General features: G+C 68.1%; 58 protein-coding genes, 1 tRNA gene, 1 pseudogene and 1 riboswitch (1 of these 61 running past the window's edge). Of the genes and pseudogenes, 27 read left to right on the plus strand and 33 right to left on the minus strand.

From position 1 onward, the window contains the following. The 13 genes and pseudogenes from AC07YS_RS09305 to AC07YS_RS09365 form a co-directional block, all read right to left on the minus strand. Window positions 1-235: pseudogene (locus AC07YS_RS09305) on the minus strand (cell envelope integrity protein TolA); the annotation flags it as partial. Window positions 236-238: 3 nt separating this feature from the next. Further along, window positions 239-676, minus strand: a complete 438-nt coding sequence (locus AC07YS_RS09310; protein WP_070060386.1) for an ExbD/TolR family protein — start codon at window positions 674-676, stop codon at window positions 239-241. Between the two features lie 34 nt (window positions 677-710). Further along, a complete protein-coding gene (gene tolQ, locus AC07YS_RS09315; RefSeq protein WP_070060387.1) occupies window positions 711-1,433 on the minus strand; it encodes a protein TolQ in 723 nt (240 codons plus the stop codon). After that, entirely contained in the window at window positions 1,430-1,888 is a 459-nt protein-coding gene (ybgC, locus tag AC07YS_RS09320) for a tol-pal system-associated acyl-CoA thioesterase (protein WP_070060388.1), read from the minus strand. Before ybgC ends, tolQ begins: the two co-directional genes overlap by 4 nt. Beyond that, the gene (locus AC07YS_RS09325) at window positions 1,885-3,072 is read right to left on the minus strand and encodes a pyridoxal phosphate-dependent aminotransferase (RefSeq protein ID WP_495267793.1); all 1,188 of its coding nucleotides are present in this window, start codon (window positions 3,070-3,072) and stop codon (window positions 1,885-1,887) included. The genes ybgC and AC07YS_RS09325 overlap by 4 nt, the downstream gene beginning before the upstream one ends. Continuing rightward, window positions 3,069-3,599, minus strand: coding sequence for a transcription antitermination factor NusB (nusB, locus tag AC07YS_RS09330; RefSeq protein ID WP_369647275.1), 531 nt, complete (start codon window positions 3,597-3,599; stop codon window positions 3,069-3,071). The genes AC07YS_RS09325 and nusB overlap by 4 nt, the downstream gene beginning before the upstream one ends. Beyond that, window positions 3,596-4,057, minus strand: coding sequence for a 6,7-dimethyl-8-ribityllumazine synthase (gene ribH / locus AC07YS_RS09335; RefSeq protein ID WP_056582067.1), 462 nt, complete (start codon window positions 4,055-4,057; stop codon window positions 3,596-3,598). Before ribH ends, nusB begins: the two co-directional genes overlap by 4 nt. Window positions 4,058-4,063: 6 nt before the next feature. Beyond that, window positions 4,064-5,218 (minus strand): bifunctional 3,4-dihydroxy-2-butanone-4-phosphate synthase/GTP cyclohydrolase II, encoded by a 1,155-nt coding sequence (ribBA, locus tag AC07YS_RS09340; RefSeq protein WP_139705478.1) that lies wholly within the window; start codon window positions 5,216-5,218, stop codon window positions 4,064-4,066. Then, window positions 5,215-5,886, minus strand: a complete 672-nt coding sequence (locus AC07YS_RS09345) for a riboflavin synthase (RefSeq protein ID WP_492685487.1) — start codon at window positions 5,884-5,886, stop codon at window positions 5,215-5,217. The genes ribBA and AC07YS_RS09345 overlap by 4 nt, the downstream gene beginning before the upstream one ends. 86 nt (window positions 5,887-5,972) lie before the next feature. Next, the gene (gene ribD / locus AC07YS_RS09350) at window positions 5,973-7,103 is read right to left on the minus strand and encodes a bifunctional diaminohydroxyphosphoribosylaminopyrimidine deaminase/5-amino-6-(5-phosphoribosylamino)uracil reductase RibD (RefSeq protein WP_495267794.1); all 1,131 of its coding nucleotides are present in this window, start codon (window positions 7,101-7,103) and stop codon (window positions 5,973-5,975) included. Window positions 7,104-7,131: 28 nt separating this feature from the next. Beyond that, complete coding sequence (gene nrdR / locus AC07YS_RS09355; RefSeq protein ID WP_007836918.1) at window positions 7,132-7,575, minus strand: transcriptional regulator NrdR; 444 nt, start codon at window positions 7,573-7,575, stop codon at window positions 7,132-7,134. A gap of 33 nt (window positions 7,576-7,608) precedes the next feature. Next, on the minus strand, window positions 7,609-8,853 hold the full coding sequence (gene glyA, locus AC07YS_RS09360) for a serine hydroxymethyltransferase (RefSeq protein ID WP_139705484.1): 1,245 nt from the start codon (window positions 8,851-8,853) through the stop codon (window positions 7,609-7,611). 38 nt (window positions 8,854-8,891) lie between these two features. Beyond that, window positions 8,892-9,018: riboswitch (ZMP/ZTP riboswitch) on the minus strand. Between the two features lie 49 nt (window positions 9,019-9,067). Then, the gene (locus tag AC07YS_RS09365) at window positions 9,068-9,928 is read right to left on the minus strand and encodes a lytic transglycosylase domain-containing protein (RefSeq protein ID WP_062481551.1); all 861 of its coding nucleotides are present in this window, start codon (window positions 9,926-9,928) and stop codon (window positions 9,068-9,070) included. A 712-nt stretch (window positions 9,929-10,640) separates the two neighbouring features. Between AC07YS_RS09365 and AC07YS_RS09370 the strand changes: the two genes are divergently transcribed. Genes AC07YS_RS09370 through AC07YS_RS09380 form a run of 3 tightly spaced genes read left to right on the plus strand, consistent with a single transcriptional unit; the run spans window position 10,641 to window position 17,498 of the window. Continuing rightward, the gene (locus AC07YS_RS09370) at window positions 10,641-14,462 is read left to right on the plus strand and encodes a DUF748 domain-containing protein (RefSeq protein ID WP_495267795.1); all 3,822 of its coding nucleotides are present in this window, start codon (window positions 10,641-10,643) and stop codon (window positions 14,460-14,462) included. A 10-nt stretch (window positions 14,463-14,472) separates the two neighbouring features. Beyond that, window positions 14,473-14,655 (plus strand): hypothetical protein, encoded by a 183-nt coding sequence (locus AC07YS_RS09375; protein WP_139705488.1) that lies wholly within the window; start codon window positions 14,473-14,475, stop codon window positions 14,653-14,655. Further along, on the plus strand, window positions 14,652-17,498 hold the full coding sequence (locus AC07YS_RS09380) for a DUF349 domain-containing protein (RefSeq protein WP_495267796.1): 2,847 nt from the start codon (window positions 14,652-14,654) through the stop codon (window positions 17,496-17,498). Before AC07YS_RS09375 ends, AC07YS_RS09380 begins: the two co-directional genes overlap by 4 nt. Before the next feature lie 72 nt (window positions 17,499-17,570). On the opposite strand, the gene AC07YS_RS09385 is transcribed toward AC07YS_RS09380, so the two are convergent. From AC07YS_RS09385 to AC07YS_RS09410, 6 genes are all read right to left on the minus strand, one after another. Then, a complete protein-coding gene (locus AC07YS_RS09385; protein ID WP_095745032.1) occupies window positions 17,571-17,864 on the minus strand; it encodes a GYD domain-containing protein in 294 nt (97 codons plus the stop codon). A gap of 232 nt (window positions 17,865-18,096) precedes the next feature. Next, the gene (locus AC07YS_RS09390) at window positions 18,097-18,888 is read right to left on the minus strand and encodes a M90 family metallopeptidase (RefSeq protein ID WP_495267797.1); all 792 of its coding nucleotides are present in this window, start codon (window positions 18,886-18,888) and stop codon (window positions 18,097-18,099) included. 15 nt (window positions 18,889-18,903) lie between these two features. Beyond that, window positions 18,904-19,680, minus strand: a complete 777-nt coding sequence (locus AC07YS_RS09395; RefSeq protein WP_495267798.1) for a UDP-2,3-diacylglucosamine diphosphatase — start codon at window positions 19,678-19,680, stop codon at window positions 18,904-18,906. 25 nt (window positions 19,681-19,705) lie between these two features. Beyond that, window positions 19,706-20,218 carry a peptidylprolyl isomerase gene (locus AC07YS_RS09400; RefSeq protein WP_070060416.1) on the minus strand — a complete coding sequence of 171 codons (513 nt, stop codon included), beginning with the start codon at window positions 20,216-20,218 and terminating at the stop codon, window positions 19,706-19,708. A gap of 27 nt (window positions 20,219-20,245) precedes the next feature. Next, window positions 20,246-20,842, minus strand: coding sequence for a peptidylprolyl isomerase (locus tag AC07YS_RS09405; protein ID WP_495267799.1), 597 nt, complete (start codon window positions 20,840-20,842; stop codon window positions 20,246-20,248). Between the two features lie 97 nt (window positions 20,843-20,939). Beyond that, window positions 20,940-21,530: a tetratricopeptide repeat protein gene (locus AC07YS_RS09410; protein WP_495267800.1), complete on the minus strand. Its 591-nt coding sequence runs from the start codon at window positions 21,528-21,530 to the stop codon at window positions 20,940-20,942. A gap of 196 nt (window positions 21,531-21,726) precedes the next feature. Here AC07YS_RS09410 and cysS point away from each other — a divergent pair, with 196 nt between their 5' ends. The 6 genes from cysS to AC07YS_RS09440 all read left to right on the plus strand — a co-directional run bounded on the left by cysS (window position 21,727) and on the right by AC07YS_RS09440 (window position 27,351). Beyond that, window positions 21,727-23,103, plus strand: a complete 1,377-nt coding sequence (gene cysS / locus AC07YS_RS09415) for a cysteine--tRNA ligase (protein ID WP_495267801.1) — start codon at window positions 21,727-21,729, stop codon at window positions 23,101-23,103. Continuing rightward, window positions 23,100-23,771: a DNA-3-methyladenine glycosylase family protein gene (locus tag AC07YS_RS09420; protein ID WP_095745035.1), complete on the plus strand. Its 672-nt coding sequence runs from the start codon at window positions 23,100-23,102 to the stop codon at window positions 23,769-23,771. The genes cysS and AC07YS_RS09420 overlap by 4 nt, the downstream gene beginning before the upstream one ends. Window positions 23,772-23,928: 157 nt before the next feature. Then, on the plus strand, window positions 23,929-24,909 hold the full coding sequence (locus AC07YS_RS09425) for an acetyl-CoA carboxylase carboxyltransferase subunit alpha (RefSeq protein WP_056582036.1): 981 nt from the start codon (window positions 23,929-23,931) through the stop codon (window positions 24,907-24,909). 20 nt (window positions 24,910-24,929) lie between these two features. Then, the gene (tilS, locus tag AC07YS_RS09430; RefSeq protein ID WP_495267802.1) at window positions 24,930-25,907 is read left to right on the plus strand and encodes a tRNA lysidine(34) synthetase TilS; all 978 of its coding nucleotides are present in this window, start codon (window positions 24,930-24,932) and stop codon (window positions 25,905-25,907) included. A gap of 55 nt (window positions 25,908-25,962) precedes the next feature. After that, window positions 25,963-27,231: an aspartate kinase gene (locus AC07YS_RS09435; RefSeq protein WP_062480939.1), complete on the plus strand. Its 1,269-nt coding sequence runs from the start codon at window positions 25,963-25,965 to the stop codon at window positions 27,229-27,231. A 27-nt stretch (window positions 27,232-27,258) separates the two neighbouring features. Then, window positions 27,259-27,351: transfer RNA gene (locus tag AC07YS_RS09440), tRNA-Ser, on the plus strand. A 128-nt stretch (window positions 27,352-27,479) separates the two neighbouring features. Here the strand turns inward: AC07YS_RS09440 and AC07YS_RS09445 are convergent. The 5 genes from AC07YS_RS09445 to AC07YS_RS09465 form a co-directional block, all read right to left on the minus strand. After that, window positions 27,480-27,701 (minus strand): hypothetical protein, encoded by a 222-nt coding sequence (locus AC07YS_RS09445; RefSeq protein WP_495267803.1) that lies wholly within the window; start codon window positions 27,699-27,701, stop codon window positions 27,480-27,482. 30 nt (window positions 27,702-27,731) lie between these two features. Further along, window positions 27,732-28,007, minus strand: a complete 276-nt coding sequence (locus AC07YS_RS09450) for a hypothetical protein (protein ID WP_139705503.1) — start codon at window positions 28,005-28,007, stop codon at window positions 27,732-27,734. A gap of 130 nt (window positions 28,008-28,137) precedes the next feature. Further along, window positions 28,138-28,671 carry a nucleoside 2-deoxyribosyltransferase gene (locus tag AC07YS_RS09455; protein ID WP_062480933.1) on the minus strand — a complete coding sequence of 178 codons (534 nt, stop codon included), beginning with the start codon at window positions 28,669-28,671 and terminating at the stop codon, window positions 28,138-28,140. A gap of 59 nt (window positions 28,672-28,730) precedes the next feature. Continuing rightward, the gene (locus tag AC07YS_RS09460) at window positions 28,731-29,168 is read right to left on the minus strand and encodes a hypothetical protein (protein WP_095747578.1); all 438 of its coding nucleotides are present in this window, start codon (window positions 29,166-29,168) and stop codon (window positions 28,731-28,733) included. A gap of 138 nt (window positions 29,169-29,306) precedes the next feature. After that, window positions 29,307-29,516 (minus strand): hypothetical protein, encoded by a 210-nt coding sequence (locus AC07YS_RS09465; protein ID WP_139705507.1) that lies wholly within the window; start codon window positions 29,514-29,516, stop codon window positions 29,307-29,309. A gap of 185 nt (window positions 29,517-29,701) precedes the next feature. On the opposite strand from AC07YS_RS09465, the gene AC07YS_RS09470 reads away from it, so the two are divergent. Beyond that, window positions 29,702-30,430 (plus strand): LuxR C-terminal-related transcriptional regulator, encoded by a 729-nt coding sequence (locus AC07YS_RS09470; RefSeq protein WP_369647263.1) that lies wholly within the window; start codon window positions 29,702-29,704, stop codon window positions 30,428-30,430. 11 nt (window positions 30,431-30,441) lie between these two features. Beyond that, on the plus strand, window positions 30,442-32,298 hold the full coding sequence (locus AC07YS_RS09475; protein WP_495267804.1) for a sensor histidine kinase: 1,857 nt from the start codon (window positions 30,442-30,444) through the stop codon (window positions 32,296-32,298). 18 nt (window positions 32,299-32,316) lie between these two features. On the opposite strand, the gene AC07YS_RS09480 is transcribed toward AC07YS_RS09475, so the two are convergent. Further along, window positions 32,317-33,246: a LysR family transcriptional regulator gene (locus AC07YS_RS09480; protein WP_159272076.1), complete on the minus strand. Its 930-nt coding sequence runs from the start codon at window positions 33,244-33,246 to the stop codon at window positions 32,317-32,319. A gap of 104 nt (window positions 33,247-33,350) precedes the next feature. Between AC07YS_RS09480 and AC07YS_RS09485 the strand changes: the two genes are divergently transcribed. From AC07YS_RS09485 to AC07YS_RS09525, 9 genes are all read left to right on the plus strand, one after another. Continuing rightward, complete coding sequence (locus tag AC07YS_RS09485) at window positions 33,351-34,346, plus strand: Bug family tripartite tricarboxylate transporter substrate binding protein (RefSeq protein WP_495267805.1); 996 nt, start codon at window positions 33,351-33,353, stop codon at window positions 34,344-34,346. A 61-nt stretch (window positions 34,347-34,407) separates the two neighbouring features. Continuing rightward, window positions 34,408-35,628 (plus strand): helix-turn-helix domain-containing protein, encoded by a 1,221-nt coding sequence (locus AC07YS_RS09490; protein WP_495267806.1) that lies wholly within the window; start codon window positions 34,408-34,410, stop codon window positions 35,626-35,628. A gap of 48 nt (window positions 35,629-35,676) precedes the next feature. Beyond that, the gene (locus AC07YS_RS09495) at window positions 35,677-36,369 is read left to right on the plus strand and encodes a Vgb family protein (protein WP_070060429.1); all 693 of its coding nucleotides are present in this window, start codon (window positions 35,677-35,679) and stop codon (window positions 36,367-36,369) included. A 26-nt stretch (window positions 36,370-36,395) separates the two neighbouring features. After that, window positions 36,396-37,154: a DUF899 domain-containing protein gene (locus tag AC07YS_RS09500; RefSeq protein WP_495267807.1), complete on the plus strand. Its 759-nt coding sequence runs from the start codon at window positions 36,396-36,398 to the stop codon at window positions 37,152-37,154. Window positions 37,155-37,191: 37 nt separating this feature from the next. Continuing rightward, window positions 37,192-37,761: a hypothetical protein gene (locus tag AC07YS_RS09505; RefSeq protein ID WP_495267808.1), complete on the plus strand. Its 570-nt coding sequence runs from the start codon at window positions 37,192-37,194 to the stop codon at window positions 37,759-37,761. A 104-nt stretch (window positions 37,762-37,865) separates the two neighbouring features. Beyond that, window positions 37,866-38,936, plus strand: a complete 1,071-nt coding sequence (locus AC07YS_RS09510; protein WP_495267809.1) for a putative FMN-dependent luciferase-like monooxygenase — start codon at window positions 37,866-37,868, stop codon at window positions 38,934-38,936. A 12-nt stretch (window positions 38,937-38,948) separates the two neighbouring features. Beyond that, entirely contained in the window at window positions 38,949-39,572 is a 624-nt protein-coding gene (locus tag AC07YS_RS09515) for a CMD domain protein (protein WP_495267810.1), read from the plus strand. A gap of 7 nt (window positions 39,573-39,579) precedes the next feature. Then, complete coding sequence (locus tag AC07YS_RS09520) at window positions 39,580-40,191, plus strand: alkylhydroperoxidase domain protein (protein WP_495267811.1); 612 nt, start codon at window positions 39,580-39,582, stop codon at window positions 40,189-40,191. A gap of 94 nt (window positions 40,192-40,285) precedes the next feature. Further along, window positions 40,286-40,546, plus strand: coding sequence for a hypothetical protein (locus AC07YS_RS09525; RefSeq protein WP_492695895.1), 261 nt, complete (start codon window positions 40,286-40,288; stop codon window positions 40,544-40,546). 91 nt (window positions 40,547-40,637) lie between these two features. Here AC07YS_RS09525 and AC07YS_RS09530 read toward each other — a convergent pair whose 3' ends face one another. The 3 genes from AC07YS_RS09530 to AC07YS_RS09540 form a co-directional block, all read right to left on the minus strand. Continuing rightward, entirely contained in the window at window positions 40,638-41,372 is a 735-nt protein-coding gene (locus tag AC07YS_RS09530) for an AP2 domain-containing protein (protein ID WP_495267812.1), read from the minus strand. Window positions 41,373-41,414: 42 nt separating this feature from the next. Continuing rightward, window positions 41,415-42,125 carry a Crp/Fnr family transcriptional regulator gene (locus tag AC07YS_RS09535; protein ID WP_095745057.1) on the minus strand — a complete coding sequence of 237 codons (711 nt, stop codon included), beginning with the start codon at window positions 42,123-42,125 and terminating at the stop codon, window positions 41,415-41,417. A 158-nt stretch (window positions 42,126-42,283) separates the two neighbouring features. Further along, entirely contained in the window at window positions 42,284-42,937 is a 654-nt protein-coding gene (locus tag AC07YS_RS09540; protein WP_495267813.1) for a hypothetical protein, read from the minus strand. A 383-nt stretch (window positions 42,938-43,320) separates the two neighbouring features. Here AC07YS_RS09540 and AC07YS_RS09545 point away from each other — a divergent pair, with 383 nt between their 5' ends. After that, on the plus strand, window positions 43,321-44,346 hold the full coding sequence (locus AC07YS_RS09545; RefSeq protein WP_062481146.1) for an AraC family transcriptional regulator: 1,026 nt from the start codon (window positions 43,321-43,323) through the stop codon (window positions 44,344-44,346). A gap of 291 nt (window positions 44,347-44,637) precedes the next feature. Continuing rightward, window positions 44,638-45,426 (plus strand): winged helix-turn-helix transcriptional regulator, encoded by a 789-nt coding sequence (locus tag AC07YS_RS09550; protein WP_495273703.1) that lies wholly within the window; start codon window positions 44,638-44,640, stop codon window positions 45,424-45,426. Window positions 45,427-45,434: 8 nt separating this feature from the next. Here the strand turns inward: AC07YS_RS09550 and AC07YS_RS09555 are convergent, their stop codons facing one another. Further along, entirely contained in the window at window positions 45,435-45,791 is a 357-nt protein-coding gene (locus AC07YS_RS09555; protein ID WP_495267814.1) for a c-type cytochrome, read from the minus strand. A 173-nt stretch (window positions 45,792-45,964) separates the two neighbouring features. Between AC07YS_RS09555 and AC07YS_RS09560 the strand changes: the two genes are divergently transcribed. After that, entirely contained in the window at window positions 45,965-46,645 is a 681-nt protein-coding gene (locus AC07YS_RS09560) for a hypothetical protein (RefSeq protein WP_492695903.1), read from the plus strand. 16 nt (window positions 46,646-46,661) lie between these two features. Here the strand turns inward: AC07YS_RS09560 and AC07YS_RS09565 are convergent, their stop codons facing one another. The 4 genes from AC07YS_RS09565 to AC07YS_RS09580 are packed head-to-tail and all read right to left on the minus strand — an operon-like array spanning window position 46,662 to window position 50,123. After that, window positions 46,662-47,468, minus strand: a complete 807-nt coding sequence (locus AC07YS_RS09565; RefSeq protein ID WP_369647251.1) for a PPK2 family polyphosphate kinase — start codon at window positions 47,466-47,468, stop codon at window positions 46,662-46,664. A gap of 48 nt (window positions 47,469-47,516) precedes the next feature. Continuing rightward, complete coding sequence (locus AC07YS_RS09570) at window positions 47,517-47,984, minus strand: RNA-binding S4 domain-containing protein (protein ID WP_062481157.1); 468 nt, start codon at window positions 47,982-47,984, stop codon at window positions 47,517-47,519. Window positions 47,985-48,003: 19 nt separating this feature from the next. Then, a complete protein-coding gene (locus AC07YS_RS09575; protein WP_175497087.1) occupies window positions 48,004-49,422 on the minus strand; it encodes a sensor histidine kinase in 1,419 nt (472 codons plus the stop codon). A 20-nt stretch (window positions 49,423-49,442) separates the two neighbouring features. After that, window positions 49,443-50,123, minus strand: a complete 681-nt coding sequence (locus tag AC07YS_RS09580) for a response regulator transcription factor (protein ID WP_062481159.1) — start codon at window positions 50,121-50,123, stop codon at window positions 49,443-49,445. A gap of 132 nt (window positions 50,124-50,255) precedes the next feature. Between AC07YS_RS09580 and AC07YS_RS09585 the strand changes: the two genes are divergently transcribed. The 4 genes from AC07YS_RS09585 to AC07YS_RS09600 all read left to right on the plus strand — a co-directional run. Next, window positions 50,256-51,215, plus strand: coding sequence for a Bug family tripartite tricarboxylate transporter substrate binding protein (locus tag AC07YS_RS09585; protein WP_070060440.1), 960 nt, complete (start codon window positions 50,256-50,258; stop codon window positions 51,213-51,215). A gap of 142 nt (window positions 51,216-51,357) precedes the next feature. After that, the gene (locus tag AC07YS_RS09590; protein ID WP_062482508.1) at window positions 51,358-51,909 is read left to right on the plus strand and encodes a tripartite tricarboxylate transporter TctB family protein; all 552 of its coding nucleotides are present in this window, start codon (window positions 51,358-51,360) and stop codon (window positions 51,907-51,909) included. A 15-nt stretch (window positions 51,910-51,924) separates the two neighbouring features. Further along, the gene (locus AC07YS_RS09595; protein WP_095745061.1) at window positions 51,925-53,448 is read left to right on the plus strand and encodes a tripartite tricarboxylate transporter permease; all 1,524 of its coding nucleotides are present in this window, start codon (window positions 51,925-51,927) and stop codon (window positions 53,446-53,448) included. A gap of 249 nt (window positions 53,449-53,697) precedes the next feature. After that, a protein-coding gene (locus AC07YS_RS09600; protein ID WP_495267815.1) for a hypothetical protein crosses the window boundary here: on the plus strand, window positions 53,698-54,011 show its 5' portion. The gene runs 196 nt beyond the window's last position; the window shows 314 of its 510 coding nt (coding positions 1-314); its start codon is at window positions 53,698-53,700; its stop codon lies off the right edge, out of view.

Genomic DNA, 54,011 nt, shown 5'->3' on the forward strand with positions numbered 1-54,011 from the left:
GTGCGGGCACGGGGGCCGGCGGCTCCGGCACCGACAGGCGCGGAGCGGCCTGCATCACCGTGGTGGACCACAGCTCGGCATCGACCGCGCCGTCGTCGGCTTCGCTGCGCCAGCGCACGCCCCAGGTGAGGGCGGCGATCAGCAGCGCATGGGCAATGAGGGCGAGCGCAACCGCGCGGGGCGTGCCGCGCTGCGGCGGCGGCGCGAACTCGGGGCGATCCAGGGCGAGCGACATGCCTTATTTGCCGCCCGTGGTCGTGACCGACAGCCCCACGCGCTCGATGCCGCTGCGCTTGAGCTGGTTCATCGCCTTCACGACGGTTTCGTACTTCACCGACTTGTCGGCGCTGATGACCACGGGGCGCTGGGCGTCGCCGCCTTGCGCGGCCTTGGCCGCCGAGCCGATCTGCGTCATGGGGATCGACGCGCCGCCGGTGCCGGTGGACGGGTCTTTCTTGATCTGCACTTCGTCGTCGCTCTTGATGACGATCTCGATGGGCTTGTCGGGTTGCTTGTTGGCCCGATCGACCGTCGGCAGGTTGATCACGCTCGGCGTGATGAGCGGGGCCGTGACCATGAAGATGATCAGCAGCACCAGCATCACGTCGATGAACGGGACCATGTTGATCTCGTTGATCGTGCGGCGGCCGCGGCCCCGGGATGAAACGGCGGGCATGTCGTCGCGTCCTTTGTCTTGTGCGCGCCGCTCTTCAGCGGTTCGCGGCGGTGACCGAGGCGGCGGGCGTCACGGCGCCGGGGTTGGCCGAGAGGTTGCGCTGCAGGATGTTGGAGAACTCTTCGATGTAGGTCTCCAGGGCGATGGCGATCTTGTCGATCTCGCGCGCGAAGCGGTTGTAGCCGACCACCGCGGGAATGGCGGCGAACAGGCCGATGGCGGTGGCCACCAGCGCTTCGGCGATGCCGGGCGCCACGGTGGCCAGCGTCACCTGCGTGAGGGCGGCCAGGCCGGTGAAGGCATGCATGATCCCCCAGACCGTGCCGAACAGGCCCACGTACGGCGACACCGAACCGACGGTAGCCAGGAACGACAGGTTCTGCTCGGCCGCGTCGAGTTCGCGCTGGAAGCTCGCACGCATGGCGCGGCGGGCGCCGTCGAGCAGCGTGGCCGCGTCGGTCACGTGGCGCTCGCGCAGCTTCTGGTACTCGCGCATGCCGGAGGCGAAGATGCGCTCCATGGGGCCGGCGAACTTGGCGTTCTGCGCCGCCGAGGCGAACAGTTCGTTCAGGCTGGTGCCCGACCAGAACTCGCGCTCGAAATCGTCGTTGAGCACGCGGATGCGCTTGAGGGCGAAGTACTTGCGGATGATGGCGGCCCAGCTGGCGACCGACACGATCACCAGCAGCAGCACGACCAGTTGCACCACGAAGCTGGCGTGGAGCAGGAGATTGATGATGGAGAGATCTTGGTTCATGGCTTGAAAGGTTGAGTCATGGAGCCGCTGGAGTGCTCGAGGGTTCCCGAAACTTGGGCCGGAATGCGCGCAGGGCGCAAGGTGGCGGCGTCCACCCAGCCGATGCGGATCGTGCCTTCGCACAGCAAGACCGGTGCCGCGGCCCCGGTGCGTTCTTGCTCTGTTTTTGATAGCACGCGCTGACCGATTATCAACGACGCAGTGCCCAGTTGCCGCAGCTCGGCTGTAACCAGCAGTTCATCGTCCAGCCGCGAGGGCCGATGGTATTTAAGCTGCGTTTCGCTCACCACGAACTGGCCGCCGGTGGCTTCCTTGAGCTTGCGCTGCTCGACGCCCAGGGAGCGCAGCCACTCGGTGCGACCGCGCTCCATGAACTTCAGGTAGTTGGCGTAGAACACGATGCCGCCCGCATCGGTGTCTTCCCAGTAGACGCGAATCGGAAACTCGAAACTCATGAGGCGATCATGGCCCGCAGGCGCTCGACCGATTCCTGCAGGTGCGCCATCGAGCTGGCGGTGGAAAAGCGCACGAACTTCGCGGTTTCGGCCGTGCCGAAGTCGCGGCCCGGCGTCACGGCCAGGTGGGCGCGCTTCATGGTCTCGAATGCGAAGTCCCAGCTGCCCGAGATGCCGAGCTTGTCGGCCACGCTCGTGCAGTCGGCCCAGGCGTAGAAGGCGCCGTCGGGCACCACGGGCACGTTCAGGCCCAGCGCGTTCAGTTGCGGAATGAACCAGTCGCGGCGTGCCTTGAACTCGGCGCGGCGGCGTTCGTACTCGGCGATGCTCTCGGCCTCGAAGCAGGCCAGTGCGGCGTACTGCGACACGGTGCTCGCGCAGATGAAGAGGTTCTGCGCCAGGCGCTCGACCACCGGCACCAGCACTTCGGGCACCACCAGCCAGCCGAGGCGCCAGCCCGTCATGTTGAAGTACTTGCTGAAGCTGTTGATGCTGATGACGTTGTCGTCGATGGCCAGTGCCGTCTGCCCGAACGCATCGTCGTACGACAGGCCCAGGTAGATCTCGTCGATCAGCGTGATGCCGCCGCGCTGCGACACCACCTCGTGGATGCGACGCAGTTCGTCGGGCGCGATCGAGGTGCCGGTCGGGTTCGAGGGCGAGGCCAGCAGCACGCCGCGGGTCTTGTCGGTCCAGGCGGCCTCGACCTTGGCGGCGGTGAGCTGGAAGCGCTCCTCGGCCGTGGTCGGCACCAGCACGGCCTTGCCGTCCGCTGCGCTCACGAAGTGGCGGTTGCAGGGGTAGCTCGGGTCGGGCATCAGGATCTCGTCGCCCGATTCGATCAGCGCGAGGCAGGCCAGCTGCAGCGCGGCCGAGGCACCGGCCGTGACGACGATGCGGCGCGCCGGCACGTCGACGTTGAAGCGCTGCTTGTACCGGCCGCTGATGCGCTCGCGCAGGTGGTCCAGGCCGGTGGCCTGGGTGTACTGCGTGGCGCCGGCGCGCACGGCGCGGGCGGCCGCTTCCTGCACGAGGGGCGGGGCGGTGAAGTCGGGCTCGCCGATGTTCAGGAAGATCATCGGGCGGTCGGTGTGGGCCACTTCGCGGGCCAGCACCCCAGCCGCCTTGGCGACCTCCATCACGTAAAACGGTTCGATGCGCTGCGCGCGCGTCGAGATCCTCATGGGCGCGCCTTGCCGGTGGCCCGGTCGGCTTCCACTTCAAGTGGGCGCAGCTGCGGTGCCAGCCCGTTGAGCACGGCGTTCACGTACTTGTGGCCGTCGGTACCGCCGAACTCCTTGGCGAGTTCGATGCACTCGTTGAGCACCACGCGCCAGGGCACGTCGGGGCAGTTCTGGAACTCGTACACGCCGATCCACATCACGGCGTGCTCGATCGGCGAGATTTCGGTGAACTTGCGGTCCAGCAGCGGCAGGATCAGCGCGTCGAGCTGTTCGGCGCCGTTGATCGAGCCGTGCAGCAGCGCGTCGTAGTGCGCCGCGTCGGCCTTGTGGAAGCCCGCGAGGTCGCGCGTGAAGTGGTCGATGTCGGTCGGGTCGTTGCGGCCCACCAGGTGCTGGTAGAGCGCCTGCAGCGCGAACTCGCGTGCGCGGCTGCGGTTCGACTTGGCCGCGGCCTTGCGTGCGCCCGTGCTGGTGAGGCCGGTGCGCGACTGGCGGGGCTTGGCGGACTTGGAGGTGTCTTCGGTCATGAAAGGGTGGCCAGCAGTTGTGCCATCTCGACCGCCACCTGGGCTGCGTCGCGGCCCTTGTCGGTCTGGCGGGCGACGGCCTGTTCGAGGTTTTCGGTCGTGAGGATCGCGTTGGCGATGGGCAGGCGGTAGTCGAGCGCGACGCGGCTCACGCTCGCGCCCGATTCGTTGGCCACCAGTTCGAAGTGGTAGGTCTCGCCGCGGATGATGCAGCCCAGCGCCACGAGCGCGTGGTAGCCGCCGCGCTCGGCGAGCGCCTGCAGTGCCACGGGCACTTCGAGCGCACCGGGCACCTGCACATGATGGATGTCGGAGGCGGCCACACCGAGCGCCTCGAGCTCCGACAGGCAGGCCGCGGCCAGTGCGTCGGTGATGTCGGCGTTGAAGCGCGCCTGCACGATGCCGATGCGCAGGCCTTTGCCGTTGAGGGTGATTTCGCCCTTGTTGGAACCTTGCATGGTCGTTCAGTCTTTCGTGAGGTAACCGGCGATCTCGAGGCCGAAGCCGGCCGCCATGCTCGGCATGCGACGCGGCGCGCCGAGCAGGTTCATCTTGTGCACGCCGCATTCGCGCAGGATCTGCGCGCCGATGCCGTAGTTGCGCAGGTCCATGCGACCGCGCTCGGGCGCTTGCGCGGGGCGCGCGGTGCCGTCGAACTGCGCGAGCAGCTCGGCCGCGGTTTCGCCGCAGTTCAGCAGCACGGCCACGCCCTTGCCTTCGTTCGCGATGTGCGAGAGGCTGGCGTCCAGGCTCCAGGAGTGCATCGGGCGGTTGACCTCGAGCGCGTCGAGCACCGACAGCGGCTCGTGCACGCGCACCGACACCGTCTCTTCGGGCGCCCACTGGCCGCGCACCAGCGCCAGGTGCACACCGCGGCTGGGCTTGTCGACGAAGGCGTGGGCCGTGAAGGTGCCCCAGTTGGTCTGGATCTCGCGGCAGCCGACCTTTTCGACCAGTGATTCGACGCGGCTGCGGTGCTCGATGAGCGCGGCGATGGTGCCGATCTTGAGGCCGTGCTCGGCCGCGAAGATCTGCAGGTCGGGCAGGCGGGCCATCGTGCCGTCTTCGTTCATCACCTCGCAGATCACCGAGGCGGGCGAGCAGCCGGCCATGGCGGCGAGGTCGCAGCCGGCTTCGGTGTGGCCGGCGCGCATGAGCACGCCGCCGTCCACCGCCTGCAGCGGGAAGATGTGGCCGGGTTGCACCAGGTCGGCGGCCACGGCGTTGCGCGCCACGGCGGCCTGCACGGTGCGGGCGCGGTCGGCGGCCGAGATGCCGGTGGTCACGCCTTCGGCTGCCTCGATGGAGACGGTGAAGGCGGTGGAATGCTTGGCGCCGTTGCGCTGGACCATCGGCGGCAGCTGCAGCCGCTCGCACATCTCGCGCGAGAGCGTGAGGCAGATCAGGCCGCGCGCGTGACGGGCCATGAAGTTGATGGATTCGGCGGTGATGTGGTCGGCGGCGATGACGATGTCGCCTTCGTTCTCGCGGTCTTCCTCGTCCACGAGGATGACCATGCGGCCGGCGGCCAGCTCGGCCACGATGTCTTCGACCGGGGAGATCGGTGCGGGTGCACGGTCGGCGCGCGGGGCGCCGATCGGCGTGACGGAGGCGTTCATTTCGAAGTGTCCTTGGGAGACGTGGAAGACGTCAGAGAGGGGGTGAGCATGCCGGCCTGAAGCATGCGCTCCACGTAGCGCGCCACGGTGTCGATTTCGAGGTTGACCTTCGAGCCGGCCTTCAGGCCGCCGAGGGAGGTGTTTTCCACGGTGTGCGGGATCAGGTTGATGCTGACTTCGGCGCCATCGGCGATGTCGCTCACGCTGTTGACCGTGAGGCTCACGCCGTTGATGGTGATCGAGCCCTTGTAGGCCAGGAAGCGCGCCAGCGCGGGCGGTGCGACCACGCGCAGCTCCCAGCTTTCGCCGACCGGCGCGAAGAAGCTCACGTGGCCGATGCCGTCCACGTGGCCCGAGACGATGTGGCCGCCGAGGCGGTCGCTCGCGCGCAGGGCCTTCTCGAGGTTGATGCGGCTGCCTTCGTCGGTCAGGCCGGCCGTCTTGTCGAGGGACTCCGCGGAAATGTCGATGGTGAATTGCCCGCGTTCAGGTGCGAGCGTGGTGACCGTCATGCAGGCGCCGTTGAGCGCGATGCTGTCGCCGAGCCCGACGTCGTCGAGGTAGCCGTCGGGCACCTCGATGCTGAGTCGCTTGCCGTAGGAGGAGGAGGTGCCGAGGTCGTGGATGGCGGCGATGCGCCCCACGCCGGTGATGATTCCGGTGAACATTTCCACATTTTCGCAGACATCGAGGGGTCTTCGGCCCGAAGGGCCGGTTTGCGGCTGCGAATGTGCCGCGCCGCGTGCGCGGCGGCTCAGAAGCGGTCGCGGCCGGCGACGCGCGCGACGATGCGCAGGTCGGGCCCCAGCATGTCCACCGACTTGAATTCGAGCGGCAGCGCACCCGCCAGCGAGGTGAGCGGGCCCTCGGCGTGCAGGTGGCTGGCGATGTCGAGCCCGCTGCCGATCAGCTTGGGCGCCAGGTACACCAGCAGCTCGTCCACGCAGCCTTCGCGCAGCAGCGAACCGTTGAGCTTGTGGCCCGATTCGACATGCAACTCGTTGACGCCGCGCGCCGCGAGGTCCTGGAGCATCGCGGGCAGGTCGACCTTGCCGTGCAGGTTGGGTAGGCAGGTGATGGTGGCGCCGCGGGCTTCGAGTGCGGCCGCCTTTTCTTCGTTGTGCCGGCTCGCGGCGTAGATCCAGACGGCGCGGCCAGCTATGAAAATGTGAGCGTCGGGCGAAGTCTGGAGGTGGCTGTCGACGACCACGAGGTGGGGCTGGCGCGGCGTGTCGACCAGGCGCACGTCCAGGCGCGGGTTGTCTTCGAGCAGCGTGCCGACGCCGGTCAGCACGGCGCCGGTGCGGGCCCGCCAAGCGTGGCCGTCGGCGCGCGCGGCTTCGCCGGTGATCCACTGGCTCACGCCGTTGTGCAGGCCGGTGCGGCCGTCGATCGAGGCGGCGATCTTCATTCGAACCCAAGGCTGCTTGCGGACCATGCGGCTGAAGAAGCCAATGTTGAGTTCGCGGGATTCGTCGGCGCCCGGTCCGACTTCGACCTCGACGCCTGCCGCGCGCAGCCGCGCAAAGCCTTGTCCCGCCACGAGCGGGTTCGGGTCGGCGAGCGAGGCCACGACGCGGCGCACGCCGGCGGCGATCAGTGCGTCGCAGCAGGGGCCGGTGCGGCCGTGGTGCGAGCAGGGTTCGAGCGTGACGTAGGCGGTGGCGCCCGCAGTCGAATGGCCTTGGGCTTGCGCGTCGCGCAGCGCCATCACCTCGGCGTGCGGGCCGCCGGCTTGTTGGGTGTGGCCCTGGCCGATCACGCGGCCGTCGGCGTCGCACAGCACGCAGCCGACGCGCGGGTTCGGGTCGGTCAGGCGGATCGCGGAGGCGGCCAGCCGCAGGGCGGTGGCGATGTGGGAGGCGTCGTGTCGGGAAGAGGACATGCCGGGTTCGTTCACGCCTTCTCGGGGGTCAGATGTCGCGCAGCAGCTGGCGGAACTCGTCGACGTCCTCGAAGCTGCGGTACACCGAGGCAAAGCGCACGTAGGCGACCTTGTCGAGTTTCTTGAGTTCGCGCATCACGAGTTCGCCGACTTTCGTCGAATCGATTTCGCGCAGGCCGCTGGCCAGGAGCTTCTGTTCGATGCGCAGCAGGGCGTTGTCGATCTGCTCGATGCTCACGGGGCGCTTGCGCAGCGCCAGCATCATCGAGGCGCGGACCTTGGTCGAGTCGAAGTCGGCGCGGCTGCCGTCCTTCTTGACCACGACGGGGAAATTGACGTCCGGGCGCTCATACGTGGTGAAGCGCTTGTCGCAGGCGCTGCACTGGCGGCGCCTGCGGACGAAGTCGGCGTCTTCCGAAACGCGGGTCTCGACGACCTGCGTTTCGAGATGACCGCAAAAAGGGCATTTCATGCGGCCAGTGCTTCTCTTCTTCTATTTACGAAATCAACGGTAGACAGGGAAGCGGCTCGTCAAGGCGTGGACCTTGGCGCGCACCGCGTCGATGTTCGCCGCATCGCGCGGGTTCTCGAGCACGTCGGCCACCAGGTTTGCCGTGATGCGGGCCTCTTCGTCCTTGAAGCCGCGCGTGGTCATGGCGGGGGTGCCGATGCGCACGCCGCTGGTGACCATCGGCTTTTCCGGGTCGTTGGGGATCGCGTTCTTGTTGATCGTCATGTGGGCGGCGCCCAGCACGGCTTCGGCTTCCTTGCCGGTGATGCCCTTGGAACGCAGGTCGACCAGCATGACGTGGCTTTCGGTGCGTCCGCTCACGATGCGCAGGCCGCGCGCGGTGAGGGTGTCGGCCACGATCTGGGCGTTCTTGACCACCTGTTGCTGGTAGGCCTTGAACTCGGGCGTCAGGGCTTCCTTGAACGCGACGGCCTTGGCGGCGATCACGTGCATCAGCGGGCCGCCTTGCAGGCCGGGGAAGATGGCGCTGTTGATCGCCTTCTCGTGCTGCGACTTCATCAGGATGATGCCGCCGCGCGGGCCGCGCAGGCTCTTGTGCGTGGTCGAGGTGACGATGTCGGCGTGCGGCACCGGGTTGGGGTACACGCCCGCGGCCACGAGGCCGGCGTAGTGGGCGATGTCGACCATGAAGATCGCGCCGACGTCCTTGGCGACCTTGGCGAAACGCTCGAAGTCGATGTGCAGCGAGTAGGCCGAGGCGCCCGCGATGATCAGCTTGGGCATGTGCTCATGCGCCTTGCGTTCCATTGCGTCGTAGTCGATGGCTTCGTTGGCGTCCAGGCCATAGCTCACCACGTTGAACCACTTGCCGCTCATATTGAGAGGCATGCCGTGGGTCAGGTGACCGCCTTCGGCCAGGCTCATGCCCATGATGGTGTCGCCGGGCTTCAGGAAGGCGAGCATCACGGCTTCGTTGGCCGAGGCACCGCAGTGCGGCTGCACGTTGGCGGCGTCGGCGCCGAAGATCTGCTTGACGCGGTCGATGGCCAGTTGCTCGGCCACGTCGACGTGCTCGCAGCCGCCGTAGTAGCGCTTGCCTGGATAGCCTTCGGCGTATTTATTAGTGAGCTGCGAGCCCTGGGCGGCCATGACGGCCGGCGAGGCGTAGTTCTCGCTGGCGATCAGCTCGATGTGATGTTCCTGGCGCGCGTTTTCGGCTTGAATGGCGGCCCAGATTTCGGGATCGGTCTGTTCGACCAGGATATTGCGTTGGTACATGGCAGTCCTTTGAAGACGAGGTCCTTGTTCAACCAAACAAGGGCTGCCCAGGCGAACGGCTGAACGCCTGTTGTGGTCAGGCGGCACGCTTCCCAGTGGTATTCCACGTCAGCGCGTGGCACCTTTTTCAGGGTGCTGCGCCTATCGCCAGTCGCGTACAGGCCGAGTGTAGCGCAGGCCCGCACGCATCCGGGCCGGGAAGGCCGGCAAGGCCTCAGGAAACTGCGGAGAGCAGGGCGACCTTGGCCGGCTCGCTGCCAGTGGCGGGCTCTTCGCCTGCGGGCTTGGCCGGTGCCACGACCGGGATCGGCTGCGCGCGCGCCGTGGTCGGCGGCGGCACGACCATCGTCGACGGCGCGCGGCCGGCGGCGACCTGGCGCAGGCGCTCGTGTTCGGCCAGCACCTTGGCGGCATAGCCGCCGTCGTCGTCGAGGTTGGCGGCACCCACGTAGTAGCGCAGGCCGCCTTCGAGCGAGCCGGCACGGGCGATGCATTCCTGCAGCACCTTCACGCCGACGCGCATGTTGGTCACGGGGTCGAAGGCGGTGAGCGTGCCGCCCGCGCTTTCGTACTTGTCGCCGTGCACGCGCGTCATGACCTGCATCAGGCCCTGGGCACCGACGTGGCTTTGCGCGAACGGATTGAAGCTGGACTCGATGGCCATGATGGCCAGGATCAGCGTGGGGTCGAGCTTGGTGCGCTTGCCGATCTGGTAGGCCTCGGAGACCAGCACGCTCAGCGGCTCGGCCGCAACGCGGTACTTCTTGCTGAGCCAGTAGGCCACCGCCGCCTGCTGCTTGGGCAGCTCGTCGGGGCTCGCGGCCGTGGTGCGCTCGATGGCGGTCGGCTCGAGGTCGGTGGGTTCGGGCGCGGGCTTGCGCGACTGCAGCCAGCCCATCAGTTGTTCCTCGCCGGTCTTGCGCAGGTCGGGACGCGCCACGAGGGCGAGGGCCGCGAACACGATGGCCAAGCCGACCAGCGCAAACCCGTTGTGGGTGATTTCAAAAAAGCCGTCTGCCACATCGGACACGAAGGTCCGTAGCCCGCGGGCTGTGGCATCAAACGCCTTGCTCATCGCTTTTTTCCTTTCTGTGCGGCACCTGGCATGCAGCGCCTGAAAGGGCGGTGGATGAAGGCAGCGGCGCTTGGATTGGTATGTACGAATCAGGCTCCGCGCATGGAGGGGTGTGGGGTAGGGAGCGCGGCGGCCTGATCACGCCGGTGGAATTCGGCAGCGGATTCAGGGAGGCCCTGCTGCGTCCGGCAGCAAGGGCAGGCGGGATTCTATCGTGGCTAAATACACGGTCAAGCATAAGGATTTGGTTTCATATGTTAATAAGTGCTTGAAGAATCCCCTCATCCGCGGGGGCTCCAGGGGGAGCAGGCCTACGGGAAATCCCTTGGAAAAAGGGATTTGCAAAGGAAGGGTGAGACGCCTAATCTGGACGGGCCTGAGGTTTCAGGCGTTTTTCCGAAGTCAGGCAGTCCGAGGTGCAAGTCAAGGACTCGAACGATGGAGGACTCCACGGCGGCAATCTCTTGCTGCCAGCACGGCGGGAACCATTACTTCCGGTCGCGCGAATCGATGGCATGGGTTTTGAGCCCGCCATCAAGCCCGGTGACAAGACACTTCGTCGACTCACCGGGCTTTCTTGTTTGTGGGGCTCACACTTTCGGCCTACCGATCCTGTCGAGGGGCGCGCGGGCATCGCAATGCCTCGCCAAAAGGGAACGCATTCACGTTTCGGCAGACTTTGTTGGCATCTGTTTGCGGCACACTTCTGCGGATGGATGCTGCTTCGATCAAACAGAACAAATGGGTGCGGCGTGGGGTTGTCGCGTTGCTGGTGGTGTTGGCCCTGTGGGTCATCGCGTGGCTGGCGGTTCCGCCGATCGCCAAGAGCCAGCTCCAGAAGATCGCAAGCGAAAAGCTGGGCCGGCAGGTCACCGTCGGCAAGATCGACTTCAAGCCCTGGACGCTCGAGCTCGCACTGAATGACCTGCGCATCGCCACCGCCGACGGCAAGCAGCCGCAGGTGGCCATCAAGCGCATCTATGCCGACGCCGAACTGCAATCGCTGTTCCGCCTGGCGCCCGTGATCGACGCGGTGACGGTCGAGGCGCCCGCGGTGCTGCTCACGCACTTGGCCGACGGCAAGTACGACATCGACGACATCCTGGCCAAGCTGGCCTCGGGCCCGCCGCCCGATCCGAAGGCCGAGCCTGCGCGCTTCGCGATCTACAACATCTCGATCAAGGACGGCGCGGTCGACTTCGACGACCAGACCGTCAAACGTCGGCACGAGCTGCGCGGCTTCATGCTGAACGTGCCGTTCCTGAGCAACCTCGCCTCCAAGCGCGAGATCAAGACCGAGCCCAAGCTGGCCTTCGCGCTCAACGGCAGCCACTTCGACTCGGCCGCCTTCACGACCCCGTTCGCGCAAAGCCGCAAGACCGACGCCCACGTGCAGTTCAAGGGGCTCGACCTCGTGCCCTACCTGGGCTACATCCCCGGCGGCCTGCCGGTGAAGCTGCAGGCCGGCAGCCTGGATGCCGACCTGAAGATCGATTTCCAGCAGACCAACACCATCGGCCTGAAGATCACCGGCACGGTCGAGGCCCACGGCGCCAAGCTGGGCGACGCCCGCGGGCGCGACCTGCTGGGCTTCGACTCGCTCAAGCTGGCGCTGGCCGACGTGCGACCGCTGGAGTCGGTGTTCCACCTGAGCGAGGTCGCGCTGGCCAAGCCGCAGCTGGTGGTGGCGCGCGACGCCGCCGGCCAGCTCAACCTGATGGCCACCGACCCGGCGACCGGCGCGGCCGAAAAGGCGGCGCCGCTGCCCGCGCCCGCCGCCAGCGCCCCGGGCGGCAATCCGGCCGCCGAGAAGCCCAAGCTCAAGGTGCAGGTCGACAAGATCGCGCTCGACGGCGGCCGTGTCGGCTGGCGCGACGAAACCGTCAAGCCCGCCGCAGCCATCGACCTCACTGACCTCGGCATCAACCTCACGGCTGTCACTTGGCCCATGGAAAAGCCCGCGCAGTTCGACGGCAGCACCGCCGTCGCGGGCGCCACGCTGAAGTTCAAGGGCAACGCCACCGACAAGGTCGCCGACGTGCAGACCGAGGTCGAGGCGCTGCCGCTGTCGTTGGCCGCGCCGTACCTGGCGCAGAGCCTGGAGCCCACGCTCGACGGCAAGCTCAGCGGTCAGATCGACGTGTCCTGGGCCCAGCCCGACCTGAAGTTCAAGGCGCGCCGCCTCGCCGCCGACGGCCTGGCGCTGACCCAGGCCAAGACCGCGCTGGCCAGCGTCGGCCGCTTCGAGCTGGTCGACGCCGAGGTCGACATGACCAAGCACACCTTGAACATCGCGTCGTTCACCGCGACCAACCCCAAGGTGAGCGTCGAGCGCGACAACGAGAAGCGCTGGATGTTCGAGCGCTGGCTCAAGACCCCGGCCGGCGGCGCCAAGGTGGCGGCGCCCAAGCCGGCCGACGCCGGCGCGGCGCGCCCCAATAGCGCCAACACCAAGCCCTGGGCGCTGACCCTGGGCACGCTGGCGGTCGACAACGGCAGCCTGTCCTATGCGGACAAGGCCGGCTCGGCGCCGGTGGCGATCGAGGTCACGGCCTTCAAGCTGCTGGCCCAGAAGATCGCACCCGACACCAACACCGTCTCGCCGCTGCAGGTGTCGGGCCGCATCGGCGCCGGCCGCCGCGCGGACCCGGGACGCTTCGACTACAAGGGCAACATCGTGCTCAAGCCGCTGGCGGCCGAGGGGCGGCTCGAGGTGGCGTCCTTCCCGGCGCATGCCTTCAAGGCCTACTACGCCGACGCGCTCAATGTCGACATCCGCCGCGCCTTCGCGAACTACCGCGGCACGGTGCGCTACGCGAGCGCGCCGGCCGGCATGAGCCTGAAGCTGGCCGGCGACACCGCGCTGGACGACTTTCGCGCCAACAGCGTCTCGCTGACCCAGTCGCCGGGCTTCGACCGCGGCAACAGCCAGCTGCTGAGCTGGAAGACCCTGAGCCTGCGCGGCCTGCAGGTCAGCCTCGCACCCAACGCGGCCCCGACGGTGGACGTGCGCGAAACCACGCTGACCGACTTCTTCGCCCGCGTGATCGTCGACCCCACCGGCCGCCTGAACCTGCTGAGCCTGACCAAGAAGGGCGAGGAAGCCTCGAAGGCCGCCGCGGCCGCCGCCACCGAAGCCAGCACCAGGAAGGGCCCGGGCGGAACCACCACCACGACCCGCGCGCCGGCCGCCTCGGCGCCGCAGCGGGCTTCGGGCGGTGCGCCGGTGTCGGCCGAAGCCATGGTCGGCGGTGCACCCGAGCCTGCCCCGGCCGCGTCCGCACCCGTCGTGGCTGCCGCGCCTGCGGCCGACAGCGGCCCGGCGCCGGTCATCAACTTCGGTCCGATGAGCCTGGTCAACGGCAAGATCGACTTCACCGACCTGTTCGTCAAGCCCAACTACTCGGCCGACCTGAGCGAGCTGACCGGCAAGCTCAGTTCCTTCTCGTCGAACCCGCCGAACGGGCAGGGCGGTCGCCCGGCGCTGGCTGACCTCGAGTTGCGCGGCAAGGCGCAGCAGACCGCGGCGCTGGAAATCACCGGCAAGCTCAACCCGCTGGCCAAGCCGCTCGAGCTCGACATCACGGCCAAGATGCGCGACCTCGACCTGGCGCCGCTGTCGCCGTATTCGGTGCGTTACGCGGGCCACGGCATCGAGCGCGGCAAGATGAGCATGGACGTCAATTACAAGATCGCGCCCGACGGCCAGCTCACCGCCACCAACAAGCTGGTGCTCAACCAGCTGAAGTTCGGCGACGAGGTGGCCGGCGCGCCCAACAGCCTGCCCGTGCGCCTGGCCGTGACGCTGCTGGCCGATCGCAACGGCGTGATCGACGTCGACCTGCCGCTGCGCGGCTCGCTCAACGACCCGCAGTTCAGCATCGGCCCGCTGATCTTCAAGGCGGTGGTCAACCTGATCGTCAAGGCCGTGACCGCGCCGTTCAGCCTGCTGACCGGCGGCCTGGGCGGTGGCGGCAGCGGCGACTCGAGCGCCATCACCTTCGAGCCCGGCAGTTCCACGCTGAGCAGCGGCGCCAAGGAAAGCCTGGACAAGGTCGTGAAGGCCCTGACCGAGCGGCCGACGCTGCAGATGACCGTGGTGGGTACCTCCAGCCTCGAGAAGGAGCGCGACGCCTACCAGCGCCAGCGCCTGCGCCAGCTGACCCAGGCCGAGAAGCGCCGTGTCGCGGTGCGCGGCGGCCAGACCGGCACCGAGGTGGCGCCGGTGACCGATGCCGAATACCCGGAGCTGCTCACGGCCGTCTACAAGCGCTCCGACATCACCAAGCCGCGCAACATGGTCGGCCTGGCCAAGGACCTGCCGGTGAAGGAAATGGAAAACCTGCTGCTGGCCAGCGTGCCGGTCGACGAGGAATCGATGCGCCAGCTCGCCGTAGAGCGCGGCGCCGTGGTGCGCGACTACCTGCTGGCGCAGAAGCTGCCGAGCGAGCGCCTGTTCCTGGGGGCCGTGCGCACCACGGCCAGCGGCAGCGACTGGAAGCCCGGCGCCGAGCTGAGCCTGACCATGAAATAGCCGGCGGGGCTTGGCTTTTCGCCTCGCCTTGCCATATATCTTGCGGGCCCTTTTCAGCCCGCTGAACGGTGCGCGCCGCAGTTCCGACACGGAATTCGGCGGGCTGTTCGCCAACTGGGTGAAAATGTCGATGTGCGCCGGCCTTTGCCGGCGCCTTCGCTTTCTCTACCAAGACAACGATTTCGCGCAGTGACCTCTACTTCTTCCAAGCCACACGACCTCCAGGCCCTCGACACGCTCACCGGCGGCGCCTTCACCGCGCCGACCTCGGGCGAGCGCGCCGCGCGCATCCGCGACTGGCTCGCGGGCAACCCTTCGTCCGAGCAGATGCAAGAGGTCTTCAAGGAGTTGAGCGGCCGCGACAAGGGCGCCGCGCGCCTGCTGCGCGAAAAGCTCGACGAAATCAAACGCGCCAAGGGCCAGGAAGCCATCGCCGCCGAATGGGCGCAGAAGGCTGAAACGCTGCTGGCGCAGTCCAAGCTCAACATCGCCGACGCACTGGCCTGGCAGCGTGACGCCGCCAAGGCCGGCGCGCCGCTGTCGCGCGAACCGCTGGCCGGGCTGAAGGCCCAGCTGGCCGAGCGCGTCAAGGGCATCGAAGACCTGCAGCACCGTGCGCAGGTCCACCGCGAAGCCGCCGTCCTGCTGGCGCAGCGCTTCGAAGTGCTGTCCACCAAAGGCTGGAAGGACGCCCAGGCCGCCGAGGAATCGCTGCGCGCCGACGTGACCCACTGGCAGCAGCAGGCCGCCGACATCGTGGCCGATGCCAACTGGAACAGCCTCGACGCCAAGTTCGCCCCCCAGCTCGAAGCTTCCAAGTCGCAGCTGCTCGTGGTGTCCGATTCGTTCCACGGCGCGTTGGCGCAGGCCGTGGCCGCGGCCGCCGATGCCGCCGCGCCTTTGCCCCCGGTGCCCGTCTGGGCCGACGAACTGCGCGCCGCACGCGGCGAAGTGGTGGCCCCCAAGCCCGCCGCGCCGGCCCGTCCCGCCGCACCCAAGGTCGACCCGGCCGTGCGCGCCGCGGCGCAAGACGCCGTGCAGGCCGCGCTCGCCAAACTCGAACAGGAAACCGCCGAAGGCCACGGCAAGGCCAGCGCCGGCGCTGCCGCCGCGCTGCGCGCCGTGCTCAAGGAACACGGCAAGCTGGTCGACGCGCCGCTCGAAGCCCGCGTGCACGCCGCGCTGGTTGCTGCCGGAGAACTCGAAGGCTGGCAGCGCTGGAGCGCTGACAAGGTGCGCGAAGACCTCGTCGCCAAGGCCGAAGGCCTGCTCAAGCGCCCCGAAGGCCAGGCCCTCGGCGGCCGCAAGATGCAGGAAACTCTGCGCGCCCTGCGCGACCAGTGGAAGCAGGCCGACCAGGGCGGCGTGCCGAACCATGCGCTGTGGAAGCGTTTCGACGAAGCCTGCAACGAAGCCCACAAGGTCGTCGAGGCCTGGCTCGAGAAGGTGCGTGCCGATGCCGCCGAACACCGCGCCCTGCGCGTCGCGCTGATCGAAGAGGTCAAGGCCTGGGCCGCAGCGCATGCCGGCGCCACCGACCTGAAGGCGCACAACCGCGCGCTGCACCAGTTCGCCGACCGCTGGCGCGATGCCGGCCACGTGGGCGAGAAGGTGTTCGCCGAGCTGCAACCGCTGTGGAACGAAGCCTTCGGCGCCGCCCGCGCACCGTTCGAAACCGCGCAGAAGGCCAGCGTCGAACGTCGCCAGGCCATGATCGCCGAAGCCACCGAGCTGGGCGCCCAGCCGATGCTGCGCATCGACGCCGTCAAGGCGCTGCAGCAGCGCTGGCAGCACGAGGCGCAGAGCGTGCCGCTCGACCGCCGCCACGAACAGAAGCTGTGGGACGCGTTCCGCGCACCCATCGACGAAGCCTTCAACCGCAAGACGGTCGAGCGTGAAAAGGCATCGGCCGCCATGAGCGAGCACGACCGCCATGTGCTCGACGCGTCCAAGGCGCTCGACGCGGCCAATGCCGGTGGCGACGCACAGAAGATCCGCGCCGCCATCGCCGGCCTCGAAGCCGCGCTGCGCGGTGAAGCGCCGGCGCCCGCACCGGCACCCGCCACCACGAGCGACGGCCCCTCGGTCGGCGCCACCGGTGTCGAAGCCCCCGGCCAGGCCGCCGCCGAGTTCGGTGAAAGCGCCGAGCAGACGCCGGGTTCGAGCGATGCCGAAGCCACGCCGTCCGCGCCCGCGGTCGCAGCGGCCGACGCGCCCGACCTGGTCGCTCCCGCAGACGGCGCCGATGCTTCGGCCCGCAGCGACAGCGCCGCGCACGAAGCAGGTGAAGCCGCAAGCGTCGCGCCGGCCGCGCCGCCGAAGCCCGCACCCAAGCCCGTGGTCGCCATGCGTGGCGACGACCGGCCCAGCAGCAAGAAGGCCGAAGCCGCACCGGCCGCTCGCGGCACGGGCCGCTTCGGTGATCGCCGCGACGGTGGCCGTCCCGGTGCCGGCGGCCCCGGCCGTCCGAACGACCGCGGCGGCCCGCGTCCCGATGCCCGTGGTGGCGATCGCGGCGCGCCGGGCGGTGGCCGTTTCGGCGACCGTCCGCCGCGTGAAGACCGCGGCCCTCGCCTGGGCGATGCCGCCTTCCGCGCGCAACGCGAAGCGCTCGAGCGTGCCGACATGGCGCTCCGCAAGCTGGCCGCGCAGGCCCACGGCGAAGCGCTCACGCAGGTGCTTGGCGCCTGGGAGCAGCGCGATGCCGCCCGCCTGCCGAGCGTGCAGGAACTGGGCCGTGCCGTGACGCCGGCCGTGCGCACGCAATGGTCGCAAGCCGTGGGTGCCGCACCGACGGCTGGCGCGAGCGATGCCGCCGAAGCACTGCTGCGCCTGGAGATGGCCGCCGAAGTGCCGACGCCTGCCGAGCAACTCGACGCACGCCGCGCGCTGCAGCTCAAGCTGCTGACGAAGCGTGGCGATCCGACGCCGGCCCAGACCTGGGGTCAGGACGCCGGCAAGGTGCTCGCCGCTGCGCACGACGCCGCCACCGCGCGCCGTCTGCAGAACGCGCTGAAGGCCTTGCTGCGCAAGTAAGGCGCCCGCGCGCGTTCATGAGAAGGAGCCCGCCGCGTGCGGGCTTTTTCATGTGTGTCGACCCGTCCCGGCTCAAGGCAATTTGGCCAGGATCTTGTCCATTTCTCCGGCGGTATAGGCGCGCAGGGAGCGCGTGCGCACATTGCCCTGCATGGCGATGGCCAGACTGAATGCACAGAGCGCCTGCTCGTCCTCGGACTCCAGCACGCAGACCACATCGCAGTCGCCCATGGTCCAGAAGATCTCGCGCATGTTGACGCCGAGCTTCTGGGCGGTTTCCTTGGCGGCGGCGGCACGTTTCGTGGTTTCCTTGACGCTCTGGATGCCCTTGTCCGTGAAGCTCAGCATGCCGATATAGGTCACCATTTTCTGCTCCTGTGTTGTTATCCGCGGGGGACGAATCACATGAAGCAACGCCGCCCCCGATGGCGACGCTCCAGGTCATCGGGCGCGCAGCGGTGCTGTGGAGGGCGATGGCCGCAGCGATGCTACGCCTGGGGCCTGCAAAGGCAAGGCGCTCCCGATCAGCGCCTACTCAGGACGAGGTATGCGGACCGCCACCGCGCGCGCAAGCAAGGAAACCAGATGTGAGAGGCGGTCAGGCCTGCGCAGGCCGAAAGAACGCATCGAAGAGAACCAGCACTCCCGGGAAGTCCCGAGCGAAGTTCGGCCGGTTCACGAAGTAGGCCTCGCAGGCCACCGCGAAGAACTCGCTGATCGACGTGGCACCGTAGTCGTCGAGCCAGGGTGGCTCGGCGCCGAAGCGCTCGGCGAGGATGGTCTTTTCGCGAAAGTCGTCGTAGGCCGGCTGCAGCGCCGCCATCCAGGCCGCACGCGCATCGCGCGCGCTGCGTCGGCCCATGAAGCCGGCCGGCAGCGGCGGGCAGCCGTCGGCGATGCCGTTGCGCATGTCGATCTTATGGGCGAACTCGTGGATCACGACGTTGTAGCCGCCCTCGCTGCTGACGCTGCTCGCGAGCACGTCCTGCCAGCTGAGCATGACGGGGCCCTGGTCCATCGCCTCGCCGGCGACGACCTCTTCGTACTCGTGCACGACCAGCGCGTCATCGACGATCTTGCGCTGCGCCACGACCTCGGAGGGATGCACCACGATGCCGACGAAATCGTCGTACCAGTCGAGCCCGTCCTTCAGGTGCAGCACCGGCAGCACGGCCTGCGCCGCGATGGCCAGCGCCACCTCGTCGGTGATGACGAAGCCCTGCGTGCCGTGGAATTCCTTGTCCCGCAGGAACTCGGCCGCCAGCGTGCGCAGCTGTTGCTGCTGCGCGGGCGGCAACGCGCCCAGGAAGGCGTAGCGCGTGAGCGTGGCGCGCCAGGCGGCGTCGGGAATCGGGGGCAGGGTGCGCAGCCGGCGCAGCCACTTGAACATCGGCGGGCGGTGCGGCTAGCGCAGGTCGACGCGCTGCGCGCCTGCGGCCGACAGGCACAGCAGCTGCGCGCGCGGCGGGTGCGCGGCGGCGTCCCAATCGCTCAGCACGATGCGACGCAGGCCGTGGCCCAGGTCGTGGACGGCGGGGCGGTGGGTGTGGCCATGGATCAGCGCGCTGGCGCCCGCGTGCTGCAGCCATTGGCGGGCAGCGTCGGCGTCCACGTCGGCCCAGAGGGTCGAGGGATCGCGCTTGCGGTCTTCGCTCTGTGCGCGGATGGCGCGGGCGAGGGCGCGGCGCTCTTCCAGCGGGCGCGCGAGGAACGCGGCCTGCCATTCGGGCGTGCGCACCTGGGCGCGAAACTGGAGGTAGTCGGTGTCTTCGAGGCAGAGCGCATCGCCATGGCTCAGCAGCCAGCGTTCGCCGTGCAGCACCAGCACCGTGGGGTCGTCGAGCAGCGTCAGGCCACATTGCGCGGCAAAGGCCTTGCCGACGAGGAAGTCGCGGTTGCCGTGCATGAAGAACACCGGCATGCGCTGCGCGGTGCGCTGCAGCAGTTCGGCGCACTGCGCCTCGAAGCCGGGCTGGGCGGCGGCATCGTCGCCCACCCACACCTCGAACAGGTCGCCGAGGATGAGCAGCGCATCGGCCGGCGTGGTCTGCAGGTAGCCCTGCCAGGCCTCGAAGGTGGCCAGCTCGCTGGCCTGCAGGTGCAGGTCGGAAATCAGGTCGACGGTGCGCCACGCGGGCGGCGCCACCAGCTCGGAGAAAGCCGGGTTCGCCACCGGGGTCATGCCGCTGCGCCGTGCCTGAAGTGCATCACTCGACAGTGACGACTGCCTTTTCGATCACGACGTCCTCGAGGGGCACGTCGTCATGGAAGCCCTTGCGGCCTGTCTTCACGGCCTTGATCTTGTCGACGACATCGGTGCCGCCCGTGACCTTGCCGAACACCGCGTAGCCCCAGCCCTGGGCCGAGGGGGCGGTGTGGTTCAGGAAGCCGTTGTCGGCCACGTTGATGAAGAACTGGGCGGTGGCCGAGTGCGGTGCGCTCGTGCGGGCCATGGCCACGGTGTAGTTGGCGTTCTTGAGGCCGTTGTTGGCTTCGTTCTCGATCTCGGCGCCGGTGGGCTTTTGCTTCATGCCGGGCTCGAAACCGCCGCCTTGCACCATGAAGCCGGGGATCACGCGGTGGAACACCGTGTTGTCGTAGTGGCCCTTCTTCACGTACTCGATGAAGTTGGCGGTCGACTTCGGTGCCTTCACGCCGTCGAGTTCGAGCGTGATGACGCCGTAGTTCTTGATGTGCAATTCGACTTGGGGGTTGCTCATGAGTTAGCTCCTTCTTCGGAAACGGGATTACTTCGCCAGCGTGGCGGACTTGATGGTGAGAGTTTCGACGGGCACGTTCTGCATGCCGCCCTTGTTGCCGGTCTGCACGGCGCGGATCTTGTCGACCACGTCGGCGCCGGCGACGACCTTGCCGAACACCGTGTAGCCGTAGCCGTCGGGGTTGGGTGCGTTGAGCGAGTCGTTGTTCTTCACGTTGATGAAGAACTGCGAGGTGGCCGAGTTCGGGTTGCCGGTGCGGGCCATCGCGATCGTGTACTTGTCGTTCTTCAGGCCGTTGTTGGCCTCGAGCGGGATCGGCGGGCGCGTGGGCTTTTGCTGCAGGTCGGCCGTGAAGCCGCCGCCCTGGATCATGAAGCCGTCGATGACGCGATGGAACACCGTGCCGTCGTAGTGCTTGTCCTTGACGTACTGCAGGAAGTTTTCGACCGTCTTGGGGGCCTTGGCCGCATCGAGCTCGACCACGATGTCGCCCGCCGAGGTGGCGAGCTTGACGCGCGGCGCGGCCTGCTGGGCGTGCGCGCCGGCGGCGGCGCCGAGGGCCAAGGCTGCGGCCAGTGCGAGGGCGCCGCGGCGGCTGAAACGGGAAAGTGCAGAGGTCGTCAAATGAGGCTCCGTGTGCGGGTGGAGGGGAGGGCGGTGGGCCTGCGATGGCGCAGGTTGGGAGGCAACTGTGTGCGCACCGCCGGATTGCAAGAGGCTGTTACTTGGTCGTGCGGCCCACGGGCTTGCGTACTTCGGGCGGCGCGGCCGGCAGCACGGCCGCATCGGCCGCGGCCTTGGGCGTGAAGATCTGGCGGATCAGCGCGAGCTTGGGCGCGACGCTCGCGTTGGTGGTGGCGAACTGCTGTGCGCGCTGGTATTCCTGGGCTGCCAGGCGCGCATACACGTCGCCGAGGTTTTCGTGCGCGGTGGCGTAGTTGGGGCTGAGCTTGAGCGCGGTTTCGAGCGCGGCGCGGGCCTGGTCGAATTTGCTCTGCGACGCGTACAGCGCCGCGAGGTTGTTGTACGGCTCGGGCAGTTCCGGGAAGTCCTGCGTTAGCTGCGTGAACGCGGTGATCGCGTCGGCGGTCTTGTTCTGCTCGGTGAGGATCACGCCGCGCAGGAAGCGCATCTGCGGGTCGCGCGGCTTGCCGGCGATGTAGGTGTCGGCCTTGGCCAGCGCCTCGGCGGCCTTGCCCTGGCGCAGCAAAAGGTTGACGTCGTCGTAGTCGTTGGCGTGCGCGGCGAAGCCCCACAGACCGAAGAGCAGTGCAAGGGCGATGGGGAGTCTGGAGAACGCGGCGTGCTTCATGAAGCCTCGGCAGGATTGGGGGAGAGCGGGGGCCTGGAGAACACCCGGATGCTGCGCGGCGGCAGCCGTTTATACTGCGTCGCATTGTAGCCGAGGGGCCACGTCGAACCCCTCGTAGCCACGCCCCCCGTCACCCCTGAAATACACCGTTGTTCGCCCGTACCGCACGGGCGCGAATCAACGCTTTCCGAGTCCCATGAGTCTGCGCATCTACAACACGCTGTCGCGTGAATTGGAGGATTTCTCCCCCCTGCAACCTGGACAGGTTCGCATGTACGTGTGCGGCATGACCGTCTATGACCTGTGCCACATCGGCCACGCCCGCATGATGATGGCGTTCGACGTGGTGCAGCGCTGGCTGCGCGCCAGCGGCTATGCCGTGACCTACGTGCGCAACATCACCGACATCGACGACAAGATCATCGCCCGCGCGGTCCAGCGCGGCATCACCATCCGCGCGCTGACCGACGAGGTGATCGCGGCCATGCACGAGGACATCGGTGCGCTGCGCATCGAGCCGCCCACCATCGAGCCGCGTGCCACCGAATACGTGCCGCAGATGCTCGGCATCATCGAGACGCTGGAGCGCAAGGGCCTGGCCTACCGTTCGGACAACGGCGACGTGAACTACGCCGTGCGCAAGTTCCCCGGCTACGGCAAGCTCTCGGGCAAGTCGCTCGACGAACTGCATGCCGGTGAACGCGTCGCGGTGCTCGACGGCAAGCAGGACCCGCTCGACTTCGTGCTCTGGAAATCCGCCAAGCCGACCGAGCCTGACGACGCCAAGTGGGACAGCCCCTTCGGCACCGGCCGTCCGGGCTGGCACATCGAGTGCTCGGCCATGAGCTGCGCCACGCTCGGCGAGACTTTCGACATCCATGGCGGTGGCGCCGACCTGCAGTTTCCGCACCACGAGAACGAAATTGCGCAGAGCGAGGGCGCCAACGGCAAGCCGCTGTCGCGCTTCTGGGTGCACAACGGCTTCGTGCGCGTGGACAACGAAAAGATGTCCAAGAGCCTGGGCAACTTCTTCACCATCCGCGAAGTGCTGCAGAAGTACGACGCCGAGAGCCTGCGTTTCTTCCTCGTGCGCACGCATTACCGCAGCGCGCTCAACTACAGCGACGCGCACCTCGACGACGCCCGCAACTCGCTCAAGCGCCTGTACACCGCGCTCGACCTGGTGGCGCCCGCGACCGTGGTCATCGACTGGACGCAGCCCCACGCGGAGCGTTTCAAGGCGGCGATGGACGAAGACTTCGGTACGCCCGAAGCCATCGCCGTGCTGTTCGAGCTGGCCGGCGAAGTCAATCGCACGAAGTCCGCAGACACCGCGGGCCTGCTCAAGGCGCTGGCCGGCACACTCGGGTTGCTGCAAGGCGACCCGAAGGCGTTCCTGCAAGCAGGCACCACGCTCGACGAAGCCACCATCCAGTCGAAGATCGATGCACGCGCGGCGGCCAAGGCGGCGAAGAATTTCGCCGAAGCCGATCGCATTCGCCAGGAACTCCTCGAGCAGGGCATCGTGCTCAAGGATTCGCCCACGGGAACGACCTGGGCGGCTGCACAGTGAACGGAACGACGAACCCCGTACCCGCCACCCAGCAGACCAGCGTGCGCATCTACACGCCGGACTATTGGGAGGAAGCCTGCAAGCACCTGGCCAAGAAAGACCGCGTGATGAAGCGGCTCATTCCGAAGTTCGGCGAGGCCTGCCTCGAATCGCGCGGCGACGCCTTCACCACGCTGGCGCGCAGCATCGTGGGCCAGCAGATCTCGGTGAAGGCCGCGCAGTCGACCTGGGACAAGTTCGCGGCGCTGCCGCGCAAGCTGACGCCGGCCAACGTGCTCAAGCTCAAGGTCGACGACATGCGCGGCGCCGGGCTGTCGGCGCGCAAGATCGAGTACCTGGTCGACCTGGCCCTGCATTTCGATTCAGGCACCGTGCACGTCGACCGCTGGAAAGACATGTCGGACGAGCTCATCATCGAGGAGCTCGTGGCCATCCGCGGCATCAGCCGCTGGACCGCCGAGATGTTCCTCATCTTCCACCTGATGCGCCCGAATGTGCTGCCGGTCGACGACCAGGGCCTGCTCAATGGCATCAGCGTCAACTATTTTTCGGGCGACCCGGTCAGCCGCAGCGATGCCCGCGATGTCGCCGTGGCCTGGGCGCCGTATTGCAGCGTGGCGACTTGGTATATTTGGCGATCGCTGGACCCCGTGCCGGTCGTTTACTAAGGATCACCCCCAGGCTTCGCGCACTTCGTGTCGCTTCGCCAACCCCCTTCGAGGGGGCAACACCGGAGGCCCGGCAAAGCCGGTTCCTCGGTGTTTCTGGAATGAATGCAAAAGAGCCGGATGGCCGGTCAATTGATGAAATAAACAGGAGAAGACGTTGGCGAAACGAACCTTCCTCGACTTCGAGCAGCCCATTGCTGAACTCGAAACAAAGATCGAAGAACTGCGTTATGTACAGACCGAATCGGCGGTCGACATCTCGGAAGAAATCGATCAGCTCGGCAAGAAAAGCCAGCAACTCACCAAAGACATCTACAGCGACCTGACGCCCTGGCAGATCACCAAGATCGCACGGCATCCGGAGCGCCCGTACACGCTCGACTACGTCAACGAAATCTTCACGGACTTCGTCGAGCTGCACGGCGATCGCCACTTCTCGGACGACCTGTCGATCGTCGGTGGCCTGGCGCGCTTCAACGGCGTGCCCTGCATGGTGCTCGGTCACCAGAAGGGCCGCGACACGAAGGAGCGCACCGCGCGCAACTTCGGCATGAGCAAGCCTGAGGGGTACCGCAAGGCGCTGCGTCTCATGAAGACGGCCGAGAAATTCAAGCTGCCGGTGTTCACCTTCGTCGATACGCCCGGCGCCTACCCCGGCATCGACGCCGAAGAGCGCGGCCAGTCGGAAGCCATCGGCCGCAACATCTTCGAGATGGCGCAGCTCGAGGTACCCATCATCGTCACCATCATCGGTGAAGGCGGTTCGGGCGGCGCGCTGGCCATTTCGGTGGGCGATCAGCTCGTGATGCTGCAGTACTCGATCTACTCGGTGATCAGCCCCGAAGGCTGCGCGTCCATTCTCTGGAAGACCAGCGACAAGGCGCAGGAAGCCGCTGATGCACTGGGCATCACGGCGCACCGCCTGAAGGCGCTGGGCCTGGTCGACAAGATCGTCAACGAACCCGTCGGCGGCGCGCACCGCGACCATCGCCAGATGGCCGCGTTCCTCAAGCGCGCGCTCAACGACGCCTTCCGCCAGGTCAGCGACCTGAAGACGAAGGAACTGCTGGACCGCCGCTACGAGCGCCTGCAGAGCTACGGCCGGTTCAACGACACCAAAGCCGACAACAGCCGCTGAGCGGCTTTCCCTTTTCCATCATGAGCGAAGCCTTCGAACGCGCCATGGCCGCGTTCGAACCGGCGAGCCTGCCGCTGGCCGTCGGCTTCAGCGGCGGTGCGGATTCGACCGCCTTGCTCGCGGCCTGCGCGGCGCGATGGCCGGGGCAGGTGATCGCCTTCCACGTGCATCACGGCCTGCAGGCGGCGGCCGACGACTTCGAGCGGCAGTGCGCGCAGGTCTGCGAGCGGCTCGGTGTGCCGTTGGTGACGCACCGGGTCGATGCGCGGCATGCGTTGGGCGACAGTCCCGAGGATGCGGCGCGGCGCGCACGTTATGACGCGTATGCTGCCATGGCGCGTGCCGACGGGGCGCGGCCTGCGGTGTCGTCCATCGCACTGGGGCACCATGCCGATGACCAGGTCGAAACGCTGCTGCTGGCGCTGTCGCGCGGCGCCGGCCTGCCGGGCCTGGCCGCGATGCCTGCGCATGCCGTGCGCGACGGATTGAACATCCATCGGCCGCTGCTCGCGGTACCGGCGGCCGACATCCGCAGCTGGCTGGCGCAGCAGCAGTTGCCGTGGATCGAAGACCCGAGCAACGCCGACGCGCGCTACACCCGCAACCGCATCCGCGCCGTGCTGCTGCCTGCATTGGCAGAAGCCTTTCCGCAGTTCCGCGCCACCTTCGCGCGCAGCATCGGCCACGCGGCGCAGGCCCAGCAGCTGCTGGGCGAACTGGCGTCGCAGGACCTCGCCGCGGTGGGCGAACCGCCGCAGATCCGGCCGCTGCAGGCGCTGTCCCGGGCGCGCCAGGCCAACGTGCTGCGCCACTGGCTGATGCAGTCGCACGGCTGTGCACCGAGCGCGGCGCAGCTCGACCAGCTGCTGGACCAGGTCCGCGCCTGCACCACGCGCGGCCACCGCATCCACCTCAAGGTGGGCGCGGGCTTCGCCGAGCGCAGGGGAGAGCGGCTGCATTGGTACAATGCCCCGCCCTCGCTGAAGACTTCGCTCTGACGGCTTGCAGGGCGCCGCTTTCCAGGCGGCCCTTTATCTTTCTCTGATTTCATCCATGGCATTGATCGTTCACAAATACGGCGGCACGTCGATGGGCTCGACCGAGCGCATCCGCAATGTCGCCAAGCGCGTCGCCAAATGGGCGCGTGCGGGTCACCAGATGATCGTGGTGCCCAGCGCCATGAGCGGCGAAACCAACCGCCTGCTCGGTCTTGCCAAGGAGCTCTCCCCGGGCAAACCCGGCGTGGCCTATCACCGCGAACTCGACATGCTCGCCTCCACCGGCGAACAGGCGTCGTCGGCACTGCTGGCCATGGCGCTGCAGGCCGAGGGCGTGGAGTCGGTGAGCTACGCGGGCTGGCAGGTGTCGGTGCGCACCGACAACTCGTACACCAAGGCCCGCATCGAGAGCATCGACGACGCCAAGGTGCGCGCCGACCTCGCGGCCGGTCGCGTGGTGGTCATCACCGGCTTCCAGGGCGTGGACGACGAGGGCAACATCACCACGCTGGGCCGTGGCGGCAGCGACACTTCGGCCGTGGCCATCGCGGCGGCCATGAAGGCCAGCGAGTGCCTGATCTACACCGACGTCGACGGCGTCTACACCACCGACCCGCGCGTCGAGCCCGATGCGCGCCGCCTGACCACCGTGAGCTTCGAAGAGATGCTCGAGATGGCCAGCCTCGGCTCCAAGGTGCTGCAAATCCGCTCGGTGGAATTCGCCGGCAAGTACAAGGTGCCGCTGCGTGTGCTTTCGAGCTTCACCGCATGGGACATCGACATCAATGAAGAGGCCAAGTCCGGCACGCTGATCACTTTCGAGGAAGACGAAAACATGGAACAAGCCGTCGTATCCGGCATCGCATTCAATCGCGACGAAGCCAAGATCTCGGTGCTCGGCGTGCCCGACAAGCCGGGCATCGCGTATCACATCCTCGGTGCCGTGGCAGACGCCAACATCGAAGTCGACGTGATCATCCAGAACCTCAGCAAGGACGGCAAGACCGACTTCAGCTTCACCGTGCATCGCAACGAGTTCGCGCGCACGGTCGAGCTGCTGGAGTCGAAGGTGATGCCTTCGCTGGGCGCCACCGAAATCGTGGGCGACACCAAGATCTGCAAGGTCAGCATCGTGGGCATTGGCATGCGCAGCCACGTGGGTGTGGCGAGCAAGATGTTCCGTGTGTTGAGCGAAGAGGGCATCAACATCCAGATGATCTCGACCAGCGAAATCAAGACCTCGGTCGTGATCGACGAAAAATATATGGAATTGGCCGTGCGCGCACTGCATAAAGCGTTCGATCTGGACCAACCGAGCGCTTAAGTAATGGCATAATTGCGGTTGCTTTCAGGAACTGTGACCGAGTGGCCGAAGGTGCTCCCCTGCTAAGGGAGTATGGGGTGTAGAGCCTCATCGAGGGTTCGAATCCCTCCGGTTCCGCCAGGATTGGCTTCCTGATCACCTTGCAGTGATCAAACAGCCCAAAAGAGCCCCGCCAGTCGGGGCTTTTTTGCGTCTGCGCGCGACGCGTGCGCGTGGCTGCCCCGCCGAAACGGCGAGGCGAGATATCTTCAGGACGGCTGTGGTCCGAGCGTGGACAGCGTCGCGATCGGCGCCGCGCCCAGATGCAGTTCGCAAGGATCGCAAGGCACCGCAATCTGCCGGCCGTCGAAGCGCACCCGCACATGCGGATAGGTCGCTCCGGTGATGGTGCCGAGCCGGCCTTCGCAGACGACGCGATCGCCGCGACGGAACGACCGGCCGAACCGGAGCTTGATTTTTTCAAAACTCATTTCAGTGTCTCCTGGGTGTGCATCCGATGCTCAGCGCACCGGGTCGGGTTCGAGCGGTGGCCGCACGAGGGTCGCGGCCGTGTCTTGGAGGATCAGCGCGTGATCCGGGTCGTGACTGAGGTAGGGGCTGGTCAGCAACTGGCCGATCAGCCGGTCGAAGTGGAACCGGACCTTGGCCGGCTCGGGGTGCGCGGCGTACAGCGCGCGCAGCATCGAGACGACGGCGCTGGTCTGCGTGGTCAGGACCTCCATGGAACCCAGGCGGCCCGCCGCTTCGAAAACTGCTTGTTGATCTGAGGGGGGCATCCGGGCCTCCTTTTTGGGGCATTGGCGTGTCCAACGCAAAAAGAGGCTGAAAGGCTTACTTCTCGGGGCTTTCTCCCCAGAATTGGTGATTTCCTGTCTTTGATTTGTGACTTATTTCACGAATTTCGGCTCACTGCCGCTGGGCGGGCGCAGACCCCAACACCTCGGCCAGCACCCGCAAAGCGTCGGTCGCCAGGTCCGAAAAGCGCACCGAGCAGGCCAGCATGAGGTTCAGCGGCAGCCCGAAATCCTCGATCAGCGTGCCCTCGGGGTCGCGCAAACTGCCGTCCGGGTCGCGGCCGACGACGCCTGCCGTGGCGGCGCGCTGCGCATAGGTGCCCGGCGGAACGCCGTAGGCGGCCACCGGAAGGCCCAGGGCAATGGCCACGCCGACCTCGAACACCGTGCCCGAGTCGGGCTCCAACCCGCGAAACGGCGCGAGGTTGGCAATGACGCCGTCCGCCGACCGCAGCAGCTTCATGTTTTCCTCGTAGATCCGGCGCGCGGGGTCGGGGCCGGCCGCCTTGCCGTCGAACGGCGGCACGGCCGTCATGCCGAGCGCGTCGCAGGCCAGGGCCAGCGCGGCAAAGTACTGCGCGGCGTCGGGCCGGAACACGTCGGGGCCGGCGAGGTAGACCCGTGGACGCGTGGAAGAGGAGGGCATCTGTCGAGTATGCGACCGCCCCCGGCCAGCGCCAACGGGAAGGGCTGCGGCCCGGCTGGTTACTTCTTCATCGCCTTGACTTCGGCCATGCCCTTGCTTTCATCGGCCTTGGCCTGCTTCACGCAGGTTGACTTGGCCTCGCCCTTCTGGTCGTCGCATTTTTCCTTGGCGATGCTGTAGGCGACTTCCACCTTGGCTTCGGCCACCTTGCGGGCATTGCCGTCGCTGGGCTTCATCTTCTGGTCGAGCTCGGCCTTGGCGATCTTTTCCTTGCCCTTGGCTTCCTCGACGCAGACGTCCTTGGCGTTGTCCTTCATGGCATCGCAAGCGGCGCGGTCGGTCTTGTAGTCGGCCGAGATCTTGTCGCGGGCCGCCTTGTATTCGGCGACCGCCGGATCGACCGTGGCCGCGGGCGGCGGGTTCACCTGCGCTTGCGCCGACACGGCCGTGAGACAAGACACGGCAACGGCGCACATCCACATGAGCTTTCTTTGCATGGTCATCTCCTTGAAGGCGCCGGCGGTTGCCTCATTGCGACAAGCGCAAGAGAACCGGCGCCCGAAAACCATCCTAGGAACCGACGGCGCGAGAGCGGTAGGACGCCTCGCGAAGCCGCCGTCAGCGCATGCTGACGCTCAGTGGCCTTCTGTTGTAGTGCCGTGCGCGCGCATCTCGCTGCGCAGGGCGCGCTGTCCCGAGGCCAGGGCGAGCTCGTAGCTCTCGACCGGGTCGAAGGCGCAGCGAAGGACGGTGGGATGCGCACCGTCGGTGTCGGTTTCAAGCAGCCGCCAGACAAAGGATCCGGGCGCCGGCTCGTCGATGATGAGTTCGATCGGATGTGTCATGGCCCCACCATGTCCGCTCGCGTGGTGCCTGTCTGTAGGCGAAGGCCGACCGATGCCGCGCCGCGCCACCAGAACCCCCAGATCTGGTGATGGCCGCAGCGCCGCCGCGAGGGGACACTGCAGCCTCGCGCGCGAAGCCTGGGTGATGATTCGGGCATGCTTCCCACCTTGTCCGAACCGTCCTGATGTCCGCTTTCTCTCCCCACCCCGACGGCCCGGCGATGACGCCGCCGCCCAGTCCCGACCTGCCGGCGCCCGTGCTCATCGTCGAGGACGACGCGCTGATGCAGCGGCGCATCGTCGGCATCCTGAACCAGCTGGGCTACGGCAACGACGTGCTGGTGCTTGCGGCCACGCTGGCCGATGCGCGCATCGAACTCGCGCGCCAGTCGTTCGCGCTGGCGCTGGTCGACCTGGGCCTGCCCGACGGCAACGGCGTGGAGCTGATCGCGCAGATGAGCGCGCCGACCGTTGCGGCAATGAACGCCGACGACGGCCCCGGCATCCTCGTGATCTCCGCCTGGAGCACCGACGACCTCATCCTCAACGCGCTGCGCGCCGGCGCCACCGGCTACGTGCTCAAGGAGCGCGACGACCTGGAGCTGCTGCTGTCGATCCGCAGCGTGCTGCGCGGCGGGGCGCCGATCGATCCGTTCATTGCACGCCGCATCCTCGACCTGACGCAGGCGCCGCCCGCCACGCCGGGGCGCGTCGGCGAAGATGTGCTGACCTCGCGCGAACTCCAGATCCTCCAGCTGGTTGCCGAAGGCCTGACCAACCGCGAGATAGCCGAGCAGATCTTCCTGTCGCGGCACACCGTCGAATGCCACATCAAGAACATCTACCGCAAGCTCACCGTTTCCTCGCGCACGCGCGCCGTTTTCGCAGCGCGTTCGCGTGGCTTGCTGGCCTGAGCCTGTGGTGGTTGTTAGCGCACACGGCTGCGGCGGCCGGGGCGGCCGAGGCGTGCGCGCCGCACATCGACAGCGTGCGGGCCGTGCGCGCCACCGCCGGCGCGGGGCCTGAAGCACCGCCGCCCATCGACGGCTGGCAGCCGGTGTCGCTGCCCGACCACTGGGCCGAACGCTGGCCCGGCTTCGAAGGCATCGTGTGGTACCGCATCGACTGGCAGCGCCCCTGCGCCGGTCGCGACGACGCGCCGCAGCTGGGCGTGGCCTTCGACTACCTGAGCATGGCCGGCGCGATCTCGCTGAACGACAACCTGCTCTGGCGCGACGCCAGCCTGGTCGAGCCGCTGAGCCGCAGCTGGAACACGCCGCGCGTCTTCTTCCTGCCGGCCGCCGCGTTGAACCCCGGCACCAACACGCTGTGGGTGCAGGTGGTGGGCGGCAGCATGTACGGCTCGGGGCTGGGCCGCGTGGTGCTCGGCCCGGCGGACGCGGCGGTGGCGTACCACGACGAACGCCGCCTGTTCGCGCGTGTGCTGCCCGCGGTCAACCTCGTCATCTCGATCACGCTGGGCTGCTTCTTCCTCGTGCTGTGGCTCATGCGCCGGCAAGAGGTCGCCTACGGCTGGTATGCGCTCAGCGCCATCGCCTGGCTGGTGTTCGCGAGCAACACGGTGGTCAGCACCTTGCCGTGGCCGTTCGCCTCCACCGACGCCTGGTCGCGCTGGATCACGGCCTGGATGGTCCTGTACGTGAGCTGCTTCTGCATGTTCATGTGGCACTTCGGCGGTCAGCGCTTTCCGCGCCTGAGCCGCGCGCTGTGGGCCGTGGCCGCGCTGGCCGTGGCGGCGATCGCGCTGCTGCCGCAGCCTGCGCTGTCGGTCGCGACGCTGGCGGTGTTCATCGTGTATTCGCTGCTCTTCATGGCCGTGTGCGTGCAGTTCATCCTGCGCGCGCTCGACACCAAGAAAACCGAGCACCTGCTGCTGGCCCTGTGCGCCTTCGGCTTCCTGGTGGCTGCGGTGCACGACGCGCTGATGATCCTGCGCGTCATCGACGACCGCTTCGGCTACACCGTGGTCACGGCGCCGCTGATCATGATCGGCATGTCGCTGATCCTGGCGGGCGGCTTCACGCGCAGCCTGCGCCGCGTCGAGAGCTTCAACGACGAACTGGCGCGCGAAGTGCGCGGGGCACGTACCGAGCTGGCCGACACGCTCAGCCGCGAACACCGCCTGGAGCTCGACAACGTGCGGCTGAACGAGCGCCTGAGCGTGGCGCACGACCTGCACGACGGCCTGGGCAGTTCGCTGGTGCGCTCGATCGCGCTGGTGGAACAGTCGGGCGAGGCGCTGCAGCGGCCGCAGTACCTGTCGATGTTCAAGTCGCTGCGCGACGACCTGCGCCAGATCATCGACACCCACAGCGGCGGCGCGGCCCCGGTGGCCGCCACGCCCACGCAATGGCTGGCGCCGATGCGCCACCGCTTCGGCCGCCTGTTCGAGGAGATGGGCGTGCGCAGCCACTGGCAGACGCCCGCGGCCTGGCCCTGTGCGCTGTCCGCGCGCCAGGTGCTGGGCCTCACGCGCCTGCTTGAGGAGGCACTGGCCAATGTCGTGAAGCACAGCCGTGCGCGGACCCTGCGCGTGCAGTTGATGGCCGACGGAGAGGCCGGTGTGCTGCTGAGCGTCGAGGACGACGGCGTGGGCTTCGACGCGGTGACGGTCGCCTCATCGATCGGCGGACTGGGCCTGCGCAGCATGCAGGCGCGCATGGCACGCATCGGCGGCACGCTGCAGATCGATGCGGGCGATGGCGGCACGCGGTTGGCGGCGAGGGTGCAGGCACCCGTGGCAGGCGCTGGCAGCAGCTGAGTCCCGCTGCGCGCGTGATCAGCGTGCCTTGCGGAACGCGCGCACCTCGGGTGCGGGGTGATCCTCGATGTGCTGCAGCAGGAAGTCCAGAAACTCCTGCGCCGACGGCGAGAGCCCCCGGTCCTTGTTGAGCCACACCTGGAACTTGCGGCTGAGCACGGGCGTGACGAGCGGGCGGAATTCGAGCTTCTGACGCTGGAGCAGCTCGCCCGCATAGGGCAGGCAGGTGGTCACGCCCAGGCCGTGCTCGACCATGCTCAGCGCCGTCGTCAGGAAGGCGACTTCATGCGTCGGGCTGAACTCCAGCCGGCCGGGCGACGCATACAGTTCGGCGCTGAGCAGCTGCGTGTACTCGCCCTGCAGCGAAATCACGGGGTAGCGGACCAGGTCGCTCCAGGCGACCCTTTGCTTTTTGGTGAGCGGATGCCCCGGGGGCAGCACCGCGAGGAAGGGCAGGGTGAACAGCGTGCGCGCCACCACGTTGGCCGGCGCGTCGCGCTCGGGGCCGATGGCCAGGTCCACGTCGCCGTTGATGAGCCGGCCCAGCACGCTTTCGACCATCGAGTCCTGCAGGCGCACGCGGATGCCGGGGTACTTCCGGGCGAAGGCGGCCATGATTTCCGGCATGACCGTGCACGCCATCACCTGCGGCACCGCGATGCGCACGGTGCCGGTGCGCAGCTCGCGCAGGTCGGACACCGCATCGAGCGCCATGCCCAGGTCCTGCAGGATGCGCTCGGCCATCGGCAGGAACACCTCGCCCGCGCTGGACAGCTGCAGCTTGCGCGTCGTGCGGTGAAGCATCTGCACGCCCAGGTTCGATTCCAGGTCCTTGATGAGGCCGCTCAGCGCCGACTGCGTGATGTGCAGCCGCAAAGCCGCCTCGGTCACGCTGCCGGCGCGGGCCACCGCGATGAAGGCGCGCAATTGGCGCAACGTGACATTCATCGGTTTATCCGATAAGTGGGAAAGAAATATCTGATTGAACCATGAATGAAGCTCGCATCCAATCGCAGCGCCCTCACAACAACCACTGCCAGGAGACATCGTTCATGCCCGTTTCTCATCGCCTTGCGCGCCGCGGTTTTCTTTCGCTCGCGGCCGCTGCACTTGCTTTCGCGGGGGCTCCCGCGCAAGCGCAGGCGCAGGCCTTTCCGTCCAAGCCGATCAAGTGGATCGTCGGTTACCCCGCCGGTGGCGGCAGCGACTTCCTGGCCCGCACCATCGGCGCGCAGATGTCGGTCCAGGCCGGCCAGCCGGTGATCGTCGACAACCGCGCCGGTGCCGGCGCCATCATCGGCGCCGAGGTCACGGCCCGGTCGCCGGGCGACGGCTACACCGTGTTCACGGCCGACAACGGCGTGCTCGTCTACAACCCCGCGCTCTACAAGAAGCTGCCCTACGCCGTCGACCGCGACTTCGCGATGCTCGGCCTGATGGCCCGCACGCCGCTGGTCCTGGTGGCGGCGCCGTCGACGAACCTCAAGACCATCGGCGCGCTGATGGAGCAGCTCAAGAGCAAGCCGGGCACGCTGTCGTACGCCTCGCCGGGCAACGGCAGCCCGCACCACCTGGCGATGGAACTGTTCCTGAGCCGCAGCGGCCTGTCGACGATGCACGTGCCGTACCGCGGCGCCGCGCCCGCGCTGCAGGACGTGATGGGCGGGCAGGTGCCGTTGATGGTGGTGGACACCTCGTCGGGGCTCAGCGCCATTCAGTCGGGCAAGGTCGTTCCGCTGATGGCGTTCAGCGCCAAGCGCCTGCCGATCCTGCCCGCCGTGCCCACGGTGGGCGAGCAGGGCTTCAAGGATTCGGAAGCCTACGCATGGCAGGGGCTGGTGGTGCCGGCCAGCACGCCCGCCGCCATCCAGGAGCGCCTTTCCAAGGAGATGCAGGTCGCGCTGGCCAACGAGGGCGTGCGCAAGCGGCTGCAGGAGGGTGGCTGGGAGCCGGTGCCGAGCGACAGCGTGCTGATGAAGACCTACGCCTTCGCCGAGACCAAGAAGTGGCACGCGCTGATCCGTGAGCGCGGCATCTCGCTGGACTGAAGACGCCGCTTCGCGATGAGGCGGGCCGCGGCGCAACGGCGGTGTTGTAGCCTGTCGCCCCATGGATTCCCTCATCGCCGCCTCCGCGCGCGCGCTCGCTGCCGGCGACGCGCTGGGTGCCCTCAAACGCGTGGCCCTGCGCGACGACCCGCCGGCGCTCGCGCTGCGCGGCATCGCCATGGCCCAGCTCGGCGAGCACCCGCGTGCGCGCGAGCTGCTGCGGCGGGCCGCGAGCGGCTTTGGGGCGCACGAAGAACTGGCGCGCGCCCGTTGCGTCGTCGCCGAAGCCGAGGTGGCACTCGCGATGCGCGACCTGGGCGGTTCGCCGCGCGCGCTGATCGCGGCGGCGGCCACGCTCGAAGCCCGGGACGACCTGGCCAATGCGCTGCAGGCGCGGCTCATCGCGGCGCGCCGGCTGCTGCTGCTCGGCCGGCTCGACGAGGCCGCCGCCGCGCTGTCGCTGCTCGACGGGCACAGCCTGCCGCCGTTGCTGTCGGCGGTGGCCGAGTTGGCATCGGCGGAACTGGCCTTGCGTTCGCTGCGCACCGCCGCGGCACGCGCGGCGCTCGACCGCGCGCACGACGCGGCCTGGCGCGCGCGCGTGCCGGCGCTGCTGGCCGAAGTGGCGGAAGCGCGCGCCGCGCTCGAACGTCCCGCCGCCCGGCGCATCGCCGCCGGCGGTGAACAGGCCCTGCGCCTCGATGAGGTCGAGGCGCTGCTCGCGTCCGATGCGCTCGTCGTCGATGCTTGCCGCCGTGGCGTCGGAGGCGGCGACTCCTGGCGCTCGCTTGCACGCCGGCCCGTGCTGTTCTCGCTGGCACGTGCGCTGGCCGCGGCCTGGCCCGGCGATGTCGACCGCGACACGCTGATCGCCGACGCCTTCCGCACCCGCGATCCCGACGAAACGCACCGCGCGCGGCTGCGCGTCGAGATCGGCCGGCTGCGCGCGCTCGTCAAGCCGATGGCGCGCATCGAGGCCACGCCGCAGGGCTTCATCCTCACGCCGCATGGTGCGCGCCCGGTGGTGGTGTTGGCACCGCCCATCGATGGTGAGCAGGCTTCGCTGGTGGCGCTGCTGTCCGACGGGGCGGCCTGGTCGACCTCGGCGCTCGCGCTGGCGCTGGGCGCAAGCCAGCGCACGGTGCAGCGCGCGCTGGCCGAACTCGAGGTCGAACGGCGCGTGCGTGCCATCGGGCAGGCCAGGGCGCGCCGCTGGCTGGCCCCGCCGCTGGCGGGATTCACGACGATCTTGTTACTCCCCGCCGCGCTGCCGATTGAATAGAGTCGGGCCCATGCGCTACCCCCTGTGGCGCACCTACAGGAGCCCACCATGAGCAGCAGCAGTCAGAGCAAGAAGGCAGGCAAGGACCGATTCGAAGGCGCGGTGCAGGCCGCGCAGATCGTGCGCGAATACGGACCGTTCGAAGGCGTGGAGCGCATCCACGGCGTGACGCACGACGGCCACCAGGTGTGGGCCGCCACCGGCGGGCAACTGGTCGCCTTCGACCCCGCGAGCGGCGAAGCCACGCGCCGCATCGATGTCGCCTGCGACGCCGGCACTGCCTTCGACGGCACCTGCTTCTATCAGATCGTCGAGGCGCGCATCGACAAGATCGACGCCGCCACGGGCAAGGTGCTGGCCTCGATTCCCGCGCCCGGCAACGGCTCCGACTCCGGCCTCACCTGGGCCGAAGGCAGCCTCTGGGTGGGCGAGTACCGCGACCGCAAGATCCACCAGATCGACCCGGCGACCGGCGCGATCCGCCGCACCATCGAATCGAACCGCTTCGTCACGGGCGTGACCTGGGTCGACGGCGAACTCTGGCACGGCACCTGGGAAGGCGACCAGAGCGACATCCGCCGCATCGACCCCGCCAGCGGCGACGTGATCGCGCGGCTGGAAATGCCCAGCGGCGTCGGCGTGAGCGGCCTGGAGTCCGACGGCGCGGGGCTCTTCTACGCCGGCGACGGCCGGGCCAGCAAGGTCCGTGCGGTGCGTCGCCCGAAGACGGCCACGGCCTGAACGAAACGCAAGCCAAGGAGCACACCATGAACACCCCAGTGAATCACACCGTCGTGACCCCCGAGCGCTGGATCGACGCGCGCAAGTCGCTGCTGGCGCGCGAGAAGGAGCTGACCCAGCTGCGTGATCGGATCGCCGAGGAGCGCCGCGCGCTGCCGTGGACGCGCGTCGAGAAGGCCTATGTCTTCGACACGCCCCAGGGCCGCCGCCCGCTCGCCGACCTGTTCGAAGGCCGCCGCCAGCTGCTGGTGCAGCACTTCATGTTCGGCCCCGACTGGGAGCAGGGCTGCCAGAGCTGCTCGTTCATGGCCGACCATTCCGACGGCATGCGCGTGCACCTCGAACACCGCGACGTCACGCTGGTGGCCGTGTCGCGCGCGCCGCTGGCCCGCATCGAGGCTTTCCGCCGGCGCATGGGCTGGCAGTTCGCCTGGGTCTCGTCGCACGACAACGACTTCAACCACGACTTCGGCGTGAGCTTCACGCCCGACGAAATGGCCAGCGGCGCCGTTGCCTACAACTACGTGAAGCAGCCGTTCCCGAGCGAGGAGGCGCCCGGCGTCAGCGTGTTCTTCAAGGACGACGCCGGCGACGTGTTCCACACCTACTCGACCTACGGTCGCGGCGTGGAAGTGATGATGGGCACCTACAACATGCTCGACCTCGTGCCCAAGGGCCGCGACGAGCACAACCCGTCCTACGCGATGGACTGGATCCGTCACCATGACCGCTACGAGCCCGCGCCTGTTGCGGCGGCGGGTGGTTGCTGCCACGCGCAGTCCTAAGAAAGCGCGCGACCTGGCGTGTCGATCGGTCCGCACCATGGCAAGCCTCTGGCCCTGGCTGGCAGTGGCGGGAATGGGCGTCCTGCACGGCCTGAACCCCACCACCGGCTGGATGTTCGCCGCCGCCTGGGGCCTGCGCTCGCACGACCGGGCGCAGGCGCTGCGGGCGCTGTGGCCGATCGGTGTCGGGCATGTCGCCTCGGTGGCGCTCGTGGTCGTTGCGGTGGCCTTCGGCCTGTCGATGGACCGGGGCCTGCTGCAGTGGCTGGCCGGCGGGCTGATCGCGGTGGTCGCGCTCGTTCACCTGTCGGGCCGCCTGCCCGCCATGGCGCGTGCGCCAGCGGGGCATGCGGGGCTGGCGTTGTGGTCCTTCATGATGTCCACCGCGCACGGTGCCGGCCTGATGCTGGTGCCGGCACTGATCCCGCTGTGCATGGGCGATGCAGCGAAGGGCGCGATGAGTGGCTCGCTCGGGCCGGCGCTCGCGGCCGTCGCGCTCCACACGGCGGCGATGCTGGCCACCACCGGGCTGATGGCCGTCGGCGCCGGGGCGGGCGTGGGCTGGCTGCGGCGCTTCACACGGCGATCACCTGCGATGCCGCACTGAACGCGCGATGCGCGCAAAGCGCATAAGCAAACGCGAAAACCGGCGTTCCATTCGAGCGGCCTGCGGCGCAACACTCGAAGGCTCTCGACCCCACAGGCCTTCGGATGCCCGGTACCTTCACTTCCCCGCGCAAGCGGCTCGGCTTCTTCAGCCGGCTGCTCGACGATGCCCCCGCCGCCGAGCGCTACCGCCTCGTCACCGCGCAGATCGCCCATGCCGAAGCCTTCGGCTTCGATTCCGCGTGGGTGGCGCAGCACCATTTCCATGAGCATGAGGGCGGCTTGCCGTCGCCCTTCGTCTTCCTCGCCCACGTCGCCTCGCGCACACGGCGCATCCGCCTGGGCACGGGCATCGTCACGCTGCCGCTGGAGAACGCGGTGCGCACGGCCGAAGACGCGATCGTGCTGGACCTGCTCTCGGGCGGCCGGCTCGAAGTGGGCGTCGGCACGGGCGGCACGCCCGCGTCCTTCGCGGCCTTCGGGCTGGACAGCGACGACCGCGCAGCGCTGTTCGAGCGCCAGCTCGCCACGGTGCGCGACGCCTGGGCCGGCCGGCCGCTGCCTGGTGGCGACACGCTGTACCCGGCGGGCGCGCAGCTGCTCGGCCGGCTCTGGCAGGCCACGTTCTCGGTGAGCGGCGGCACGCGCGCGGGCACGGCCGGCGATGGGCTGATGCTCTCGCGCACGCAGCCGCGCACTGCGCAGGCGCCCGATGCATCGCTGGCCGACCTGCAGGACCCGATCATCGACGCCTACCTGGCCGCGCTGCCGCCGGGCCGCACGCCGCGCATCGTGGGCTCGCGCAGCGTGTTCGTGGCGGACACCCGCAAGGAGGCGCTGCGCCTGGCCGAGACCGGGCTGCGCCGCGCGGTGGTGCAGGCCGCCGCCACGGGGCAGATCGGCCTGGCCGACCGCGTCCGCGCCGATGCGCCGCTCGAGCAGCTGATCGCCGCGTACGACGTGCATGTCGGCTCGCCCGACGACGTGATCGCCTCGCTGCGCGCCGACCGCACGCTCGCGCGCGTGACCGACCTCGTGTGCCAGGTGCATTCGGTCGATCCGCCGCATGCGGCCATCCTGCGTTCCATCGAACTGACCGCCACGGTCGTCGCACCCGCCCTGGGCTGGGCGCGCGACACGGGCGTGCCGGACCTTCAATCGCTTGCGCTTCTCTAGGCTGTTGTTTCCATGAATGCCGTTGTTTCTTCTTCTCCCGTTCCCGAGGCTGTCGACGTGATCGACCAGCTGGTGGGCATCGCGCCCGGCAGTGCGCTCGACCGCCTGCGCGCGCAGCGCGAGCAGGCGCGCACGCAGGCGCAGCAGAGCTACCTGGCGCTGTTCGCGCCGGCCGAGCCCGTGGCCGGTCACTTCGAGACCGCAGACCGTTTCGCCATCGCGGCCTTCGTCGCCGGATTGCACGGGCAGCCCGACGTGGCGCGCCTCTATGCCGAGGCCTTGGTGGAGCAGGGCGTGGCGAGGGCCATCGAGGCCGAGGTTGCACGCGGTGCCGCGCAAGGGCCGTATGGCCGTTATCCGGAAGGTCCGCTGAGCGTGGAAGACAAAGCCGGTCCTGTCTACACCGTCGATGCGGCGCAGCGCGCGGTGCTCGGCGAACGGCTGTCGGCTGGCCTTGCGCATGCGCACCTGCTGGTCTTTCACCCGCGCGACGCCAGTCCGGCCGCGCTGCAGGCGCTGCTCGACGCGGGATGGCGCACCACGGAGATCGTCACGCTGTCGCAACTGGTGGCGTTCCTCGCGTTCCAGATTCGCGTCGTCATCGGCCTGCGTGCGCTGGCCACCCCTTCTGCATGAGCGTCCCATGAGCACCGAATCGACCCTGACCCATCCCGGCAACACGCACCCGCGCAGCTTCACGCAGGCGCAGCTCGAATGGCTGCCCTGGCTCGAACCGCTGCCCGAAGACGAGCTGACCGAGCGCCACTACGCGGGCCTCGTCGACGCGTCGCGCGCCAAGTCGCCGTACTTCCGCCTGCTGGCGCGCGACCCCGACATCCTCGGCGCGCGCACGCGCACCGACAAGGACATCTTCTACAACCCCGACGCCGGCCTGCCACGCGCCGAGCGCGAGCTCTCGGCCGCCGCGGCCTCGCGCTTCAACGGCTGCATCTACTGCGCTTCGGTGCACGCGCGCTTCGCCTCGCATTTCTCGCAGCGCGCGGACGACGTGCAGCGCCTGCTCGACGAGGGCGTGCAGGCCGAGCTGGGCGCGCGCTGGAATGCGATCGTGCAGGCGTCGGTCGCGCTGTCGGCCACGCCGTCGACCTTCGGGCCCGCGCACGTCGACGCCTTGCGCGCGCAGGGGCTGGACGACCTGGCGATTGCCGACGTCGTGCATGGCGCGGCCTTCTTCAACTGGGCCAACCGCCTGATGCTCTCGCTGGGCGAACCGCAGGCGCCTGCTGCCACGTAGACCCGCGCGGCCGCGCGCAGATTTGTTGCGGCGGCAAGTGAGCGGGATCACAGTCGGGCGCGCGGCGTGCCCGTGGGTCGGCACGATGACCCGCATGCACACCGACGCTCCTGGGTACGCAACGACACGCCACGGCCGCGCGCCCGCGCCCGGACCGTCTTTCGGCAATCCCTTCCTCCGCTGCCGATGCGGACTGGCCGGTCTGGAGCGCATCCACCGCCGGCCGTGGATGAAGTTCCTGCCCGGCCTGCGCTTCTATCGCTGCAGCAGTTGCGGCAAGCCGCAGCTGGCGCCGAAGCGCGCGGTGCGCGACGCGGTCATTGCGCACAGGAGCGAGCAACAGAACCAGCGTTAGCTGGTGTGGTGTCCCGCAAATAACTGGGCATGAAATCGCGCTTTTCACGCCAGGGCGGCGTTGCAAATCCTCGCCAGGACGCTGCTGGCGCTCAGGCGTCGTCGTCCGACGTCTTCGCCTGCAACTGCTGCTGGCGTTTGGCAATCGCCATGTCGCGCGCCACGTCGTGGCCGAGCGTGCGCACCGAGAACGACTTGCTCACGCTGCCCTTGCCCGCCGAGTAGGTGATCGCCACCCAGTAGCCGGGATGGCCCGCGCGCGGCGTCTTGAACTGCACGCCGCTGACGCCGCTTGTGTTGTTGCGTCGCACGATCTCCGACTTCGAGCGCTTGGGCGGCAGCGCCGCTTCGTCGTCGGGCGGCGGGCGCCGGCGGATGGCTTCTTCGGCGGGGTGCAGCCGCGCGAGGCCGACCATGCGGCCGAGTTGGCGTTGCCGCTCGCCGATGGCATGCGCGCGGGCCGCGGGGCCCCAGTCGGCGAGGTCGAATTCGGCGCGCAGGATTTCCTCGTTGCCGAGGTAGGTCTTGGCCAGCCAGGCGACAGGCTTGCCTTGCGCGGACAGGCGGCTGAAGACGCCGGGCTCGCCCGTCTTGTTGTTGCTGCGCAGGGTCTGCGCGCGGTCCTTGCGCGCGACCGGCGGATGCTCCTTCACGATGGTGTCGCGCCAGGCCTGGGCGCGTCGCAGCGCCTGCTGGGGGCCGCCGTAGCTGGCGTGGCCGAAGAGGCGCGCGTAGCGCACGCCGTTTCGAACGAGGGACACCTCGAAGCCCCAGGGGCGGGGCGAAATGCCATACATGTCGACGGGGTTCGGAATTCCTTTGGGCATCGTCGGTGCTGTCCTTGTGTCAGGGCCGGTGAAGGCGGCGCGTCATGGCGCTTCGGGGCTGTCGCCGTTCCAGGCACAGAGCTCGTCCGAGAGCTCGTGGGCATCCGGTGGCAGGCTGCCGAAATCGGTCGAGGCGAAGGTCGGCGGCACGTGCACGCCCTGGTCGTCGCGGCGCACCAGCCCGCGGCTTTCCATGTCGCGCATGGTCTTGTTGACGACCTCGCGCGAGAGCCCCGAGTACGACGCGATCACCGCCTGGGTGATGCGCTTGTCGTAGCCGCCCGTGGCGGCCGGCGCCAGCTGCGTCAGCTCGTGCAGCACGCGGCTCACGAGGCTTTCGGACGACAGCGACGAGATGCGGCGCAACTGCCCGCGCACCATGGCGACGCGCTTCATCGCGATCTCCAGCAGGCCCATGGTCACCTCGGGGTACAGCGCGCACAGCCGGCGCACCGCGGCCACCGGCAGGTGGTAGACCGACGAGGGCAGGGCGGCCACCAGCGTCGAGGTGGCCTGGTAGCTGTTCTCGCCCAGCGAGGGGCCGAGGAAGAAATCGCCCCGGCGGATGAAGTCGGTCGTCACGTCCCTGTCGACCGCGCGCAGCAGGCCCGTGGCCACGCAGTAGATGCGGTCGGTGTGCGTGTCCGCCTGCAGCACGATCTCGTTGCGCCGGTAGGAATGCAGCGCGCTGCTGCGAATCAAGGCGGCGCGCTCGTCGGGCGGCACGCTGGCGATCAGGGGATGGAGATACATGGCCAAGGGGGTTGCGAGACCATCGGCGGTTCGTTCTCATGGGCGAATCCACGGGCGGCGGTCAAGGAACAGGACGGTGCGGCGCCCCCGGGGCGACTCGCCATCGGGCGCCCCTTCGCCGGGCCGGGCTGCGATGGGCTGAAGGCGGCAAGGCCATCTCAGCCGGGCTGGAGCTGCGCGAACAGCGTGTCGATCCGGGCCCGTTCCTCGGCACCTCGCAGACAGCGCTCGCGCAGCCACAGGGCATCTCCCTGTCGCGCGATGCGCAGGTCGTACACGTGCTCGATGTCGTCCACCACGACGTCGCTCGCAGGCCGCGCCCTGGCCGTGGGCGCGGGATGCGGTTGTGCGGCCCACAGCGCCAGTTCGATCTCGGCCGGGCTCATCGGGCCGCTGTCGCGCAGGGCGATCCAGTCGGCATGCAGCTGCGGCTGCGCGGCGATGCCCTTCACGAGGATCGGCTCCCGCCCGAGCGCGGCCAGCAGGTCGTCCAGCCGCGCGTGGCGGGTTCGCAGCAGAAAGCAGTCGTCGCGCAGGCAGCTCAGGTCGGTGTCGCCCGACGGCGGGAAGGCCGCGAAGAGCCGGCGCCGGATCTCGCGGCTCACGCCCGCCGCCACCTCCGGGCCGTCGGAGTCGGCCAGTTGCGCCAGATTGGCGATGAAGACCAGCGCACACACCCGGTCCGCCGGCGGCGGGGGAGAAGAGGGCCGCACCACTTCGGCATCGCGGCGCAGCGCTGGCAGGCAGGACGCCAGCGCTGCGCGCCATCGCGTGCCGAAAGGTTCGAGTTCCGTGAAAAACAAGGCAGCCATTTCATCCCCAGTAGAGAGAGTTCCGGTTGACGTTCGATCCGAAGGAATGCTACGAATCGCGCCCTTCTTTGACATTCGCTTTCGCGGCGCGGATGTGTCGCGAGTCACATCCGGATGCAATTGCCCGCCGCGTGCGCCGGCTGAAGGGCGAAGCGGGCCCGGACCGACCTGCCGACCGGCGATCGGCAAGGCGTGGAACCGTGGCTTGCGCCGGTGGGCGCGGTGCGCCATCCCCCCGAACACCCGGGCTGTTATCTCTGTTATCGTTTGTAAAAATTATCCGAGGTCCACGCGGACCTGTCAGGAAAAAATCGGGAGTTACCGTTCGTGACCCGCGGCTTCTGGCGTGGCGCCGGCTGCATGGAGGAAGAGGGGCGTGCCGCATGTCCGACACCGACAGTCGCATCCAGCGCTTTCACACCGGCATGGTGTCGCGCAAAGACGGGTTCGCCTTCTGGGCCGACGAGATCGGCCCGCACGTGGGGCGGCTGGACAGCCCCGAGCGCAGCCACTTCCAGCAGGAACTCACCATCGTCGACACGGCCGGGATGGCCTTCATGCGGGTGCACGGCAGCGGCGCGACCATCGAGCGCACGGGCCCGAGCCAGCTCATGGGCGCCGAGGTCTATCCCTATCACCTGCTGATCAAGCTCGACGGCGGCCTGGCCATCAGCGAGCAGCGCCAGCGCATCGAACTGGCTGCGGGCGACATGGTCCTGATCGACTCCTGGCAGCCGCTGCGCCTGCGCTCGACCGAGGCCACCAACTCATGGACGCTGGGCCTGTCGGAAGCGGTAGTGAACCGCTGGCTGCCGCATGCGGACCAGTCCACTGACCTGCGGCTGGCCGGCGCCAAGGGCTGGGCCGGGATGCTGTCGGGCTACCTGCGGGCGCTGGACGTCGAGCACCTGTGCAGCATCCAGAGCCCCGCGCAGCGCCAGCTGCTCGGTGAGCACCTGATGTCGATGCTGTCGTTCTCGCTGGAGCAGAACGGGCTGAGGGCGCAGCCGGGCGCGCTGGGCGAGCGCGTGTCGCCGCGCGACGGCGACCTGCACGCCCGCATGCGGGCCTGGATTCGCGAGCACCACGCCGACACCGAGATCGACGCGCAGAAGCTGGCCGCCAGCTTCAACGTGTCGGTGCGCTACGTGCACAAGGTGTTCGCCAAGGCCGCGCGCGGCATGACCTTTCTCGAAACCCTGCAGAACGACCGGCTCGAGGCCGCGGCCCGCATGCTGCGCAGCCCCGAGGGCGCGCGCAGGTTCGTCGCCCAGGTCGCCTACGACTGCGGCTTTGCGGACCCGGCCTATTTCGGCCTGGTCTTCCGCAAGAAGTACGGCTGCACGCCGCGCACCTTTGCCCTGCAGCAGGGGCAGGCCGCGGCAGACGGCACATTGCTCGTCAGCTGACCGACGCGCCGCCGGCCCGGCCGCCCTGGCCGGTGGATGGGTGCATGGCGTGGCCGCCGTGCCCGATCCTCATATTTCTGTTCTCTTCATTCATACCTGTGAACTTTATTTGGGAATAGATTCACTTCCCAAGGAATTGCGCTGGCCGCAAATGCATTCGTAAAAAAATGCGTCTGCCTTCAACAATTCAGAGCAATTTATTCCTGAAGGGTTGAATGATGAAAGTCGATTTCCCCGCCAACGGGGCAAAAATAGAAGTTTGTGACGCCACGGTGTGCAAGGTAATTTTCAATGTTTGAGCAAAACTCCCCGCACATTGCAGTGTTGGACCCCTCTCCCCGAACGCGGTGGCACGCCTGTCGTGCCGTCAAGATGCTGGGTTATACGCCCGTCGCATTTGCGCATGTCGATGAATTGATTTCGCAGGTGGCGCCCGGCGGTAATTTCGAGGCGCTGCTGCTTTCAATTCCGTCGGCGCCCGACGACGTGCAAAAACTCGTGGGCCAGGTGCGTGAAACGCTGCGCTACCACACGCCATTGATCATGAGCGCGCGCAAGCGGCAGATCCGCGGGTTGTCGCTGTTGCACGCCGGCCCCGACGACGCCGTGCTGCCGGAGCCGTCGACCTTCGAGGAGATGTACTTCATGCTCGAATTCTTCCTGCGCCAGCGCAACCGGCCGGTGGTGCCGCGCAGCCTCGACTGGCAGGAATTCAGCCTGTTGTCGCCGTTCGACATGGTCGACGTGGCCGGCACCGAGATTCGCCTGACGCCGATCGAATTCGACCTCGCGGCCGAATTCTTCCGCCACATGAACCGGCCGCTGGACCGGGAGCACCTGGAAATGATCGGCTGGCAAAGCGGTGTGGCCGCCGGTTCGCGCACGCTGGACGCCAACGTGTCGAAGCTGCGCCGCAAGCTCGGGTTGTATGTCGACCAGCCGCACGGCCTGTCGCTGCACGCGGTGTGGGGCATGGGCTATCAATTGAGCCAGCTGGGCAAGCGCGAGGCGCCCGGCACCTGGACGTTCCCGGCGGATTTCCGGGTGGCGTCGGCCGCGCCGTCGCAGCTGTCGACCTGAGCGGCGATTCAGCGCGCGGGTGTCTGCGGCTGCGCCAGCACCCAGCGCGCGAGCACCTGCGCATCGGCCTCCGACACCAGCGACTGGCGCGGCATGATCACGCGGCCCCAGGTGCCGACACTGCCGTTGCGGATCTTCTCGGCCAGCCGTGCCGGCGCGGCGGCGTCGCCGCGGTAGCGCTCGGCGATCTGCGCGAAGCCCGGCCCGACCTGCTTGTGCACCAGGCCGTGGCAGGCCATGCAGGCGTTCTTGCGCGCCAGGTCGACAGCGGAAAGTTGCGGCTGCTGGGCTGCGGCACCGAAGGATGCGGCGGCGAGCGCGATCGAGAGAAAGTGGGGAGCGGAAAGCCGGGGAATACAGGGCATGGAGGGGAAACCGGGGAGGGGTGAAAACTGTACCTTGCCCTGTCGCAGACCCCGGATCACCGCCCGAATGCCCCGTCTGGAGGTCGTCTCTCATTCGCGACAAGTCGATTCAAGAGTAACTATATGTATGGTTAAATCCCTCGCAACTACCGCGAAGAGGACGAGGGATTCCCATGAAGCTGCCGCTCAGCATTGCATTGGCCACCGTGGTTCTGGCCGGATGCGCCAGCGCACCGCCGCCCGGGCCCGGCCAGGGCACCGGCATGTCGTACGTGCCGATGGTGGCCATGGAAGGCGTGGACAAGGTGCGCTACGACAGCGACGTGGCCGACTGCCGCACCGCCGCCACCCGCATCACCGCGCGCAGCGAATCGGGCGACGCCATGTGGGCCGCACTCGGCCTGGGCCTGATCACGGTGCACGGCCAGGGCATCGTCGCCGCGGCCTCGTACACCGGCATCAGCGCCGCCGTCATCGACTGGAACACCCGCCCCAGCAGCGCGCTGATCGCCGAGCACCAGCAGATCGCCATCGTCCATTGCATGGCCAAGCGCGGCTACCGCAACCTCGACCCGAACGTGCAGGACACGTTCTACGGCAACACCTTCAACCCCGTGCTCGCGCTCAAGCCGCGCCGCACCGGCATCGACACCTACAACGTCGAGCGCCTGGCCAAGGCCGGCCGCTGCAACGTGCAGCCGCGCGCCGAGCTGACGGCCAAGGGCCCGGGCTACGAGAGCTACAGCGTGCCGTGCACCACCGGCGTGGCCTGGGCCGTGCGCTGCGAGTTCGGCAACTGCCGCGTGCTGGCGCAGACGCCGATGCGCCCGGCGGCGCCCGTGCGCCGCTCCTGAGCCGGACCTTCCCGGCTCACTTCACGACCATGCCCTTGAGCGCCGGGTCGGGCGGCGGGGGCTTCAGCTTCATGTCGCGCAGCGTCTTCACGAGCAGCTGCGCGATCATCATGTTGCGGTGCCGCTTGCTGTTGGCCGGGATCACGTGCCACGGCGCATGGTCGCTCGAGGTGGCGGCCAGCGCGTTCTGATAGGCCTTCTGGTAGTCGGCCCACTTGGTGCGCACCTCGAGGTCGCCCATGCTGAACTTCCACTGCTTGCCGGGCGTGTCGATGCGGGCCTGCAGCCGTTCGCGCTGCTCGTCCTTGTCGATGTGCAGCATGCACTTGACGACGACCGTGCCGGTCTCGGTGAGCAGCCGCTCGAAGTCGTTGATCTGCGCATAGCGGCGGCGGGCCTCGTCGCCGTCGATCCAGCCTTCGACCACGGGCACGAGCACGTCCTCGTAGTGGCTGCGGTTCCACACCATGATTTCGCCGGTGCGCGGCACGGCGGCATGGCAGCGCCAGAGGTAGTCGTGCGCGCGTTCGTCCTCGCTCGGCGCCTTGAAGGCCGTCACCCGCACGCCCAGCGGCGAGGTGCGCGAGAACACCCAGCGCACCGTGCCGTCCTTGCCGCTGGTGTCCATGCCCTGCAGCACCAGCAGCACCTTGCGCCGGCCTTCGGCGTGCAGCACGTCCTGCAGTTCGTCGAGCTCGACGGCCAGGGTGTCGAGCTCGGCGCGCTGGGCCGACTCGTCACCCGTGAGAAAGGGCGAGTCGTCAGGGTCGATGCGCGAGAGCTTGAACTTGCTGCCGACGCGGTACTTCTTGAACTTGGACATCTGCGGGCGCTCCGTGAAAAAAGAAACGAAGCCCGCAGGGTACGCGAATCAGCGCTGTGGCCGGCCGCGTGGCGGCGGGTGGTCGTCGTCGCCGTTGCTTTCGTCGATCGACGCGCTCCAGCGGTTGTCCCACTCGGCCTGGTGGCGCACGCCGTCGATCTCGCGCCGGTCGCGCTTGGTCGGGCGGCCCTGTTCGATGGCCAGGGCCGGCTCGCTGCCCATTCGGCGCTGCTCGCGGAAGGCGGCCTGCGCCGCCAGGCTCTCGGGCGTTTCCTCGTACAGCTGCTGGGCCACGGGCGCCGGGCCGCGCTGGCCGCTGAGGCCGCGCACGGTCACGGTCCGCGTGAGCGGGCCCAGGCGCATCGCGACGGTGTCGCCGGCCTTGACCTCGCGCGAGGCCTTGGCGACCTCGCCGTTCACCTGGATGCGGTTCTTGCCGATTTCGTCCGCGGCCAGCGAGCGGGTCTTGAAGAAGCGGGCGGCCCAGAGCCACTTGTCGATGCGCAGACGGTCCATGAAGGTCGGAAAAGAAAGGTCAGCCATTGTGGCGCGACAGCGGCAGCCGCACCACGGCGTCGAGCCCGGTCACGCGGTCGGTGCCGCCGGGGTTGGGTACCGTGCGGTTGTCGAGGCTGATGCGTCCACCCAGCGCCAACACGATCTCGCGGCAGATCGCCAGGCCCAGGCCCGAGCCGCTCGCGGTGTTGCCCGCCGAGAAGGGCGCGAACAGGCGCTGGCGCAGCTCGGCGGAAATGCCCGGGCCGTCGTCGCGCACGGTGAGCACAGCCTCGTCGCCCTCGGCGTGCACGCGCACCGAGAGCGGCGCGCCGGCGGGGCTGTGCTTGATGGCGTTGTGCAGCAGGTTGCGCGTGAGCTCCTGCAGCATCCACTGGTGCGCGCGCACGGTCACGGCGTCGTCGGCGGCCAGCTCGAAATCGAGTGCCTTGTCGGCCACCAGCGGCGACAGGTCGAGCGCGATGTGGCGCACCACGTCGCCCAGGTCGAGCAGCGCCGACTCGGGCTGCTGGCGCAGCTGCTCCACCTTCGCCAGCGACAGCATCTGGTTGGCCAGCGTGGTGGCGCGCTCGACGGTCTGGCTGATTTCGACCAGCGCCTGCTCGGGTGCGACGTCGCCGCGGCGCGCCGACTGCACCTGCGCCTTCAGCACGGCCAGCGGGGTGCGCAGCTGGTGGGCGCTGTCGCGCACGAAGCGCTTCTGGTGGTCGAGCAGGCGCTGCAGCCGGCCCATGACCTCGGTGGTGGCGTCGATCAGCGGGCGCAGCTCGGCCGGGGCGCCGGGCGCGTCGATGGGCGAGAGGTCGTCTTCGGGGCGCCGCTCGATGGCTTCGCCGAGCTCGCGCACCGGCCGCGTGGCGCGTTGCACGACGACGACGGTGACGAGCGCGATCACGCCCATCAGCAGCAGCTGGCGCCAGAGCATGTCGAGCAGCAGCTTGCGCACCAGCGTCTCGCGCAACTCCAATGTTTCGGCCACCTGCACCACGGCCATGCCACGGCCGCGCGCGCTGGCCACCGGCTGCAGCATCACGGCGACGCGCACCGGCTGGCCGCGAAACTCGGCGTCGTAGAAATCGACCAGCGCCGCGTACGCCCCGCGGTCGGGGATGCGCCCGCGCCAGAAGGGCAGCTCGGCGAAGCCCGAGACCATCTCGCCGTCGAGCGCCGAGACGCGGTAGAACAGCCGGCTGCGGTTGTCGGCCTCGAAGGCCTCGAGCGCGGAGTAGGGCACGATCGCGCGCAGCCGCGCCATGTCGTCGTAGCCTTCCACGTCGAGCTGCTCGCCGATGGTCTTGGCCGAGGCCAGCAGCGTGCGGTCGTAGGCGGTGGTGGCGGCCGCCAGGCTCTGGCGGTACAGGCTCACGCTGTTGATCACGACGAACACCGCCACCGGCACCAGGATGCCCAGCAGGAGCCGCGCGCGCAGGGACGACATCGTGCGCCGCAGGGCCGCCCTCAAGTCTCGGCCCGCAAGAGATAGCCCAGGCCGCGCATCGTCATCAGCACGGTGCCGGTACCCACCAGCTTCTTGCGCAGGCGGTACACGACCACCTCGATGGCCTCGTACTGCACCTCGGATTCGCCCGGGAACACCAACTCGAACAGGCGCTCCTTGGTGACCGCGTGGCCGGGTTTCATCATCAGCGCCTTGAGCAGCGCGAGCTCGCGCGGCGTGAGTTCGAGCAGCTCGGAGCGGTGGTAGACGGCGCCGTTGTCGGGCTCGAAGCGCAGGCTGCCGACCTCCAGCGGATTCAGCGTGGGGTCGGGTCCCGCGCTCAGGCTGCGCCGGCGCAGCGCGCGGATGCGGGCCTCGAGCTCGTCCAGGTCGAAGGGCTTGGGCAGGTAGTCGTCCGCGCCGGCGTTCAGGCCCATGATGCGGTCGCCCACCGTGCCGCGCGCGGTCAGCAGCAGCACCGGCGTGCGCAGGCCCTCGGCGCGCGCCTGGGCCAGCACCTGCAGGCCGTCGACGTGCGGCAGGCTCAGGTCGAGCGCGACCACGTCGGGCTCGACGGCGCGCCACTGCGCGATCGCCTGCGCGCCGTCGCCGCAGATGCGCACGTCGATGCGGCGTCGCCCGAGGGTGCGCTGCAGGGTGATTTGCATCGAGGGGTCGTCTTCGACGAGCAGCAGCTTCATACGGGCAGGGGTCGGTACTTCGGTGTTTTCCCCAGTCTGGTGGACAGCCAACTGACAGCGGGGCGGCGCATGATAGCGGCTCAGGTCCAAGTCAGGTTCCATCCGTTCCCAAGTTCTCAGGAGACACCAACGATGCGTCGCGATACCTTTTTGAAGTCCCTGGCCGCACTGGCCGCTGCCGGCGCCTTGCCGCTGTCGGCGCGCGCTGCCGCCAACGTCAAGATGATGATCCCGGCCAACCCGGGTGGCGGCTGGGACACCACCGGCCGCGCGCTGGGCAAGGCCCTGACCGACGCCAAGGTGGCCGACACCGTCGCCTACGACAACAAGGGCGGCGCCGCCGGTGCGCTGGGCCTGGCCCAGTTCGTCAACGGCTCCAAGGGAGACGCCAACGCGCTGATGGTCATGGGCTCGGTCATGCTGGGCGGCATCATCACCGGCAAGCCGCCGGTCAACCTGTCGCAGGCCACGCCCATCGCGCGCCTGACCACCGAATACAACGTGTTCGTGCTGCCGTCGAACTCGCCCTTCAAGACCATGAAGGACGTGGTCGAGCAGCTCAAGAAAGACCCGGGCAGCGTCAAGTGGGGCGGCGGTTCGCGCGGCTCCACCGAGCACATCGCCGCGGCCATGATCGCGCAGAAGGTCGGCGCCGATCCGTCGAAGATCAACTACGTGGCCTTCCGCGGAGGCGGTGAAGCCACCGCCGCCATCCTGGGCGGCAACGTCACCATCGGCGGCAGCGGCTACAGCGAGTTCGCCGAGTACATCGCCGCCGGCAAGATGAAACCCATTGCTGTCACCTCCGCCCAGCGCCTGCCGGGCATCAATGTGCCGACCCTGAAGGAACAGGGCATCGACGTCGAGATCGGCAACTGGCGCGGCGTGTACGGCGCGCCCGGCATCTCGGCCGAGCAGCGCAAGGCCCTGACCGACATGGTGCTGGCCGCGCTCAAGAGCCCGTCGTGGGCCGAGTCGCTCAAGAAGAACGACTGGACGCCGGCCGTGCTGTCGGGCGATGCCTTCGCCAAGTTCGTCGACGACGACTTCGCCAGCCTGCGCGCGATCATGGCCAAGTCCGGCATGGTCTGAGTTTGAGTCGCCCCCAGGCTGCGCGCACTTCGTGTCGCGCACGCCTTCCCCCTTCCGGGGGCAACACCCGCGGCCCGGCAAAGCCGGTTTGCGGTGTTTCTGGAAGGGGCCTTCTTTTTCCCCACGACTGCGGGAGCCAAAAATGACAACTCCAGAATCCTCGGTCTCACATTCCGCTGAGGCCACCTCCGGCGCGGCCCGCTGGCCGCAATACGTCGTCGGTCTCGGCGTGCTCCTGACCGGCGCTGCGCTGGCCTTCGGCGCCATCGGCATTTCTTCCGAAGCCGGCTACGGCGGCGTCGGCCCCAACTTCCTGCCCTGGATGGTCTCGATCGTCCTGATGGTCTGCGGCGCGTGGATCACCTGGGAGGCGTTCAGCGGCGGCTTCCGCGAGCTCGACGCGCCCTCCGGCGCCGACACCGCCTACTGGCCCGGCTTCATCTGGGTGGCGGCGGGCCTGCTGCTCAATGCCGCGCTCATCACCAGCATCGGCTTCATCCTGAGCTGTGCGCTGTGCTACCTGCTGGCCGTGCAGGGCCTGCGCCGCGCCGCCGGGCAGGCCAAGGTCAACGCACCGGCCACCTGGGTCACCGACTTGGTGACGGGCCTGGCGATCTCGGCCCCGGTCTTCTGGATGTTCACCAAGTTCCTGGCCATCAGCCTGCCGGGTCTCACCAGCACCGGCTGGATCTGAGCGGAGCCACGCCAAATGGATATCTTCAACGCACTGATGACCGGCTTCGCGGCCGCGATCACCCCCATCAACCTGCTGTGGTGCCTCATCGGCTGTGCCCTGGGCACGGCGGTGGGCGTGCTGCCCGGCATCGGCCCCGCCGTGGCGGTGGCCATGCTGCTGCCGATCACCGGCAAGGTCGACATCACGGCCTCGATGATCTTCTTCTCGGGCATCTACTACGGCGCCATGTACGGCGGCTCGACCACCTCGATCCTGCTGAACACGCCCGGCGAAACCGCCAGCATGGTCACGGCGATGGAGGGCAACAAGATGGCCAAGAGCGGCCGCGCGGGCGCCGCCCTCGCCACCGCGGCCATCGGCTCCTTCGTGGCCGGCACCATCGCCACCGTGGTCGTCACGCTGTTCGCGCCCTTCGTGGCCGACTACGCCGTGCGCCTGGCGGCACCCGAGTACTTCCTCTTGATGCTGCTGGCCTTCACCACCGTGAGTGCGGTGCTCGGCAAGAGCACGCTGCGCGGCATGACGGCGCTGTTCGTCGGCCTGGCCATCGGCTGCGTGGGCCTGGACCAGATCACCGGCCAGGGCCGCTACACCGGCAACATGCCTGAGCTGCTCGACGGCATCGAGATCGTGCTGGTGGCGGTGGGCCTGTTTGCCGTGGCCGAGGTGCTGTACGCCGTGCTGTACGAAGGCCGCGTGGTCGAGGGCCAGAACAAGCTGACCCGCGTGCACATGACCGGTCGCGACTGGAAGCGCTCGATTCCCGCCTGGCTGCGCGGCGCGGCCATCGGCACGCCCTTCGGCTGCATTCCGGCCGGCGGCACCGAGATCCCGACCTTCCTGAGCTACGCGACCGAGAAGAAGCTCGCGAAAGACCCGCAGAACAAGGCCGAGTTCGGCACCACTGGCGCCATCGAAGGCGTGGCCGGCCCCGAGGCCGCCAACAACGCCACCGTGACCGCCGCGCTGATCCCGCTGCTCACGCTGGGCATTCCCACCTCGAACACCACGGCCATCATGCTGGGCGCGTTCCAGAACTACGGCATCCAGCCGGGCCCGCAGCTCTTTACCACCTCGGCCGCGCTGGTCTGGGCGCTGATCGCCTCGCTGTACATCGGCAACCTGATGCTGCTGGTGCTGAACCTGCCGATGGTCGGCCTGTGGGTCAAGCTGCTCAAGATCCCGAAGCCGCAGCTGTACGCCGGCATCCTGATCTTCGCGACCGTGGGTGCGTACGGCATGCGCCAGAACACCTTCGACCTGTTCCTGCTGTTCGGCATCGGCCTCTTGGGCGTGGTGATGCGGCGCTTCGACTTCCCGACCGCGCCTGTGGTGGTCGGCATGATCCTCGGCCCGCTTGCCGAAGCCAACCTGCGCAACGCGATTGCCATGGGGCAGGGCAGCCCGATCGTGTTCTTCCAGCGCCCCGAGTCGATCGTGGTGATCATCGCCATCGTCGCCGTGCTGGTGCTGCCGCGCCTGGCCAAGCGGATGAGCGAACGCAAGCTGAAGCGATTGGCGCAGCTGGACGCCTGACGCGGATTTTGGGCCATTCACAAGAAACCCCCTGCGGAGCATCTCCGTAGGGGGTTTTTCTTTAGAAGATGCGGTAATTCCGAAGCGTCGAGTCCATGAACGTCTGAGTGAGGAGCGTTGACTCGCCAAAGAAGTGGAGTACCTTCGCACCGAGATAACGGCGCGAAAGATGTCGATCCATTTGTAGCTAAATGCGACAAATGAAGATGGCATGTATTGCCTGGCCACATCTGGCTAGAGGAGGGGAATGTGCACAAAGGTTTAAAAGAGCCACACCTGTTCAATGCAGGTGCAAATCCACTGAAGCTAATAAAAAATCTCGAGCAAATAATCTCGGCGGCAGAGATAAAGAAAATCAGATCTGAGATTGATAGCAACGTGGTTGGGCTATATATGTTAGGTGAATCTCATTTCAACTTTGCTCGATCCTTGCCTAAAAATGAATGGAGACAAAGAGTCTCACGCCTTTATTATGCAGCTTACAACGTTCGTCGATCTGTTGCGCTGAAGCATGACGGTTCGTTCTCAACAGATTCAAGTGATCACAAGAATGTGAACAGTCT

The sequence above is a fragment of the Variovorax sp. GW458-11-26-14-LB1 genome, from assembly GCF_059423965.1.

Bases quoted from the DNA above. Each gene is read 5' to 3' on its own strand.
- AC07YS_RS09310 (WP_070060386.1), bottom strand. From the start codon at position 676: ATGCCCGCCGTTTCATCCCGGGGCCGCGGCCGCCGCACGATCAACGAG.
- tolQ (WP_070060387.1), bottom strand. From the start codon at position 1,433: ATGAACCAAGATCTCTCCATCATCAATCTCCTGCTCCACGCCAGCTTC.
- ybgC (WP_070060388.1), bottom strand. From the start codon at position 1,888: ATGAGTTTCGAGTTTCCGATTCGCGTCTACTGGGAAGACACCGATGCG.
- AC07YS_RS09325 (WP_495267793.1), bottom strand. From the start codon at position 3,072: ATGAGGATCTCGACGCGCGCGCAGCGCATCGAACCGTTTTACGTGATG.
- nusB (WP_369647275.1), bottom strand. From the start codon at position 3,599: ATGACCGAAGACACCTCCAAGTCCGCCAAGCCCCGCCAGTCGCGCACC.
- ribH (WP_056582067.1), bottom strand. From the start codon at position 4,057: ATGCAAGGTTCCAACAAGGGCGAAATCACCCTCAACGGCAAAGGCCTG.
- ribBA (WP_139705478.1), bottom strand. From the start codon at position 5,218: ATGAACGCCTCCGTCACGCCGATCGGCGCCCCGCGCGCCGACCGTGCA.
- AC07YS_RS09345 (WP_492685487.1), bottom strand. From the start codon at position 5,886: ATGTTCACCGGAATCATCACCGGCGTGGGGCGCATCGCCGCCATCCAC.
- ribD (WP_495267794.1), bottom strand. From the start codon at position 7,103: ATGTCCTCTTCCCGACACGACGCCTCCCACATCGCCACCGCCCTGCGG.
- nrdR (WP_007836918.1), bottom strand. From the start codon at position 7,575: ATGAAATGCCCTTTTTGCGGTCATCTCGAAACGCAGGTCGTCGAGACC.
- glyA (WP_139705484.1), bottom strand. From the start codon at position 8,853: ATGTACCAACGCAATATCCTGGTCGAACAGACCGATCCCGAAATCTGG.
- AC07YS_RS09365 (WP_062481551.1), bottom strand. From the start codon at position 9,928: ATGAGCAAGGCGTTTGATGCCACAGCCCGCGGGCTACGGACCTTCGTG.
- AC07YS_RS09370 (WP_495267795.1), top strand. From the start codon at position 10,641: ATGGATGCTGCTTCGATCAAACAGAACAAATGGGTGCGGCGTGGGGTT.
- AC07YS_RS09385 (WP_095745032.1), bottom strand. From the start codon at position 17,864: ATGGTGACCTATATCGGCATGCTGAGCTTCACGGACAAGGGCATCCAG.
- AC07YS_RS09390 (WP_495267797.1), bottom strand. From the start codon at position 18,888: ATGTTCAAGTGGCTGCGCCGGCTGCGCACCCTGCCCCCGATTCCCGAC.
- AC07YS_RS09395 (WP_495267798.1), bottom strand. From the start codon at position 19,680: ATGACCCCGGTGGCGAACCCGGCTTTCTCCGAGCTGGTGGCGCCGCCC.
- AC07YS_RS09400 (WP_070060416.1), bottom strand. From the start codon at position 20,218: ATGAGCAACCCCCAAGTCGAATTGCACATCAAGAACTACGGCGTCATC.
- AC07YS_RS09410 (WP_495267800.1), bottom strand. From the start codon at position 21,530: ATGAAGCACGCCGCGTTCTCCAGACTCCCCATCGCCCTTGCACTGCTC.
- cysS (WP_495267801.1), top strand. From the start codon at position 21,727: ATGAGTCTGCGCATCTACAACACGCTGTCGCGTGAATTGGAGGATTTC.
- tilS (WP_495267802.1), top strand. From the start codon at position 24,930: ATGAGCGAAGCCTTCGAACGCGCCATGGCCGCGTTCGAACCGGCGAGC.
- AC07YS_RS09435 (WP_062480939.1), top strand. From the start codon at position 25,963: ATGGCATTGATCGTTCACAAATACGGCGGCACGTCGATGGGCTCGACC.
- AC07YS_RS09445 (WP_495267803.1), bottom strand. From the start codon at position 27,701: ATGAGTTTTGAAAAAATCAAGCTCCGGTTCGGCCGGTCGTTCCGTCGC.
- AC07YS_RS09450 (WP_139705503.1), bottom strand. From the start codon at position 28,007: ATGCCCCCCTCAGATCAACAAGCAGTTTTCGAAGCGGCGGGCCGCCTG.
- AC07YS_RS09455 (WP_062480933.1), bottom strand. From the start codon at position 28,671: ATGCCCTCCTCTTCCACGCGTCCACGGGTCTACCTCGCCGGCCCCGAC.
- AC07YS_RS09460 (WP_095747578.1), bottom strand. From the start codon at position 29,168: ATGCAAAGAAAGCTCATGTGGATGTGCGCCGTTGCCGTGTCTTGTCTC.
- AC07YS_RS09465 (WP_139705507.1), bottom strand. From the start codon at position 29,516: ATGACACATCCGATCGAACTCATCATCGACGAGCCGGCGCCCGGATCC.
- AC07YS_RS09470 (WP_369647263.1), top strand. From the start codon at position 29,702: ATGTCCGCTTTCTCTCCCCACCCCGACGGCCCGGCGATGACGCCGCCG.
- AC07YS_RS09480 (WP_159272076.1), bottom strand. From the start codon at position 33,246: ATGAATGTCACGTTGCGCCAATTGCGCGCCTTCATCGCGGTGGCCCGC.
- AC07YS_RS09485 (WP_495267805.1), top strand. From the start codon at position 33,351: ATGCCCGTTTCTCATCGCCTTGCGCGCCGCGGTTTTCTTTCGCTCGCG.
- AC07YS_RS09490 (WP_495267806.1), top strand. From the start codon at position 34,408: ATGGATTCCCTCATCGCCGCCTCCGCGCGCGCGCTCGCTGCCGGCGAC.
- AC07YS_RS09495 (WP_070060429.1), top strand. From the start codon at position 35,677: ATGAGCAGCAGCAGTCAGAGCAAGAAGGCAGGCAAGGACCGATTCGAA.
- AC07YS_RS09500 (WP_495267807.1), top strand. From the start codon at position 36,396: ATGAACACCCCAGTGAATCACACCGTCGTGACCCCCGAGCGCTGGATC.
- AC07YS_RS09505 (WP_495267808.1), top strand. From the start codon at position 37,192: ATGGCAAGCCTCTGGCCCTGGCTGGCAGTGGCGGGAATGGGCGTCCTG.
- AC07YS_RS09510 (WP_495267809.1), top strand. From the start codon at position 37,866: ATGCCCGGTACCTTCACTTCCCCGCGCAAGCGGCTCGGCTTCTTCAGC.
- AC07YS_RS09515 (WP_495267810.1), top strand. From the start codon at position 38,949: ATGAATGCCGTTGTTTCTTCTTCTCCCGTTCCCGAGGCTGTCGACGTG.
- AC07YS_RS09520 (WP_495267811.1), top strand. From the start codon at position 39,580: ATGAGCACCGAATCGACCCTGACCCATCCCGGCAACACGCACCCGCGC.
- AC07YS_RS09525 (WP_492695895.1), top strand. From the start codon at position 40,286: ATGCACACCGACGCTCCTGGGTACGCAACGACACGCCACGGCCGCGCG.
- AC07YS_RS09530 (WP_495267812.1), bottom strand. From the start codon at position 41,372: ATGCCCAAAGGAATTCCGAACCCCGTCGACATGTATGGCATTTCGCCC.
- AC07YS_RS09535 (WP_095745057.1), bottom strand. From the start codon at position 42,125: ATGTATCTCCATCCCCTGATCGCCAGCGTGCCGCCCGACGAGCGCGCC.
- AC07YS_RS09540 (WP_495267813.1), bottom strand. From the start codon at position 42,937: ATGGCTGCCTTGTTTTTCACGGAACTCGAACCTTTCGGCACGCGATGG.
- AC07YS_RS09545 (WP_062481146.1), top strand. From the start codon at position 43,321: ATGTCCGACACCGACAGTCGCATCCAGCGCTTTCACACCGGCATGGTG.
- AC07YS_RS09550 (WP_495273703.1), top strand. From the start codon at position 44,638: ATGTTTGAGCAAAACTCCCCGCACATTGCAGTGTTGGACCCCTCTCCC.
- AC07YS_RS09555 (WP_495267814.1), bottom strand. From the start codon at position 45,791: ATGCCCTGTATTCCCCGGCTTTCCGCTCCCCACTTTCTCTCGATCGCG.
- AC07YS_RS09560 (WP_492695903.1), top strand. From the start codon at position 45,965: ATGAAGCTGCCGCTCAGCATTGCATTGGCCACCGTGGTTCTGGCCGGA.
- AC07YS_RS09565 (WP_369647251.1), bottom strand. From the start codon at position 47,468: ATGTCCAAGTTCAAGAAGTACCGCGTCGGCAGCAAGTTCAAGCTCTCG.
- AC07YS_RS09570 (WP_062481157.1), bottom strand. From the start codon at position 47,984: ATGGACCGTCTGCGCATCGACAAGTGGCTCTGGGCCGCCCGCTTCTTC.
- AC07YS_RS09575 (WP_175497087.1), bottom strand. From the start codon at position 49,422: ATGTCGTCCCTGCGCGCGCGGCTCCTGCTGGGCATCCTGGTGCCGGTG.
- AC07YS_RS09580 (WP_062481159.1), bottom strand. From the start codon at position 50,123: ATGAAGCTGCTGCTCGTCGAAGACGACCCCTCGATGCAAATCACCCTG.
- AC07YS_RS09585 (WP_070060440.1), top strand. From the start codon at position 50,256: ATGCGTCGCGATACCTTTTTGAAGTCCCTGGCCGCACTGGCCGCTGCC.
- AC07YS_RS09590 (WP_062482508.1), top strand. From the start codon at position 51,358: ATGACAACTCCAGAATCCTCGGTCTCACATTCCGCTGAGGCCACCTCC.
- AC07YS_RS09595 (WP_095745061.1), top strand. From the start codon at position 51,925: ATGGATATCTTCAACGCACTGATGACCGGCTTCGCGGCCGCGATCACC.